The organism is bacterium, from assembly GCA_021158245.1.
GTDB lineage: Bacteria > Zhuqueibacterota > QNDG01 > QNDG01 > QNDG01 > QNDG01.
Genome location: JAGGVB010000179.1, coordinates 1 through 57671 on the forward strand (window position 1 = coordinate 1; position 57671 = coordinate 57671).

Sequence of the window (57671 nt, forward strand, 5' to 3'; positions counted from 1 at the left end):
ATTAAATAAAAAGGATTGATTTTTATGAAAATAAGAGCTATATTACTAATTGTTTTATTACTTGGCACAGTTTCCCCGCATATACTGATATCTCAGCCTGCGGCAAATCCTGCAGGAACCGCTGGTGCAGGAAACTGGACAGTAGTAATGTCAGGTGCATATACGAACCAGCAGCTTGATAATCTGAAGGCAGTCTCAAAACGGCTGATTTTCAGGAGCTCATGGGGCGCTGCAAAATGGTTTGATTTTTATCTGACAGGCGGGTTTGTGCAGCTTGGAATGAATAGAGATACTGTCGGGATAAATGATTACAAGGATAAAAAGTACAGATTCGCTTTGGGAGGAGGCTTTCGTATTTCTCTCCTCTCAATAAAAAAGAGAGGGTTCGGAATATGGGCAGGCGGCCAGTTTCTGAGGTTTAAGTCCATGGGAAGTTTTATTGAACCTCTTGAAAATTTTGACCGGGAATATGCCCTTACTTATAATTGGAAAGAATTTGAAGGATATGCTGCAGGAGGCGTATCTGCCGGAGTATTTACATTCTATGCAGGCGTCAGTTTATGGGCTCTTGACAGGTCGGATATAAAAAAACAGTATCTGACAAGCGCAAACAGCAGTACGTTTATAGGCGAGGAAAAGGGAGAATATAAGAGCGGCATGCTTGCAGGCGGTACTCTCGGAGTGGAATTCCCTCTTCCTGGAAGATTTGTAATGAATATTGAAGGCCGTTATTTCAAAAACGATAATTTTCAAATAATGGTCGGGATCGGGCAGACAGGTACTCCTTCATGGAATATGATGCCGAATGATGAATAACAGGGCGGAATTGTGGCTTTAAAAAAGGGTGAAAAAAGACTTCTCGGGCTGCTTGGCGTGGTCCTTATAATCTTCCTGCTTGACAGATTTGTTCTCGGCGGTGATAAAAAAGCAAAAACTGCTGTTCCTCCGAAAGAGGCAGTGAAGGGCGCTGTCAATGTTCCAGGAGTAAATGCTGCTGTTCCGAAAAAAGCAGCAGAAGGGAACAGTGCAAGAGTGATTTTTAAGGGTTGGAAAAAGGATCCTTTTGCATATTCCTATGCCAATGAATTGAAAAAGAAAGATACAAGAGGAAGGCCCGGTGTTGTAAACAGAAGCACTCAGCCGAATCAGCAAGTGCAGAAAACTCAGCAGCCTGCTGTAAAGAAGGAAGAGAAAAAGGGGCCTGTTTTAAACGGAATTTTATGGAAAGACGGAAAAGGGTTTGCATTAATAGACGGTATTATTATGGAAGAAGGGGAAGAGAGAGAAGGTCTTGAGGTACTTAAAATAAGAGGAAGTAAAGTGATTTGCAGAAAAGGAAATCGTACATTCACCTTAGAGTGGAGAGAATCACAATGAAAAAACCGAAGAGATCTTTTCTCTGGGTAATAATAAGTACATTTTTATTATCAGCAGCTGGCCTTATGGCCCAGCCGGAGCTAAAGAACGTCCAGAAGGGCGGTAAAGATAAACGGGCATGGATTGTGCTGGAGTATACGGAAAATACAAGGATTAATGGCGTATCTCATCCTGACAGGAACAGCCTGTGCGTTTATCTGTACGGATCAGCCGGGAAATATAAAGGACAGTCTATAAAGATTCACGGAGGAAGATATCTCTCTGTAAAACAGGTGAGTGAGAAACCGCCTTATACAAAGATTACACTGAATTTTGAGGACTCCGGTTCTGTTGTTGTGGTAGAACGGCAAAATAATGTAATCCTTTCATTTGGTGACAACAGGCTGCTTCAGGAGGCTATGAATCTTCCTGTTAAATTACCCAAAGGGCATTCAGACGCATATTTAAAGGATGTTGCAAGGGATTCTGTGAATAATCAGGAAAAATTGGTGCTGGGTTTTAACGGGAAATATTTCTGGAATGGTTTTATTTTGAATAAAGACAGAAGCTTTTCTATTTTAATTTCAGGCGCATCAATTTTTACGGCAAGTGATTTCTTTACCTATCCCGAAGGAAATGTTTCAAATGTAAGCCTGATTCCCGGGCCGGACGGAAACAAATCTTTCAGAGCAGACGTGAAATTGAAAAATGATATGCCGTTTGCAGCTACTGCAAGTAACGGGAATATTATAATTACGACCAGACTGGGAAAAAATACAGCATACAGCAGCAATAGCAAGTCAGAACAGGCTGATGCAAGCTCTTCATTACAATTCGGAGAAGAGAGTGAATCTTCACCTGTTCCTTCTGATTTGATCAAGGCCGAAGCAGTTCCCGTATCAGTACCAACAGCAAACAATATTAATGAAACGACTGGATTCCCGAATCAAAAGAACGCTGCAGATTCCATATATGACAGGAAAAAGAATTTAACTTCAGCAAAGAGAAGTAAAGTACAGGATTCAATAATTCCCTGGAATTCGATTGTAAGTTTCAAATTCAATGAAACCCCGATTAAAGATGCTTTGAGAACCGTTGCAAGAGCAAACGGGATAAACATGGTAATAGGCGAGGGCATTAAAGGCAATGTAACAATGGACCTGACAAATGTTACATTAAGGCAGGCTCTTAATAAAATAGTCCATACTCATGATTGTGATTATCTCGTAGACAGGGGTATTATAACAATTAAGTCAACAAATGTTGCATATTCCGGCGGAAGAATTACAAAAATTTACAATTTAAGATATGCAGACGCAAATAATATACTGCCCATTGTAAAGCAGATGGTATCTGCCGATTCATTGGTACATGTTTTTCACAGAGAATTTTTATTTTTTGACGAAGCAGGCAAGAACCGTATGAAAAAGAATCCTTTTGCAGTTCAGGGCATAAGGCGTTCAAGTATGTTTGTTGTTACAGACAGGCCGGAAGTGATACAGCAGATTGACAATGTAATTGCTCAGCTTGATAAAGAACCAACTCAATTTGTTATCAGAGCAAAGCTTATTGAGGCAGCGCCTAATACTAACGAAAAACTTGGTATAAACTGGGATAAAACCCTTACTACTGCTTTGCAGTGGCAGGAACTGCTTCCGGGCGGAGATACGCAAAATTATTCTGCTCTTAAAACAGATGTCAACAGTAACGAACCATGGAAGATGGGGCATTTGTCTGCCAGCCAGTATAAAGCTGTTCTGGATTTTTTGAGAGAAAAAACAGATTCAAAAATTATATCAAATCCTTCAGTTATTGCAATGGATAATGAAGAATCCGTAATGAGTGCAGGCCAGACAGTTCCTGTGCCCAAAATTCAGAGGGGAATGGGTGGCCAGGGCGATATGGTAACATTTGATTATAAAGAAGTGAATATCCAATTAAATGTCACTCCGCATCTTTCGGAAAACCAATTGATCTCCATGTATGTCAATCCTGTAATTGAGGAGATAACAGGCTGGGTTGAAATGGGTCAAAACAGAGCTCCTATAACAAGTAAAAGAACTGTTAATTCCATTGTATCTGTCAGAAACGGTGAGACTGTAGTCATAGGAGGGCTGATTAAGAATCAGAAAGAGAGAACAGTTTCAAAAGTATGGCTTCTCGGAAGCATACCACTTATCGGGAATTTATTCCGGCATGAAATTTATACAGATAAAAGAACTGAACTGCTTATATTTATTACACCCGAGATTGTAAGGACCAGGAAACTATGATTGGATTGGAACAGATTCATCAGCTTCTTCAGCATGCAGTTAAGAGTAACTCTTCAGACATTCATTTAAGCAACGGATATCCTCCGATCGTACGTATAAATGGAAAGCTGCAGCCTATAAAGGGACGTGTACTGACAAAACAGGATATGGAAGACATAATAGTCCAGCTTTTAAACGATGTTCAGATGGATCGTTTCAAAAAAGACCTTGAACTGGATTTCGGGTACTCGGTAAGTAATGTTGCTCATTTCAGAGCAAATGTTTTTACAAAATTAGGCGGATACGGGCTTGCTTTCAGAATTATTCCTGACAAGATACGTACAATTGAAGAGCTTGGCCTGCCAAAGGGAATATCAAATCTTGCAAGAGAGAGAGAGGGGCTTATACTTGTTACCGGGCCGACAGGCCATGGTAAGTCAACTACTCTTGCTTCTATGATAGATATGATGAACAAGGAGCAAAACTGGCATATAATTACCATTGAAGATCCTATTGAATATACTCATACACCGAGAAATTGCCTGATTCAGCAGAGAGAACTGGGCCAGCATACAAAAACATTTTCCATGGCATTAAGAAGCGCGCTTCGTGAAGACCCTGACGTTATTCTTGTGGGAGAAATGCGTGATCTTGAAACAATATCACTTGCCCTTACTGCTGCGGAGACAGGCCATCTTGTGCTTTCCACTCTTCATACAAGAACTGCACCGGATACTATTAACAGAATAATTGATGTTTTCCCTGCCGAACAGCAAAAGCAGATTCTAGCCCAGATATCAAGCTCTCTTCTCGGTATTATTTCTCAAAGGCTTCTAATTAATGCTTCCGGTACAGGCCGGATCGCTGCTGCTGAGGTTCTTATCGCAAATAATGCTATACGGAATCTTATAAGAGAGAGGAAAGTGCATCAAATAAGATCCATTATGCAGTCCAGTACTACTCCGAACATGCAGACTCTTGATGATAATTTAATAATGCTTATGCAGGCAGGCAGAATATCAAGAGAAACAGCGGCAAAATATGCAATTGAGGCCGAACGATTTGAGCAGGACGCAATGGCGACGCTGAAAAAATAGCGGGTGATGTGTCTTTTTGACGCATTTCTTTGTGAATTGTTCCATTCTATTATTAAATCAAAATAAATTTGATAAATATTGGTACTTATTTAAGGTGGTGGATACTAACCCATTAAAAGACAATAAGTTAACTCTGGTTAGTGCAATTATAAGTTTACAATTTTTGCCTTGGAAAATTTATGGTATGGCTTTTGCTGTGTAAAAGCAGTGATAATAGTTGATTTTTAAGATAATTATTTATATAATACAGTAATTTAGATACAATAAACTTGCAAGGAGGTTATTACGATGAGAAAGGGTTTTAATACCCGGCTTCCGGTTTTCGTCTTTATTTTGTTAATTCTTCCTGTTACATCTATATTTGCAAAATTTTGGGTCAACATCAAAAACATTAACACAGGTGAGCCTATTACAAAATCACCATACATTGTTTCTCTAAAGACATATCAAATAGAAGGCCTTGAATTTACTGCCCATTTTGAGAATGAATCTTCTGATAAAACTATAACCTGCTGGCTAAGAAGAAAACCCGGATCTGAGCCGATACCGGATTATGTTGACGGCTGGAATGATTTTGAAGTTAATTTAAAACCGGGGCAGGATACAGTCTTTACAAATGTAATTTTCATAAGGCCTTCGGAAGCAGGTGCAGATAATTTTGTTCTTGAGATTGCACGCAGGCTTGGATTGAACCCCAGAGATCCAATATCTGCCAACAGAGAGGAAATAATTGTACGAACTATTAATTCCTCTCTTGAGCATCCAGTAATTCTTTCAGAACCGTCTTATACGAGAGGTACAAGGAATAGTGTGAAGTGGATACCTGTTGAAGGCAGCAGGATGCAGGAAGTTTACTATTTTGATGATGCTGACAGAAAGAATTTGAGAAAAGCGGTTAAGGGGCTTTACAAAGCATTGCTTTCCGATACATTAACTGAAACGTTCAATAATCTTAAAAACGGACATAAATACGGGTTTTTTGCAAAAGCAGTTTATGAAACTGAGAATGGAGAGGAAGCTTATTATTCAGATATAGTATACTCTGTTCAGGATAATACACCTCCAGAAACAATTATAGAACCCCAGGCGATAATGCGGTATGGAAAGGTTGTTGTTTCATGGAACCTGATCCATGATGAACTAAGCGGAGTCGGATCATACCGAATATACAGAACTGCAGATTCTGGCATAGAAAAACGTTTGGCTGAAATTAACGCAGAGTGGCTAAGCAGCGGCCAGTGGATTGATACTTCTGCTGTTGGCGGGCACTATTATGCATATAGAATTCGTGCGGTTGATAAAGTCGGAAATGAGGGCAGCGGAGACATTTCTAACGATATATTCGTGGAGGGTTCGGAAGATATTGTAATTGATTATGATACTACTGATGTAACAAAAGATAACAGAAATGGTGATTTTATTTATGGCACGGTTGATACTATCTGGGTAAGGCTTGATAACAGAGAAAAATTCATCCGATTTGAATCAGTACGCGACAGCTCCGGCTATTTTTCAAATCCGCCTTCAAGTAGTATGAGATATTATGATTCGGGATGGATAGAACCTGATAGCCTCAGGCAGCGGGGATGGTTAAGTACAACAAATTATGATTCGGTATTTTTTGTATTTGATTATTCAAGAAGCAAAAATGTGCAGGCAAATGATCAGGGGGGATTAGAAACGCCTTTACCTGAAACGGTTGAAATAATAGATAAAAATTTAGTAAACGGCCATAAGTATATTCGAAGGTTTTTGCGCAAGTATTATTCAACAGTGCATACTGAAGATGCGGGAAGTATTATACCTGATTGTTTCCCGCCGGAAGACATACATAATCTTAAGGCCAATTCTGTTATGCAGGATGCAGCGGCGAGTGACCCTGCGCAGGGCTTTTCATCGTATTTAATGTATCTTTCATGGGAAAAAGCTTCAGACGATGCTTCAGGGTTAAAAAGATATCATATCTATAGAAAAATCGGCTCTGATGGTAAGTTTGATGAACTGCCTCTGCCGGATGATTTCATAAATGTGAGTTATGTTGATACTCTCAGCCGTTTGGTTCTTAATGATATATCAAATCCAATGGTTTCATACAGAGTAGTTGCAGAAGATGCTGTCGGTAATGAAAGAAATATTGATTCTACCGAATGGGAAGCAGTTGAAAGAATACCCGGTAAACCTGTTCTGGTGTTTACAACAACAGAGTATTCGGATATATATCCCTCTGATCCGTTGCAGGCAGACACAGTATTTACTCATGAAAAGTGTGTAGAATTAAGCATCAGAAATTTTGATACATCAGGCATTGTCTCCTGGACAGCTCTTGTTAACGGACAGCAGACAGACCCGTATGATGTTATTAATAATAATATTATTATTGTAAAGCTGCCTGACGATGAAGTATCAAACATTAAGGTGCGGGGCGTATACACAGGCAAAATATCCAGTGTATGGTCTACTGAAAAAGTAGTTATAAGAGCTCTTACTATTGCTCCGAAAGATGTCACTGTTCGTACTGATACAAATTCGTGGGACGGAGATATTTATATGCAGTGGAAGAAGCCGTGCATAGCAGCTCAGAAATATCTTATACTTCGAAAAACAGCGCAGTCCGGCTGGTCTTTGACGGGCTCGGTTTTAACAGCAACTGATACAATAAAGTGGGTTGATAGATACGCAAGTAATGAATTAACAGAAGAAAACGGCGATATTCTTGTTGCATACAGAGATTATGAATACAAAGTAAAGATGGTTAACATAATGGGTGATACAAGTATTGCTGTTTTAGGAAACATTGAGTACTGCAACAAACCTCCTGAAATCAGCAGCAACGAAACACCAAAGATAGAAAACGGCAATTATGTACTGTCAATTCATTGGGATAGAGTTTCCCCAAGTGATGCATCCGAAGGATATACCACTGTTGTAAGAATCTATGCAGACAGCCTTGAAGGCCCCTATGAAGAAGAGATTGTTGTTGACACAACAGCTTTTTACTGCAGAACTGCTGTAATGAACACAAACTATATATTCAGAATTAAGGAGATACCGAACAAACCGGTAGGCAAGGAAAGTGCATGGTCTAAGCCTTACATTGTGCCGGGGCTGGTTCACCTTCCATTGGAGGTTATTCCACAACCGGAAGGTTGCATTTATGTTAACTGGAACGCACCTGATCTTATAAAGAAGTATAAAATTGAAAGATATATTGTTTTAAGAAACAATGATGCAATTACATACATAAACAAAACAGCAACATCATTTATGGATTCGGCAAAGTTTTTAATACACAGCCTGCCATATACTTACAAGGTTGAAGCTCTTAACAGGTTGGGGCAGGTCGTTGCTGTAGGCGTGAAGTCAGATACCAGTGATACAGGATCTGTTTATATCCCTGAGATTTCAGAAAATATGCAGAAATATTTTAAAAGTGATTCTGTTAATGTTTCCTGGAATTGGAAAGACAGGTATGGTAAGCCTGTTTCAGGTACAACACGCGGTGCCGAAACCTGTATGATACAGGTTAGTGTAAGCAGATATTTCTCAGGCAACCGGAATGAAACTTCCACTATAGGCCCGTTTTCTGTAAATCCTGGCCTTACATCCAGAAAAGTAAAGATTCCTGTTCTTGCAAACAGAATAAATAATAAAATTTATTTCAGAATTACTGCTTTTGATAAATTCGGGAATACTGGGAATCCACCGGCTTTATGGTCAACAGATTTTTATAATTTAAAAACAGCAGTATATGATACAGTCCCGCCCTATCCTGTAACAAAGATATCCGTTGATTCTGTCCATGCATATTACGGAGCGTCTGATTCAATTATGGTCAGCCTTTCATGGGATGGAGCAGGAATTCAGACAGCTCCGGCAGATAACTCAATTGCGTGGGATCAGCTTAGAGGTAATGTCGCAGAGTACAGGATAAAACGGATAACTGAAAGCGGTGTTACAGATGCTGGCAGTATTCCGGTTAACAAAAATAGTGTTTTTTACGTTCATAGGGATATCTTATCTAACAGAAATATTAAATGGAGTATTTCTGTGGTTGACAGTGCTGGAAATATAACAGATGGAACAGAGGCTGCCTCACAGGTATTTCTGCCTACTCCGTTTCCACCTGAACCTGTTGATAAGAAAAAATGTACTATTCCTGTAAATACAAACCAGCCTGATACTGCGTACTATTTTGTTGAAATGGCAATGAATCCCGGACATTTTTCAATAGCATACGAATTAAAAGATGAAGATATGATGAACAGGCTGCTTTGCAGAAGCGGATGGATTGATGCCTCTTCGTATGAATGTACCAGCGGATGGGGAGCAATTGAAAATGATACTACCTGGTTCAGGCTTAAAACAGGAGTTAAACAGGGTGACAAATGGTGGGAAAGCGGGTGGTCTGCTGTTTCATTTATCGTTTCAGGACAGAACAGTACCAATAAATCCACTGGTATCGGCGATGTAGCAGAAGTCCCCAAATTTTTCAGAGTCGGGCAGAATTATCCTAATCCGTTTAATAGCGAGACTGTAATACCATTTCAACTTCCGTATGCTGCAAAAGTCAATGTTTCCATTTACAATATTTCAGGATCAATTGTGAAAACTGTTGAAAACAGCATTAAAAATGCCGGATTCCATTCAGCCAGATGGAACGGAATGAGCGATGCGGGAACATCTGTCTCATCAGGAATATACATATGTGTCGTTACAGCGAGCGGGAAAGACGGCAAAACATATCAATCCAGAAAGAAGTTGATGTTTGTAAAATAGATCCTTTTAAAACAGGGAATTATTAACAATGGGAAAAAACAAATTTACTTTACAGTTAACAATAATTTTTGTTATTGCAGTTTTTGCGGCAGGCAGTGCTCAAATTAAGAGAGTTCATGTATTCCAAAATGCTGCAGATTTTGCACCTCAAATTAATTTTGCAAAAGCAGCGGTTGATACAACTCTGCCTGAGCCGAAACTGCATTCTGAACCGGAATATACATGGGGGCTTGAAAATACTGTTTATTGGAACAGTGACAGTATAAAAGCGGTTGTTGCCAAAGTGCAGGCAAAAGTGATCCTGTATGAAGTAGAGGCTCTATACAATGATGTGGAAAAATGGGGTTATGTAGATTCATGGAAGAATTCTGCTACTTTTAATGAACTTCCGGGCGGAGTTGAAATATCCTACCGGATCAGGTATCTTGCTGATAAGGGCAGTGATAATTATGCTTTTAGCAAGTGGTCTCCAGTAGAAACTTCAATTCAGGATGTTTCTCCGCCTTTTATTACTCAATGGACTATTAAGCACCTGCAGAAGAGCGGGGGAATTAACTGGATTATCGGGCAAACCATTGATAACCGGATAATTGCAGCTGATACTGCTCTCGGCAAGGTAATGGAGATTAGTATTCGGGAAATAAGTGAAAGTATTGAGCAGAAAACATCTATAAATATTAAAAAACCGCGGCCAGGGATTGATACGACATTTCAGTATACAATTCTTTCTCCTGCTCATGAACAGCTTTCACTTGTTTTACAGGTGAAGGATCTGGCTGGACAGTTGTCAAAACCTGATACTATTGTCATTTTCTGGTGGCCGTTTGAGGGAGAAGATAAGGATGTGCTTTGCTTTCCCAATCCGTTTAACCCGGAGGTAAATGAAAGGTCCATAATTAAGTGCAGTGTACCTGAAGCTACGGAAGCAAGGATTTATGACCTTTTCGGCAATCTTGTAAGGGTACTAACTAAAACTGCGGATGATTATTTTTTTGAATGGGACGGCAGAAACGGAGAAGGCGATGTTGTATCAAACGGGGGATATGTTTGTGTAATAAGAAATGCATTAAGCAAATATTGCAAGATAGCAGTTATCCGATAAAAAAAACTGGGATTAATTGTCGAGAAAATGATGAATAAAAAAAATATAATTATTGTTTTGACAGTTCTTGCTCTTTTTTCGGCAAGATCATTAAGTGCACAGGGTTACGGAGGCTATCCGGGAGAATTTTTGAGATACGGGATAGGAGGCCGGGCTCTTGGTATGGGTAGAGCGTTTGTGGCTGTAGCGAATGATGCAAGCGGAATTTTATGGAATCCTGCAGGCATTGTCGGAGCTCAGTATTCCGAATTTAATTCTATGTATTCAAATTTATATTATGACAGCCAATTTGCCAATGCAGGCATTATTCTACCCCGTATTTTTAATCTTAAGGATCCTGTAGGCAAATATCTTCTCGGAAAAAACTCTTCTATAGGTTTTGCATGGGTGGGCCTTGCCAGCGCATCATATGAGCAGCGTACGGTAACGGGTGTAAAATTAGGCGATTTTAATATTGGTGAAAATGCTTTCCTGCTGTCATGGGCTCATGAAAATACCGGGTTATGGGGTATTTTCAGATATGGTACAACTATAAAATTTGTAAGCCAGAATTTTTCAGGAATTCAGGAAGAAGTGTATCGGGAGATTCAGTCCCATACAAGAAGCTGGTCAGGAGGGATAGATATCGGCATGACATTCCAGCCTATTCATGCGCCTGTTTTTAAAGTGTTTGCACTGCGTTACCTTCTTCCGCTGCGTTTTGGAATTAATCTTCAGAATATTATTCAGCCTGGTTGGAGAATACATTCCAATGATAGTGACAGGTTTCCGCGGGTACTGCGTATGGGATTAAGCTATCGGTTTATTATGAAAGACTGGATTCCTCGTTCATGGACAGGTGTTAGAAAATTTTTCGAGGGAACTGAAATACTATTTGCATATGATAGAGAATACTATGAGGCTATCCCTGCAGGAAATTACATGGGATTTGAAGGTATGATTCCTATCAAAGATAATAGTTTTGTGTTTTATCCGAGATTCGGGTTTAACAACAGATCTGAAGGGCCCTCATTCGGATTTGGATTGCAGGTTCCTTTTACAAACAAAGCGTCAGTACGAATTGATTATGTCTACGGATCCCATCCGTATCTTCCGGAGGATAATAGATTTTTTATATCCCTTAAATTCGGGAAACAAAAGGGAAGTAAATACTTTAATAACAGAGCAAAACTAGAAAAGGGAAATGACCCGGTTGAGCGCAATAACCTTTTCCGTGTTCTTGCACTTTATCCGAATTCTGATATAGATGCGGCTGTAAGAGACCTCGCTGACAGAGTTGATACCCTGCGTGCAAGAAGATATTATGACTTGACAGGCGGGCTTGGCAGAGCGGAACTTCTGTTCAGGGAGGCAAAAAAACTTCTTGTAAAAGGAGATGGGCACGGAGCAAGGAAGAAGGCAAATGAAGCCGCTGAAGAGTATTTACCAATTTTCAATGAGGAAAATAATACGCTGACAGACAATCAATTAATGGATTTCAGTGAATGCTATATAATCACGGAAAAGATGAATGACGCATTGGGAATTCTTCAGGAAGTGGATAAAGTCAGTTTGAGGCATTATTATCTTGATGGAGTCTGCAGAAAATATAACGGCCAGTGGGACAAGGCCATTGAAGTGTTCCGCAAAGCTGCAAAACAGTTTGAAAGCGAACAGGATCGTAACAGTATGGTAAGGCTTTCCATTCTTGCTTTGGGGGAATCGCTGTTAAAGAAAAAACAGTATGAATCATCATTAAAGGCGCTTGAACTTCTTCAGAAAAAGACTTACATAAATAAACTTTCGCCTGAATATCCCCGTTATCCAATTTATAATGATCTGTACATTGTTGATGAAGCACAGTTTCTTACGGGAGTTTGTTATCTTTCTCTTGGAGATTATGAGCGCGGTGTAACTGAAATTATGAAGACACAGCGATATTATCCAAACCTTGATTATGGAGTTTACGTTGGAATGCACAGCACAGAACTTATTCAGGCTTTAATGGCAAATGACAAAGAGAGGCTGAATTCCATAACCAGCGAATTTACAAATGACTATTTTAAGTATTTGCGGTAGAGCTTGAGATATTTAATTTTATCGGCAGGATAATGAAAGTTTTTGATAAATTATTAACATTATGCATAGTATTTATTCTGATGCAGAACAGCATCGGAGCTGTGGGTGTGCGGGATGGTAAATATGATTTAATTTATCAGGTTTCACCGCCGAAAGGTTTTTCAATAACAAGAGGGAGTGTACAATTTCAATGGAGAACATCTTCATCTTTTAATGCTGACGAGATTGATCGGTTTGTGGTCTCAATTTGGTCAGTCAGGAAGAAATCTGTTCAATTTTTTACTGTTAATCCTGGAGACAGAAAACATTTATTTTCATTAACTGTAGATGAAATTAGACAGATTTGCCCCAGGCATGGCCGGTATTTTTGGAAAGTTACACTTTTTACCAAAAAAGGTAAAAAATTTGATACGAAAGATGGTGATTTTAAAGTAAAAGCATGGACTTTACGGGAAGGAAAGGATGAAGTATACAATAAGCATCTCTATGGAATAGAATTTGCATACTTTGATAGACTTGGTACAGATGAACAGAAAAGGTTCACAAGAACAGTTTTGACAGATTTGCTTTTTAAGAGTTATTCGGAATTAAGATTCGTTTTTCAGCAAAATAATATTTTTGGATTGCCTGTAACTTTATCTGAGAAAGTTAAGATTTTAATGCTGCCCGGGGTAGGATTGGATATTTGCGGAAAGATTAATTTGATAAAAAACAATATTTTCAGCCTGTCCCCTCGTTTTGGTATAAGCGGATCTTGCGCTGCGACATCAGTAGCGGAAACTCAAAGTATATTGTATTTTTATTATGCCGGTTCGGAATTGTCTTTTATGCCAGGAGGGTATCTGACATTAATAGGAGATTATATCCTCAGGTATAATATGCCGTACCAGACAGAAACATTTAAAGTGCTGACTTTTAACGGTTCCGGATATCGTTATGGAATAAGATACTTTTTTTCTCGAAGTGTCATTCCGACCTGGACGATCGGAAAACTGAAAATTGACATGAGAAAGGTTCCGATTGAATTTTTTATCGAAATAATTAGAGATGATTATACAGGAACAGAAATTAAAACAAGAAGAGTTAGTCTCGGATATTATTTTTAGCAAGAGGGTAAGGAGGACAATACAATGAAACATCGCTGGCCATTATCAATGCCATTTGGTATTGCAGCAGCATTATTTTTGCTTTTTCCGGTTATGGCTTTTTCTCAAACGGCTGTAAAAGTTCATATTAACGGGTTAAAACAGGAACTGGAGAAGAACTGGCTTAAAGTCCCAAAGAGCAGTAATTGTACCGTATTTTGGGAGGCATCAGGTGCTCAGTCGGATATTTTAAATAAAGATACATTTGGCAGAATTGACGGATATCGTGTAAAGTGCCTTGTAGAAAATATTGAGCAGCAAAGTGTTACTGCTCAAAAAGATAAAAATTTTGTTACTTTTAACGGATTGGAATTAGGTAAACGCTATTCGTTTGTTGTTGATGCTGTAAACAGCGGCGAAGTTGTAGCTGCATCTGATACAGCGAGGCTCCTTACCGGCCGGGTATATTCTGCTGATGGAAACGGAGGTTCCGGAAAACCATGGTATTATTTGTATTTTCCATTGAGCGGAAGAATACCCATGGCACTTATAGGAAGAGGCTATGTATTTGATACTTCAACAAAAGCAGGGAAAATAGCATTCCACCTGATTTGGAATGCATTCTTGGCAGGAATGATAATATGGGTATTCTTCTGCTGGCGGTTTCTTAGAATGAACAGAGTGTTCCCTCTTCGTAAAAAGCTCTTTTTATTCGGTAAGAGTTATCAAGGCACGTATAAATATGTTTCTCAGGATTTTAAAGAAATAATTACAAAGTGGCACAGGTTAGTTAATCTTGCAAATACTCATGTAAGAGAGGGGATAAAAAACGGAACCCACTCCAGGATAGAAGATATTGAGATGGATAATATTAAATTCTGGAGAGAAAGCGGTTCAAACAGTATAAGGCAGTTGTTAAGAAGAATTGCCGATCCTTCATTGCATTTAACAGACTATCCTGCAGTAAGAATTATAAAAGCGGGCCTGGAAACTCATGAACTTGGCGGATTCCGGTGGGGTGAAGTATCCCGTGAAGTTGACAGAGTTATTGAAAACAGGGCATCCTCGGAAATTGAGCAGTTGAAGAGAAGCAGCCTTATTGACTGGCTCTGGAATCTTGGCACATTAGCTCCTTTGATAGGCCTTTTTGGTACTGCCACAGGAATTTCTCATGCTTTTGCAATGCTGACAATGGTACATGCGGACATATCTCAGAGCGAACTCGTGAGACGCCTTGCAGGAGGTATATTTGAAGCATTATGGACAACCATTTTAGGCCTTTTTGTAGGAATTATGCTTATGCTTCTTTTCTACTATTATCAGAATAAACTAAACTGGCTTTATGCTAAATGGGAAAACATTTACGTAAATATCTCAGAAAGCATGTAATGGTAGTTCTGGAAAGGATTATGTAATGGCTTTTATTAAAAATGATGAGAGAAAAAGCCTGAGTCTTCCCGGAATGATAGATATCATTTTTCTGCTGTTGATTTTTTCTCTCGTGACGCTTTCAACCTCCGAGTCAGGTGTGGAAGCAAAAAAGAGAGGGGAACATACAGATAAGTTTGACCTTCCTCATGTTAATCAGGCAGAAACATATGAAGTAAGTACTGTCTTAAAGACACTGCTTTTTCAGATTGAAAAGGATACATCAGGCGCTAAATATGTTCTTGCATTATGGCCGAATGTCAGAGATTCCCTTACTCTTGATCAAGCGAGGCAAATAGCTGTTAACAATTGGATCGCATCTTCACAGAAAGGCGTAAAACCAAAATTTATGGTAAAAGTGCCTGAAAATTATTTAAAGTTGAGTGAGGCGGATTTTAAAAAAACGGATGTATGTAAGTTAATAAGCAGTTCAATTAGAAAATATCAGGAAGAAAATTTTTTTGAGCCTTCTTTATCAAACAGAATAGAGATCAGAGCAGTTAAGGATACTGAGTTCAGGCTTATCAATTATATAATGTCCGAGAGCGGTAAGTATGGGAAATTAATTCCACGATGTGTATTCAGAACATTAACTGAGGAGAAGTGATCTTTGGCATTTAAAGCAATACAAAATAAGAAAGAAAAAATAGAGCTTATTTCTTTAATTGATGTGCTTTTTATTCTGCTTGTTTTTTTTCTGGTTACAAGTTTTGTAATACGGTTGCCTCTGCAGGAAAGAAATATATCTATTCCGACACCGGAGCAGAAGAGCGGCAGGGCACAGATTGTGATACAGCTTACAGACGGGAATAGTGTTTTCTGGCTTGATGAAAATGCATCTTTTGTAGTAAAAGATATTGAAAACAGAATGGGATATATGTCAAGAGACAAGCTTAACAAGTATATTGTCAATAAGCTAATAAAAGATTTCACTATGCCATGGCCTGAATTTGAGAAAAAACTTAACGGCCTGATTCAAAGGGCGGATCGAAGCCCTGGACATGAATATTTTGTTATGATAAGGTGCCCTGATTATCTGCCGTATATTGATGTTGTAAATATAATTGCAAGATTAAAAACTCAATATAGTAATATAAATTATGGGTGCGTCAGCGGAACAATAGATGACATTAAATCGTGCCGGTCAATCAGGACTGTGACAGAAATTGATAAACGCGGAAGAAGAAGAAAAAATATTCAGATAGATTTTTAATTATTGAAATTTTGCATTTGTTTATAGGTAGTCTATTTATTATAAGACTGGGTTAATATGGGAAAAGGATCTTATATAAGGGATTTTATAATTTTTGTTGTAATTGCAGCTGTGGCTTTTCTTGCAGTCTGGAGAAAATTGCAAATAGATAAAATTCCTTTTGAAAAAGTACTGCTTAATGCTTCAGAGGAATATGAATCAATAAAAATACCTCCCCGTCCGGGCCTTCAGGGAATCACTATTACCGGTGAGGTAATTCAGCCACTTGTTTTTTCGATAATAGGCAAAGCTACGGTAACTGCTCTCGACTGGAACAGGCTTAATTCTCATGCAGTTGTTAAAATTACTGCATGGATTGATGAAAGAGGAAGGTTGTTTATTAATGAGATGCGGTCCGGCGGCCATACGGAAGCAGGCCTTTTAATTCAGGATGCTCTCCAAACATGGATATATACACCCTATAAAACAGGTATTATTAAATTCTTTTTTAATCTACCGTCAAAAGGGAAAAAATTAATCATTGACACAAGCGGATTAAGAAGAAAAGATGATATTCCTCCTGATAAGCCTATTTACGACGGCCATGTATATTTTATAAATGGAGTTAAACCGTCAGAAGTTGGCATAGGAACTTTTCAATGAGAGTTATTATTAGGAAAAAGTTTTGTTAGTACCGATAAAATATGTTGTATGTTTTTAATATTAAAAAAGAGGGCGATCCCATGCGTATAATGCGCAAAGTTTTTATCATTGTATTGATTGGAGCCGGAGTTTTGCTTGGCAGTCAGAATTCAGAGGATAAGGGATTTTACCATTCCGAAGGTCTGGCTCTTTTTAATAAGGGCAATTACATCAGCGCCATCAAGTTATTAAAAAAGAGGGCAGAGCAGTTTGAATCTCAGAGAGGCCTTTCGTATTACTATCTCGGTGAATCATATTACAATCTTGGCCTGATGACTGCAACGCATAGTGAAGCGGTCGGTAATTTCCAGCAGGCATTAAATTATTTTTCAAAAACAAATAAACAGGCTGATATTAAAGCACGTTATCCTGAATTGGGGGACCAGGCTGCCTATAAGAAGGCGTGGTCTGTTTTCAGAATTGCTGAGTTCCAATCAGATCCGAGAAAAAAACTTAATGAAGCAAAAAATGCATTTCTCGATGCTGCTGATAAATCCAGTGATTCATTGAAATATCAGTCTCAATACATGGAGGCCGAGTGCAGCCTGAGGCATTCAAAGTATAGTAAAATAGTTATGCTTCTTAGCGATAATGAAGGTTTTAATAAAAGTGTAGCAAAAATTATTATATCAAATTTGAATACAAGTATTCGTATTTTCAAGATGTTGAGTGATTATCCTGACATTTCTGATGATATGAGAATCAGTGCTAAAATAAAAATGCAGGATGCTTTTTTTGAAAAAGGAATTTTGTTTGAGAATTTAACATCAGCGGTTTTTAATGCAGTCAGACAGAGTGCTACTGCTGCAGATCCGGTGTCAGCGGCAAAGAATAGTTTTGAAAAAGCAGATTATGAATCAATTGAACAAGGGCTTTCTCCGTCTGCTTTAAAAAAATATGGGAGTTTGTTAACCTATTCAAAAGCTGAAAAATATCTATCTCTCTATCTATTAACCGGAGATGATAAGTACAGACTTCGGTTAAATCAGATGATTGATGTAATGAAACTTGCAGCGCTGATAAATGAGAAAAATTTTATGAAAGGGGTAAGAGATTTTAATACTCCGTCAGATGATGAATCTTTTTATAAACTTTCACAAAAGCCTTCAAGTTTTTTTGCAAGGACAGCTAACGCACTGCCGGAAGCGTGGTATTGGTTCGGCTGGGTTCAATTTGTTGCAAATACAGGGAACAGTGAACAGCAGTTTGTATCATATTTAAGAAATTCAGCAAAAATAAATTTTGATGTAAGGACAAAATTTTTAAGAGAAGACGCAAGATACAGGTCATTTTTAATCAGATTTGATAAAAATATTAATAAGCGCAGAGCATTAAGAAAATTAATAAGGGAGCTTCAGGCATTCCAGCCAAAGAATCAATTAATTAAGGATGAGAGCGGATTATTAATGAAACTGATTCAGGTGAGCCTGGGTGAGCAGATCTGGGGTAATATTGTTCCGCAATCATCGCATTCTGTTATGTTCAGAAAGATTTTTAATCTGGTAAGGCAAATGCTTGTCAGGGCGACAAGAGTTACCGGCAAGGAGAGGGTACCTTATCTTGATTGTCTTGATAAACTTTTCCAGGTGACAAAGGACCGCCGTCAGGTAGAAACATCTTTTTATAAAGGAATGTACCTGTTCCTGAAAGCTGAAATACAGGAGACTTCTGCCGACAAGCTTTCTTTTTATCTCGAAGCATCCAAAATATTGAATAATATAAGCGGCAATTTCAAGAATGAAGGAAGCTACATAAAGGCAAGAAGTATTTTTGCAGCTGCCAAACATGAGAAAAATAAGAGAAGTATGGCAAAAATGTATGAGGATGCAAAACCGATTTTTGTAAACCTGATTAACAAGTCTCGCAGTCTGAGATCGCTATACTATCTCGGAGAAATATTCAGGATAAGCGGTAATGATGCTGCAGCAAAAGAGTGTTATAAAGTGATTGTAGAGAAAACCAAGAGCATCCCAAATGCTGTGTTCTGGTATAATAATGCAAAGGCCGGAATACAAAGCTGTTCTGCAAAGGGAGATTTGGCACAAGTAAAAGGTATTGATATAAATAATGTAAAATATCCGGAACGATTGCTTGTTGTTGACGGAGAAGAGATATCTCTGGAACGTTTTGCCGACCCTGGATATGTAAGAAGTCTGTACCGCAGTGATGCATTGACTCTTATGAAAAAATTTGGAATGCCTAAATTATCGTTATATCCGTCTGATAATTTACTTCAGGGTTCCGTATTTAAGGATAGAGCGTTCCCTGGCCTGTCATCAGGCATAAATGAAAGAACAGGATCAATAAGTTCAGGTATGAAGCTTTACGTGATACTGCCGGCAGGAATAACAAGAACTACAGAAGTTTCAATTGACGGTAAAGCTGTCAACCCTAATAGTAATGGTGTATATGTTAAATCCTCCATACTTTTAGGCAGTAGAGCTGTAATTAAAATCAGAAACAGTGAGTGCTATCCGTATATTGATAAACATAAGTTTACGAAACCGGGTTCTGAAGAAATTGTTGTGTCTCTGCTTCCGTATCTTTCGTTTAAAAGCAGCGGGCAGGAAACAGAGCCCGGAGTGAATGTAATTCGTCTTACAGACAGGCTTGATGATCCTCTGTTTATAAAAACAGGCGGGATAGTTCCTGATGAATCCTCTCTAATGTTAAAGGATTTTAAGGAAGATATAAATTTGCGTGATTTTGATTTTTCTTCTGTTTTAAACAAGTTTCTTGTTGTTAAAGGTGATGAATCAAATCTCATAGAGTATAGAAATGATTCAAAGATTTCTAAAGAAGGTGTATTAAATCTAATTTATCCTGTAACTGCAAAAAAAATTATAAGCCCGGAAAATATTGCAATTGATAATAAGGGCAATATTTATGTTGTTGACTGGGGCAGCCACAGAATTGTTGTATTTAACAGCAAGGGTGAGTATTTAAGGGCAATAGGCGGGCTTGGGGAGAATCCTCCCGGGCATACAGGGAAAAGTGTACATTTTGTATTCCCAACAAGTATTGCTATTGCTCAGGATGAAGACGGCATAATGCTGAACGGAAAAACCCGTCACCGGAATCCTCTTCTTTTTGTCGGAGATAAATACGGTATCCATTTGATCACAGCAACAGGTGTATACTGGGATACAATTGATATTCCAGGAACAGAGGATGGCTCAGGATATACAATTGCAGTTAAGGGGTATGGTATAAATATGAGAATATATCTTGCCAATAAGAAAACAGATAAGATGGAAAGGTTTAATGCAGTTCTAAGAAAGTAGTTTTGTTAATTTATAGAAAATTAGTTGAAATATCCGGGCAGTTTTTAAGGAATGCCCGGATATTTTTTCGTTACTCATTCAAATTGTATGTTTCATAATTGCTTTTTTGACTAATTAACCCGAATCCCTATAATTTATAACCCTTAGTAAGGAGGCCTCAAGATGAGAAGAACAAGAATTGCTTTATTAATTGTGATCCTTTTATTTGCCGTTTTTTTTGCTGTAAAAAAATCATCAGCAAAGACTAATCCCAAAAAATGGACAATTGACGATGTATTGAAACAGGAATCCGCAAGGAGTTTTTATCCAAGTTCTGACGGAGAAAAAGTAGTATGGGTTAAACAAGTTCCTGAAAAGGAGCTCAATCAATTCGCCGGAGATATTTATCTGACTTTTATTAAATCCGGCAAAGAAGTACGTCTTACACGCGGAAAGACAAATGACTATAGCCCGCAGCTGTCTCCGAACGGGTCTGTTGTGGCGTTTATGTCTGTACGGGGAGAAGGAAAAACCAGGAGGCCTCAAATCTGGTTAATTGATTTACGCGGAGGTGAACCGTGGCAGCTTACAAAAAGAGAAGAAGGTGTGCAGTCATTCCATTGGCTTGATAATAATACAATTATTTTTACTGCAAGAGAAAATAAATACTATTTTGAACAGGAATTAAAGAAGAAAAAAGATGATTCCATAATTGCCGGAGATCAGGAGCATTTCCTTCCTGTAAGGCTTTATAAGATTTCAATAAAAAAAAGTAAGGCCTCCCGAATTACAATGAACAAAGGGAAGGTCGGGGAGTTTGCAATATCTCCTGACGGCAGGTGGCTTGTTACAAATGAATCCCAGAATATACACTATCCTTATGATTTTCGGATTCCGCCAAAGCAGTTTTTGATTAATCTGGAAACCGGAAAAAGGGTAGAGATATTTACTCAAAAAGGGCTCAATCCTTCCCGTTTTGCCTGGAGCCTTGACAGCAGAGGATTTTTTGCACGGTACAGAATTTCTTCTGATCCTGAAGATACATATGTGTCTGTTTCAGGGCTCGGTTATTTTGATGTTGAGAAAAAAATTTTTAAAAAGATATACCTTAACTGGAAAAGGATGCTTGGGTTTTACGGTTATCATGTTACTGTTGATGGTATTCTTGTATCTCTCGCAAACGGGCCGTGGAACAAACTTGCATTTTTTTACAAAGAAAACGGCATGTGGAAGCGTCAGTGGCTTAAGCATTCTAAAAGCAAAAATTTGTTTGTTGACGCAGTAAGCGCAGACGGGAAGACTGTCATTTATGATTATACAACCGCAAGCATTCCGAGAAAGACAAAAGCTGCTGAAATCAAAGATTTCAGCTTTAAAAATGAAAAAACAATCATTACGCTGAACAAATGGATAAAAAACAAAGCTATTGCAAAATCAGAAATTATCAGATGGAAGGGTGCAAAGGGTGATATGGTTGACGGAGTCCTCTATTATCCTTTCAATTATGAACAGGGGAAGAAATACCCGCTTGTAGTTGCAATACACGGCGGCCCTACCGGAGTTGATGCAGATGCATTCAGAGAATCATGGGCATATTATCCCAATATTCTGTCAGGCAGGGGAGCTTTTGTCCTAAGAGTTAATTATCACGGAAGTGGTAATTACGGGCTTAAATGGATGGAGTCTATTAAAAAGCATTATTATGAACTTGAAGTTCCTGACATTCTTAATGGTGTTGATGATCTTATAAAGAAGGGAATGGCTGATAAGGATAAGTTGGGGATTATGGGATGGTCTAACGGTGCAATATTAACAATTCAGTGTATAATTGAAACAAATAGATTTAAAGCGGCTGCATCCGGTGCAGGAGATGTGAACTGGACATCAGATTACGGGAATTGTGCATTTGGCGCTGCTTTTGATAATGCATATTTCGGAGGGCCTCCATGGAAAAGGCCGAGGTACTATATAAAGAAATCACCGCTTTTCAAGATGGAAAAAGTTACAACTCCAACGCTGATTTTTTTCGGAACAAAAGATACAAATGTACCTACAGAACAGGGCTGGGAACATTATCATGCTCTTCAACAGATTGGCAAAGCGCCGGTCAGATTTATTCTGTTCCCCGGAGAACCTCACGGGCCGCGTAAAATTACCCATCAGAGAAGAAAGATGGAAGAGGAGCTTGTCTGGTTTGATAAATATCTTTTCAAAACTTACAAAGAAAAAAACGAAGCCTTAAGGGATGGTTCCCCTCTTGCGGATATTTTAAAAAAGATTAAGGCAAAAAAAAGCAGCGGTTATTATGGAATTGGTGAGAAAGGTAAACTTATTCCAGAAGTTGTCTGCCTTGATTCAATGTCAGTCGGACGGTTTGAAATAACACGCGCCCAGTATGCTTCCTTTGACAAAAATTATATTTTTCAGCACGGTACAGGTAATCTCCCTGTTACAAACATTACATTTGATAAAGCAAAACAGTATGCAGAGTGGTTAAAAAATTTGACAAATAAAAACTACAGGCTTCCCACAGAAAAAGAGATGAAAAATCTTTTATCGTGTTCGGGGAAACAGGGTAATACGCTTGATTTTTGGGCAGGTTATTCTGTTAATCCTGATGATGCAATTCTTCTGAAGGAAGAGATTCGTAAAGTAAAGGATAAAGATTTTCTTCTAAAGCCCGTAGGATCGTTTAAGGGGTTCGGAGAGGATCCGATTTATGACCTTAACGGTAATGCTGCGGAGTGGTGCATAAAAGCTGATGGAAAGGGAGTCGTAATGGGTTTTTCTGCAGTCAGTATCTGTGATAAGAGTATTAAATACGAAGCTCCTGCAAAAGAGTTTGTTGGTTTCAGGGTGGTTAAGAAGTAGTATGTATCTTTAAGTACAATTCAAAAGAAGCGGTGCATTAATAAATGCACCCCTTCTGTGTTATTGTTTAATATTGTACAATTCTTTGTTTTTTAAGGTTAATTTATTGATTTTGTTAAGATTGCGGGCAAGGAGCTGTATCAAAAGCCGATTTGAAGTCATTACGAGGAGCGAAGCTACATAGCAATCTCAGAAATTAAGCACGAATTGAAGAGATTGCTTCTTCCGGCAAGCCGGAATCGCAATGACAGGGCTATGACTTTTGATACAGCCCCACAAAAAATCCCGATTCTGATTTGCATCAGGTATATGTTTGTAAAATTACTGCTTGCAAATGTGGTCTAATTTTTTACATTTTTATAGGACAATTGTGCTGTTCAATTTGCAAGATGTTAAAGATCTGAATATTTTATTACCTGACAAGGAGCAGATATGACAGATAAGATTTCAAAAACTTATAATAATTATATCTTATTGATATTCTCAGGATTTATATCAATGTTTCTTTATTCTTACAATATCAGCAAAATAACTTTTTTACCGGATTCAATTATTATACTTCTAAGGGCATCTGCCCTGTTTATAACTGTGTATGTTATTCTTGAACGTATTTTAAAAATTAAGATATATTCAAGAATTTTTATAGGACTTATTACAGGGGTAATTGCAGGTATTGTTTTTAAAACATCAATTGCAGAAATAAAACCAGTGGGTGATTTATTCATACGGCTTATAAGAATGATTATTATCCCTCTTGTTTTTGCGTCTCTTCTTGTCGGTTCGGCAAGTATGAATCCTAAAAAAATGGGGAGAATAGGGGCAAAGACTCTTATTTACTATCTAGTGTACACAGCTGTTGCTGTTTTTATAGGACTGGTTCTTGCAAATATTTTTCAACCGGGAAGCGGCCTGCCTGAAAGTGTCAAAACAGATCTGCTGAAAAACTTCAGCAACCAGGGAGCAAAAGTATCTCACCTCGCAAGCCAGTCCAATCCGATTAATATACTTCTTCAGATTGTTCCGACTAATGTATTTGAAAGTTTGTCTTCAGGTAAATTGCTCCCTATTATCTTTTTTGCAATATTTACAGGAATAGCTTTGACTATGATTCCAAAAGAAAAAGCTGTACCTGTTTTAAGTTTTTTTGAGGGTATTAACGATGCCATGATAGTAATTGTGAATATTGTAATTAAAATTGCACCTTATGGAGTTTTTGCACTTATAGCATCTGTTGTCGCAAATTTCGGGACAGATATCCTGATGTCGCTGTTAAAATATTTGGTTATTACAATTTTCGGGCTTGTAATATTGAATTTTACATATCCTCCTGTTGTAAAAATGTTTTCCGGAATGAAAATGGGGGATTTTTTAAAAGGAATACGCCCTGCTCAATTGATAGCTTTCAGTACAAGTTCAAGCTCTGCAACTCTTCCTGTTACAATTAAAACTTGTGAAGAAGTTCTTGGAGTACCGCCTGATATAGCGAGTTTTGTCCTTCCGCTTGGTGCTACTGTAAATATGAACGGCACTGCTCTTTATCAGGGAGTCTCAGCTATATTTATAGCACAGGTTTTTGGAATAGATCTGTCAATCTCCGGCCAATTATTAATAGTGCTCACTGCTACTCTTGCATCTATCGGAACAGCAGGTGCACCTATGGCAGGAGTACTTATGCTTGTTATTGTTCTCGAGCAGGTAGGAATTCCACCCGAAGGATTGGCATTGATTCTCGGTGTTGAAAGAATTCTTGATATGTTCAGAACAACAATTAATATCACTGGTGATGCATCTGCAGCAGTAATAATTGCTGCTTCGGAAGGGGAATTGAAGATGAATAAAAAAATGTCCGATTAAACCATAAAAGAGGAAAAATATAACAGAAAAATATTTTGAACCTTTTTCGTGTGGCACACTATTCAGCAATTTGGATGCTATAAAGATTCGGCAGTGTGCGGAGCGCAACTGCGGAGATGTAATGCTATTTATCCCCTTCGGATAGCTCAGGGCAGGCAGTCCTTCAATAACAGGTCGTATGTCTCTGCTACCATCAAGCAAACCAATAATTGATGTGCCGGTTTTTTCAATGTTAACACGGCCTAAAGTTTTACTCTTAACTTGATTGAGGGACTGGAATGACAGGGGGGAGGGGTGTCATTCCTGAAATTTTTAATCAGGAATCCAGGGTTGGGCTAAGTGTCATCCTAAATAAATTCGGTTAAATGTGGTTGTAATTCATGAATAATGCAGGCTAGTTCACATATTATCAAGGTCACCAGTCGTCCGCATGTGCAAGGCAGGATGCCTGCATGTCCAAGGATCAAATTTAATGAAAGACTAAAGATGTCTATGTAGATTAGTATGTGGAGAAGATAGGTAATTACTTACCTTCAAATCCTTTTTTAAAAGCAGAAACAAGCGCTGCGATTTCTTTGGGTTTCTGATGAGTTAATACCGCTGTTGTCAAAATTGGTCCCGATTCTGGATCACCAAATAATTCGAAAAATGGATTTATATCTGCGTACAGCTCGGAAGGAATTAGATCTCTTAGATCTTGACCTGTCAGAAAAGCACCTCCCGAATCATAATCCAATCCCTTCTGGCCAACCACATCAAATCGTCTTTCACTCGTTTCAACACTTTCATAATGAGTAAGCATATAAAATATATCTTCAAGATCTTTTGAATCTTTGCGATCATAATAGGATTGGATTTTTAAAAACACCGCAATAGGAATGGGTGTAAAAGGAACTAATGTATTCTTGTCAATTGCCACAGATTCTATCTTATCAAAAACAGATTTAAAACCCCGCATATTCATCCGATGTTTGGATTTTGGCCAAATCAATTGATCGTTTTGAAATAGATTTTTAATACAGGGTAAGATATCAACAGGTATGTTCCCGAAAAATAAACGATGCTCTGGTGATTCGTTTTTTTCTTCAAATCCGTTTGCAATCATTTCTTTTTTAATCTGTTCATATTCATCCCAGCTATCTAATTGAATTGTACAATCCACATCCCTGGTCATACGACTCCCAAAACTTGAAGTGTTTTCCTGGCGTAAATCAATGAGGACTGCTGGCACCAATGCACCGATAATAACAAAACGTATGTCCTTCTCTTGAAAAAAACTTGTTAATTTCAAAATGACATTTTTAAGATCTTTGTCAATTTTCATCAAAATCCTGTTTCAAATATCTGTTATAGATCATTCCCGCAGTCTCCAAAGCTCTGCTTCCGCCCTGATACAACAATTCAGCATAAATAAGTAAAGGATGCGTAATCGGTGCTGGAGTATTTTTTTTGTAAATTATTTCTGGAGAAAATAAATTTAACAAGGTCACGTTTGTTTTTTTTGCTGGTATGAGTTTCAACATTATCTTTACTTTTTCAAATAGTTCCGGTTTTATAAATAACTCTGTTGCAGTACCGCGATAGTAATGAATCAGAAGATCGGCTCCCAAACTACCTCCTACAGCAAAGCCCTGTGGTTTTTTGATTAAATTGTTGGATAAATTTTCAGGTAAATTTTTCATTACAGAAGGAGCAATTTTAAAGGTGCCTAAAACAAGTTTTGGTCTGAGTCGATAACTATAATTAGCCAACCACTGTTCAAAAATTATTTTTTTATTTACAAATCGATTTTTCCGTTTTCCGACTTCTTGAATATATCCTTCCGCTTTAAGATCCCTTAATACCGTTGAAACCCGATCTTTAGAAATAGCAGATAAATCTGCTAACTCACGAACTGTTGAATCAAGTAACTCGGGATTCTTCAAAAGAATAAATATTAACTGTAATCCTTTTGGTTGAAAAATTGCAGGTTCACGTGTACTACTATCTGTTAAGACTATCTTTCTGCCATCTCTCTCAATATATAAAACATCAGTGGCATATAAATATACATTCCCTGCAGTGTCTATGTAGTTAATGTTATGCTTTTTCAAATCATGTGCTATTGAGTTATTTACATATTCACACATCAATAAATAGGGTTTCTTATTATAATCCTTATTGAATAAAAGATGAACAGGTAAAGGTCGTTTTAAAACCCGTTTTATTTCGATAAGAAATTCTTGTTTTCCGGTTTCCGTTTCAACCTTAATTTTTGCATCAAAACGTCTGTTATCAATTTTGATTTTTTGTTCGGAAAAACTGATTTTTAGAACTGGTTTTAAACTTCTGAGTTGATTAAGACATTGGTCAAAGATTTCTTTTTCTTTCATTTTATCACCTTATTGTCCGGTTGTTCGTTTTGTCCGATCGGATCGGACATTTAAATATACCGGACAAAGAAGAAATAGGCAAGTTAAATTTCAAATAAAAATTTTTTGCCACGCAGAAGTCATCTGCCTCTATGGATATGGTCTCGCAGAAGCAAGAGCCCCTGCTGGGCTAAAATTGATGTGCTTATTTTTTCAATGTTAACACGGCTTAAAGTTTTACCTTAACTTGATTGGGGGGCAGGTGCCATACGAATTTTGTTTTAGTTCCACACATTGTTCCAAGGTCATCCGTTATTGCCCTGATGATGTTTTTCGACAGTAGGTCAGGTCTGTTGTTCACAGCCTACGGAACCGAATCCTGACTTTTGATCAGCATCAGTTTCCTGGAACGGGGCCATTTCTTAATTTCATATTCACGCCTGAGGGCCAGTCCTTTATTTTCCAGGACTTCGGAATAAACCAGCCTCACCGGCCGCCGGCCCCGTGTATACCTGGCTCCTTTGCCGGCATTGTGCAAATCAATCCGGGCCTCCGGATCTTTGGCAATTCCTGTATAAAATGTATCGTCACTGCATTGGACGATATATAGGGTATACATTGTTAATATATTTCCATTTATTTCCGTTCTCAGCTTCTGACTAAAACTGCATTTTATGCGGCAACAGTACCATGTGAATTTTAATTACTGTTGAGCCTTTAATTCATCTTCATCCCAGATATCTTTCCAACTATCACAAAAAGGCTGTTGGAAGCAACCCGGACACCAGCCGTCACAACCGTCTATATGGTGCTGCAGACCCTCCGGACGGGATACTGCAATTTTAAGGGGCAACACCTCGTCCAGAACATATTGGTAAATGATTTGGTCAGGACATTTTTTCCTCAGATCAAGATAAATATCATTTTTCTTTAAAATGTCTTTTATTTTGTCAAGTTTCTTTTCCAGGGCTTCATCCGATAATTGATCTGTTTTCGGAAATTTAAAATTTAAAGGGAAAAGAGTGCGGATTTCTATGTGCGGAACGTTTTTCATTTTATTAAAAGCTAACATGTTTTTCAGAAACTGGTTTCCAATTTCAGGCGTTTGGTCTTCCATGTTATGGAGTCCTTGATTTTGAATTCATAGTTTTTTTCTTAGTGCTGCATTTTTATTGTGATTCTGATCTATATATAATATTTCTATCCAATCTCAGAATATATCCGTTCAAGCTCTTTTTCAGCATCAGTGACAAGTTCATTGATCAGGTCTTTTAAAGGCTGCACTTTTTTTGTAAGGCCCACACTCTGTCCGGCCATAAGAGATCCGCTGAAAATATCGCCGTCTTTGGCAGCTTTGCGCAGAGCTCCTACCCAGAATTCCTCAACTTTAAGCTGAGCCTGCTCCATGGTCAATTCTCTGTCCCTGATCTTGTTTACGAGATCCATCTGAAGGTGCAGAAAATTTTCCATACCTTTGTTTTTAAGAGCTCTTACTGGTACAACTTTCAAATCACTTAAGACATATGGTGTTGCAATTGCATCTCTTGCCTGAGCACGAATAAATGCTTTTTGAAAATCAGGATGTACATTGCATTCTTCTGTCATTACAAAACGAGTTCCAAGCTGTACACCTGATGCACCCATTAAAAGAAGATGAGGTATTATGCGTCCGGTACCTATTCCTCCTGCAACGAATATAGGTACGGAATCAATGGCAAACAGAATTTGCTGAATAAGAATCGTAAGCGAAACGTGTCCAATATGCCCGCCTGCTTCGCTTCCTTCAAGCATCAGGGCATCAGCGCCGTTTTTAACAAGCCTTTTTGCAAGAGATTCGGCAGAGGCAAAACATATAACTTTTGCTCCGCTTTTTTTTGCAAGGGATATTTCAATTTTCGAAGGAATTCCTCCTGCAAAGACAACTAAAGGGATCTTTTGAGCTGAAATCAGCTCAAGATGTTCTCTGTATTTTGGAGCAATGGTTATCAAATTAACTGCAAAGGGCTTGTCTGTCAGTTCTGTAGTTTTATTGATTTCCTGTTCCAGAAGTTCCGTATCCATATTCCCTGCTGCAAGTGCACCAAGGCCCCCGTTATTTGATACGGCTGAAACAAGTGTCGAATCTGAAATCCATGTCATTGCTCCGCAAATTATGGGATATTTTACGTTGAGGAACTCTCTTCCTCTTGACCAAAGTTCGTTTAAAGTTTTCATAGTTATATGATATTTAAAATTAATATTTATGTCAAGCTTTATTTATGCTTGCTGTCTGTCACGATTTGACATTATAGCTAACATCTTTACCCTGATGGCTTTGCATCATACGACTGTCCGGGTCTGTTAATGATATTTGCCCGTGTTCTGATTTATCAATTTGCTCTTTGTTGCATTCCTGCGATATTCGTGAGAACGTAAATTTATATTTCTTTTTTGTCTCAATTCAACCATTTTCTAAACAATAACAGTTTCATTAGGTATTATTCGGGATAGAATTTGTTCCGAATTACAATTTCAAACTTCAAAATGGTTCGATATTACCATCTATGGCTCATTTAAAGAAACCTTTCCGTATATTTCCGTACAATTAAGCAAGCTCGAAAAGATATCCAATATAATTTTGATCATAATTGGAGGAGGAGAACTTGAAACAAACGGAACGTATTTGTATATTTCTAATGTGGGCTGCGCTGTTTTTGTTCCATAGCATTGTAATGGCAGGCCTTATTAATACTACAGCCGAGATCAAGGCAAAACGGACAGCAGAGGCTATTACAGTTGACGGCATCCTTGCAGAATCTGTATGGTCAGGAACCGGTTACACAAAACTGATTCAGCGAGATCCGATTGAAGGGGCAGAGCCCACAGAAAAAACAGAAGTGTATATAGCTTACAATGATATGGGGCTTTACGTGGCCGGTAAATGCTATCACACCGGATCTGATTCAATTATCGGAGGAATAGCCCGACGGGACAAACATGTAGATTCAGACTGGTTCTGGTTCTGGATTGATGCGAATAATGATCACCAGACTGCTTATGGTTTCGGGATCAATCCTGATGGATCAATATGCGATCAGAAAATGTATCAGGATATTCTGACTGAAAATGACTGGGATGGCATCTGGGAAAGTGCAGCACAACGAAACGGCGATAACTGGACCTTTGAAATATTTATTCCCTATTCTCAACTGCGCTTTAATAAGCAGGATGAGTATGTCTGGGGTTGTAATTTTAAACGGTATGTGATCAAGAATGCAGAACATGACTGGTTTGTAATGACTCCGAAAAAGGATAATGGTTTTGTTTCCCGTTTTGGTAAACTTACCGGTATAAACGGTATTGAGCCTCCATCCCGTTTATTTATCTCACCATTCGTTTCCGGAAAAAGCAGCTATTCACCTGCAGTTCGCGGTGGTGTGTTTTATGATAAAGAACGGTGGGGGAAGAATTTCGGACTTGATGTGAAATACGGGATTGCCGGAAATTTGACATTAGATTTGGCAGTGAATCCGGATTTTGGCCAGGCAGAAGTAGATCCGGCAGTGATGAATCTTTCTGCATATGAAACCTATTATTCAGAAAAGAGAGAGTTCTTTATAGAAGGTGCCGATATTTTCAGTTTTGGCGATAACCCTGCCGGAGGTGTTTGGGGATGTTATTGGCATACACCGCGGCTTTTCTACAGCAGGCGTATCGGAAGGCGGACAACAGGGAATGTGACTCATCAGGGCGAAGTGTATCGTGCAGAAACGGCAACGATTCTCGGTGCTGCGAAAGTAAGCGGGAAAATCGGAGACTGGTCCGTTGGAAGTATCAATGCTGTTACACAACTTGAGCATGCAGAAATTGACTCTGCAGGCACCAGGTTTAAAGAACCTATCGAACCCATGGCAAGTTACAATATTCTCCGGGGAATGCGAGAATTTAATCAAGGTGATCAGGGGCTGGGTTTTATCTTTACCGGTGTAACCCGCAAGTTGGATGAAAATAATTTAATCAGCTCCAATAACAGCAAATCATTTGTGGGTGGGATTGATGGCTGGACATTTTTCGGGAAAGAGAGAGCCTGGGCCTTTATGGGTAATATGGCCTATTCAAATGTTCAGGGAAGTGAGCAGCGTCTGACAGCAATTCAACGATCTGCGGCCCATTATTACCAACGACCTGATTTAGATGCAGCATCATTAGACAGCACTCGTACAGCCCTCAGTGGATTTATGGGCCGCTTCGGTATTAAAAAAATGCGAGGCAATTTTAACCTGCAGGCAGCCCTTGGCATTGTTTCTCCAGGATTCAATATTAATGATGCAGGATATCTTCGTTATGGAAATGTGATTAATATGCATGTTGTCGGTACCTATCGCTGGTTGGAACCAAAATCATGGTATCGAAGGATCTATGTTAATGTTATGACATCACGCAATTTTGATTTTGACAGGAACCTGACATTCAAACAGAATTGGGCATCCTTTGCAATTCTTCTTCCGAACTATTGGTCTTTTAATACGAACATCCAATTCACCCCTGACGGTTTGAGTAATACGTTGACTCGAGGAGGACCTATGATGGGGTATCCCGGCTATGAGAATTATGTTGCCAGTCTTACGACTGATTCCCGAAAGCAGGTGCAGGTTGGTGTCAATTATTCTGCACAGGAAGTAAACGATGGCGGGTATGGACGTAATATGGGAATAAATGTAACCTATAAACCGTCACCCTCAGTACGTTTGACATTTTCAGGAAATAGAAGCCAGTTCCTCGATCATCATCAATGGGTGAGCAATATTTCAGATGCTGCCGCTGCATATGGGATACATTATGTTTTTTCAAGCATTGATTACAATGTGACCTCATTAACATTCCGAGCAGATTGGGGGATCACACCTAAGTTATCTTTGCAAACATATATCCAGCCCTATTCTGCAGTCGGTCATTATTACGGTTTCAAGGAGTTGGCAAAAGCGCGAACCTATGATTATAATGAGTATGCCTATCAAGGAAATCCTGATTTTAACTTCAAATCGTTCAAAGCAAATGTTGTGTTGCGGTGGGAATACATGCCCGGATCACTCTTTTATCTGGTCTGGACACAGAATCGAAGTAACTTCGCAAACCCTGGAGATTATCAGTTTGGCCGTGATATGAAATCACTTTTCAATGAATGGTCGGATAATGTTGTATTTTTGAAGTTGACATATATGTTTAAGCGCTGAATGAATTGATCGAAAATTAATAAAACCGCCTTGATGCAGGTTATTTGTGAAAAAAAAACATTAAAATTTAAATGTAAGTATATTCAAAATTTACGATTTATTCCCGCAAGTTTGACAATAAGAGAGGAAAGTTGTATATTAAATTTTATGATAACATGACTTTTTAACCCAGTTTTAATTCTGAAAAGATCCTGTATGGCAATCGAAATTAAACGCAGAAAAATATTGATAAACGGTATTGTCCAGGGAGTAGGATTCAGGCCTACTGTGTACAGATATGCACGAGAGTACGGGATTAAAGGTTTTGTTGCAAATACTTCAAATGGCGTTATTATTGAAGCAGAAGCCGCCCCTGATTTAACAGATAAATTCTTAAACAGGCTCCTTTATGAGCCGCCTGCTCTTGCGGAGATACACTCCTGTGAACAGCACTTGATAGAACCTTCGGGAGCTGCGGAATTTGAAATTATTCAAAGCATGGACAGTGACGATGCTTTTACTTTAATATCTCCTGATATCGCAATATGCGATCAGTGCAGAAATGAACTGTTTGACAAATCGGACAGAAGATACAGATATCCATTTATAAACTGTACAAACTGCGGCCCGCGTTACACAATAATAAAACGCATTCCATATGACAGGCCATATACTACAATGTCACAATTCACCATGTGCAGAGAGTGCTATGATGAGTACAAAGACCCTGAAAACAGAAGATTTCATGCACAGCCAAACTGCTGTCCGGAATGCGGGCCTGAAGTATGGCTCACTGATCCTGAAGGCAGGAGCATAGAGGCCGAATATCCGATAGAGTCGGCCGCCGAATTGCTGCACCAGGGCCGTATAATTGCAGTAAAGGGATTGGGAGGATTTCATCTTGCGTGTAATGCTGCAGATGATGTGCCTGTTTCTCTTCTCAGGGAAAGGAAAGGAAGATACGAAAAGCCTCTTGCTGTCATGGTGGAAAATATTGACATGGCAAGAGAAATAGCTGTAATTTCAGAAGAAGAGGAAAAACTTTTATTAAGCGGCAGAAGGCCGATTGTAATTGTAAAAAAAAGAAGAGGGCACGGACTTGCAGAACATATAGCTCCGTCAAATAATTTTTTCGGAATTTTGCTTCCCTATACGCCTATTCACTATCTTTTGATTCAGGGATTTAAAGCCCTTGTAATGACAAGCGGAAATTATTCGGATGAACCTATTGCAAAGGATAATAAGGAGGCTTTAGGCAGGCTTGGAAAAGTTGCAGACTATTTCCTGCTGCACAACAGGGATATTCATGTTGCATGCGATGATTCGGTAACAAGAGTCATGTCAGGAAAACCAAAACCAATACGGCGTTCAAGAGGATATGTCCCGACTCCTGTAATTTTACAGATGGAACCTTTGGAGTCAATTCTTGCAACAGGTGCAGAACTTAAAAATACAATCTGTGTCACAAGAAAGAAATTTGCGTTCCTGTCTCAGCATATCGGAGATTTGAAGAATCTGGAGACGCTGGATTATTTTAAGTCAACAATTGAACACCTGAAAAATATTCTTGATGTTGATCCTGAAATTATTGCATGCGATTTACACCCTGAGTACCTTTCGACAAAATGGGCAAAATCCTTTAAAAATAAAAAGATAATACCTGTTCAGCATCATCATGCACATATTGCATCATGTCTTGCTGAGAATCAATACAATGAGAAAGTAATAGGCCTTGCAATGGATGGTACCGGGTACGGCACAGACGGAGCAGTGTGGGGTGGAGAAATATTAATTGCAGACACAGAATCATTTGTCAGAGCAGCCCATTTCTCCTACAGGCCAATCCCAGGAGGCGACAGCGCTGTTAAGAATGTCTGGCGTATGGCAGCAGGATATATTTCTCATTTTTTCGGAATTGATACGGATTCTTTTGATAAAGATAGCTTTTTAAAATTGTGGAAATCCATTCCGGCATTTCAAAGTATAGACCTGCAGGATGTACAGGTTGTTTCAGAGATGATACGTACAGGAATGAATACTCCGAAGACATCAAGCCTCGGCAGGCTCTTTGACGGAGTAGCTGCAATTTCAGGAATTCGTAATTCAGTGTCCTACGAGGGCCAGGCAGCAATAGAATTTGAAGCGGCTATTAATGAGAATGAAAAGTGCAATAATGAGGAATACGCCTTTGAAATCGAATTTTCGGATCCCATTATAATCGGCCCTGATTCTGTAATTAGAGGATGTGTGAATGATGCTGTGAAAGGGGTTCCCATATCCCAAATAAGCTGCAGATTTCATGCAGCAGTAGTTAATGCGCTGGTCCAAATCTGCATAAGTTTGCGGAAAAAATATGATATTTCGACAGCCGCTTTAAGCGGAGGCTGTTTTCAGAATAAATTTTTACTTGAAAAATTAACCGAAAGGCTTACAAATGAAGGATTTGAAGTTCTGAATCATTCGCTTGTACCTGTGAATGACGGCGGTATTTCATTGGGTCAGGCTGCTGTTGCAGCAAGTAAATTATCAAAATAAGTCACTGAGAAGATTAGATAAAGACTACTTCAAATTTAATATAAAGTAAAAAAATGCCAGAGAAGAAAAAAAATTCAAAAACTCCGTTAATGGTACAGTACAGAGCTGTAAAGGCTCAGTATCATGATTCGATTTTGTTTTTCCGCATGGGTGATTTTTATGAGATGTTTTATGACGATGCAAAAACCGCTTCAAGAGTACTTGGAATTACCTTAACTTCGAGAGGGCACGGCAAGGTAGGTGACATTCCACTTGCAGGTTTTCCATACCATGCCTTGGATACATATCTGTCGAAGATGATTAGAGCCGGGTATCGTGTTGCAATCTGCGAACAGACAGAAGACCCGAAGCTTGCAAAGGGAGTTGTAAAACGCGGCGTAGTACAGGTTGTTACTCCGGGTACAATCATGGAAGATAATCTTCTTGATACAAACAGGAATAACTATCTTGCAGCTGTAACCTTTGGGCAGGAGACGTGTGGATTTTCCTATGCAGATGTAACAACCGGGGAGTTCTATGTTACTGAAATAGGGCTGTCTGATCTTAAAGAACAGCTCAATGCTGTTATGCCGAGGGAGGTTCTGGTTTCTGATGGTAAAGTTGATTTTATTGATGATTTGTTAAACGGGCAGCAGTCAAAACCTCTTGTAACTGTCCGTGATTCATGGATATTTTCCCGTGAGTACGGATATGAAATCCTCTTAAAACATTTCAAAACAGCATCATTAAAAGGCTTTGGATGCGACGACCTTAATCCCGGCCTCGGTGCTGCCGGTGCTGTACTCCACTATCTCAAAGAGACAAAAAAAAATGAGCTGCCCCACATCAGACAATTGTTCCGCGTGAAAACAGCAGACTATATGGTGCTGGATAATTCCACAAGGAGAAACCTTGAGATTACTTCCTCAATGGCTGAGGGGGGCAAGGAGGGGTCTCTTTTATCCATAGTGGATAAAACTAACACTCCAATGGGGGGAAGGACAGTTGTTTCGTGGCTTAACAAACCATTGATTGACCGGAAAGGTATTGAACTCAGGCTTGAAAGTGTTGACGAGTTAGTCAGAGAAAAAGATTTACGCAGAGGTATTGTATCATTCCTTAAAAATATGAGTGATATTGAAAGGTTAATTACACGTATTGTAATGAATAGAGCTACTCCGAGAGATGTTGCTGCTCTTGGAACTACGCTTGAACTGGTATCAGAAATGAAGAAACTTCTTCAGAACGCTAAATCAATAAGATTATCGCAGATATTTTCAGATATTGATGAATGCTCCGATATATCTCAAAAAATAAAAAAGGCACTTGTTGACAGGCCGCCCACAATTTTTACTCCGGGAAATGTCATAAGACAGGGTTACAGTATAGAATTTGACGAGTTAAAAGAAGCTGCTTTTTCAGGTAAGGAATGGATTGTAAAACTTCAGAAAACAGAAAGAGAGCGAACAGGTATTCCTTCTCTAAAGGTCGGATATAACAAAGTATTCGGATACTACATTGAAGTAACAAAAACTCATTTGCAGAAAATACCTGAAGATTATATTAGAAAACAGACACTTGTTAATGCGGAACGTTTTATTACTCAGGAATTAAAGGAGATGGAAGAAACAATTCTCAAGGCTGAGGATAAGATGGCCGAGCTTGAGCACACGCTTTTTGAGGAGTTAAGAGATTGGGTTTCCGAATCTGCGGAACCTGTTCAGAGAAACGGCCATTTGATCGGTGAATTGGACACCTATATTTCATTTGCTGATACTGCAGAGGAAAACAGATACATAAAGCCGGTGATAACAAAATCTCATGAAATACGCATCAAAGAGGGCCGGCATCCTGTTGTTGAAAAGCAGCTCCCGCCGGGTGAGCAATTTATCCCGAATGATGTTATGTTAAATACAGATTCAGATCAGCTTCTCATTATTACAGGTCCTAATATGGCAGGGAAATCCACTTTTATCAGACAGGCCGGGCTTATTGTCCTGCTTGCGCAGATAGGCTCATTTGTACCTGCCGTTGAAGCAGAGATAGGTATTGTTGACAGAATATTTACACGTGTGGGCGCTCAGGATAATCTTTCTGCAGGAGAATCCACATTTCTTGTAGAGATGAATGAGACTGCAAATATTTTGAACAATGCTACTCCCGAAAGTCTGATTTTGCTTGATGAAATCGGCAGAGGCACATCTACATTTGACGGTTTGTCAATTGCATGGGCTGTAGCTGAGTATATTCACGATAACGAAAATCTGAAGGCAAAGACACTTTTTGCGACTCATTACCATGAACTTACTGAGCTTGCTCTTGTACTTGATGGAGTAAAGAATTATAATGTTGCTGTCAGAGAATGGGGAGATTCGGTAGTTTTTCTGCGTAAAATAGTGCCAGGCGGGTGCGACCACTCCTACGGAATTCATGTTGCAAGGCTGGCCGGGCTGCCGAAACAGGTAATTGAAAGAGCGAGAGAAGTACTTAAAAACCTCGAAGCAAATGAACTTACCCCGAATAGTGTTCCTAAAATGGCACTTGGAGAGCATTATCCCTTAAAAGTTGCTGAGGAGCAGCTTTCTATCTTTCCCTCAACAGAAGAAAAAATCAGGAACAAACTTGCAGAGATAAATATTAATGAAATTACGCCTCTTGAAGCATTGCAGGTATTAAATGATCTTATAAAATCGGCAATTAAAGATGAATCGGAAAGATCGGATAGTTGAATAAATTTTTTATTCGGGTGTTAATTAAGCAGACAAAATTTAATCCGGAATTACAGAGTGAATATGAATGAAATCAGTGCAATAACTCTATGCTTAAAATACCGTGATCCAATCGGGTTTGAATACCTTGTGAAAAAATACAGGCGTGAGGCAATGTACCACGCTCTTTCTATCCTTGGAGAAAAAGAGGATGCTCTTGATGCATGTCAGGAATCTTTTACAAAAGCTTACAATGCAATGCCCAGGCTAAAAACATTGGATGCATTTTATCCATGGTTTTACAGAATTCTGCGAAATACATGCCTTAACATGATTCGAAAGAAAAAAAACACGATTAAATTCCAGAGGGGGTATAAAGAGGAATATTCAGGGCAGGCAAAAGCAGCGGCTCCTGATTCTATTCTTGAGAATAAAGAAAAAAAGATTATGATACAGGATGTTTTTTCGTCAATTCAGCCCCAGTATAGAGAAATCCTCTCAATGAAATATGTAAGCGGGTATAGTTACGAAGAGATATCAGAGACGCTTGGTATACCAAGGGGCACTGTTATGAGCAGGTTGTATCATGCCCGAAAAGTTTTTCAAAAGAAGTATAAAGAGATATCGAAATCCGGAGACAGATCTTCAAAGGAGGTTTTAATATGAGTTCGTGTGATAAATATAAAGAGTTAATGATGGGTTTGATAGATAATGAGCTGAATCCGGAAGAGCTTCGTGAAATAAAAACCCATCTTGAACGCTGCGATGAGTGCAGAAGAGAGTACGAAGAATTAAAAGAGATGTCAGAAGAAATACCTGACCTTACATTTCAATCTGTTCATGACAAAGAACTGGATAGAATATGGAAACAACCGTACAGCAGATTAAGTAAGGTATCAGGCCTTGCACTTGTTATTGCAAGCTGGGTTGTATTAGTGGGTTATTCTGTATTTGCAATGTTTCGTGAAAGCAGTGAACCAAAAGCAGTCCAAATTGCAATAGCTGCATCAATAATAGGATTTGTTGTCTTGCTGCTGTCAGTTCTCCGCGACAGGATTAAATCCTACAAAACCGATCCATACAAAGAGGTAAAAAGATGATTATTACTACTGCTCATACTATTCCGGGGAAAAAAATCGAAAAGGTATTCGGCCTTGTTAAGGGGAACACAATCAGAGCAAGGCACATTGGGAATGATATTATGGCAAGCTTCAGGAATATTGTAGGAGGTGAAGTTACCGAGTATACCAAACTTATGGGTGAAGCAAGGGAAGAGGCCGTTGACAGAATGGTTACTGATGCCGAAGGTTTGGGTGCCAATGCAATTGTGGGTGTAATGTTTTCAACTTCAATGATTATGAGCGGTGCTGCAGAGCTTCTGGCATACGGCACTGCAGTTTTAATAAAAGACGAATAATTTGTCATTATTGTCTAAATGAACAATGATAGATTAGTATTATCTTTAGATATTATATAATTGTTATGTTAAATAAAGGAGATTTCAATGAGAACCTTAATTTTCAGAACAATGTTAATACTTGTTTTGTCGTTTTCCGAAATTTATGCACAAAAAATGCCGGATTTTGTTGAAAAGGATACATATAAATTGTTTAAAAACAATTCATTGCTTGGTGAGATTTCATACAAACTTGATAAAACAGGAAATTATTCCCGCATTTTTACACTGTCTTATGCTAATCAGAAAGTAAATTTTACAATGAACATGCAGGTTGATTCAGAAAGAATCTGGGAGACATGCCAGATAATAAGCGCAACGGATTCCATTTATGTTGAAAATCGGGATTCCCTTTCTGTATTTAAAGTAAAAGGAAAAGAGTACAAAGTAAAAACAGATTCTTCCTACATCGTTTATGATAATTATGGTATATTTTCAGAAGAACAGATGATACGTTCATATAATTTAAACAAGCGCGGAATTCAACACTTTTCTGTTTTTATTGTTCCTTCTGTGATTGCTGATGTTACACTGGAATTTAAAGGAGACCGAATAATAGGTTCACAATCACAGGCTGAATCATATAAAATATTTAAGATGAATCTTATGGGTATTGATATTGAAATATGGGTTGGCAGAAATTCAAGGATACTTCTGAAAAGAGTGCCGTCCCAATATGCTGTTTTTGTACGGGACGGGTATGAAGACTTGATTAATTTGTGTGTCACTGATACAACAGTATCTCAGCCAGAATTCAAAGTAAGTAAAAAGAGTGTAATGATTCCAATGCGTGACAATGTAAACCTTGCTGCGGATTTGTATTTTCCCGAAGGAGTTGAAAAGCCTTTGCCAATAGTGTTAATCCGTACTCCGTACAAAAAAGAGATATATGTGCTGGACGGTGAGTTTTATGCCAGGAGAGGGTACATTGCTGCAATTCAGGACTGCAGAGGCAGATTCGGTTCTGAGGGCGAGTGGGAGCCTATGATCAATGAAAGAAAAGACGGTTTTGATACTGTTGAGTGGCTTTCTGCACAAAAGTGGTCGACCGGTAAAATAGGAATGATAGGCGCGTCATACTGCGGTTTGGTTCAAGTTCAGGCTGCCGCGGAAAAACCTCCCCATTTAACAACAATTATACCTCAGGTTTCTCCTCCTGATCCGTTTTACAACATACCTTACGAGTACGGAACATTCTTTATTTTCGGGGCTATATGGTGGGCTGATGTTCTGGAGAAAGAGGCGACAAAAGATATCTCCGGTAAAATTATGGCTGAGATCAATAATAAAAAATACGAGAAAATTCTAAGGTCGTTACCTGTAATTGATCTTGATGAGAAAGTGCTGGGGAAGAAAAGCACTTTTTGGCGTACATGGATTAAAAATAATCATGATAATGCCTTTTGGCAGAAGGCTGATTTCCTGGAGAAATTGAAAGATGTTGATATTCCCGTATTCCTTCAGTCCGGATGGTTTGACGGAGACGGTATAGGAACAAAACTTATCTATCAGGCATTAAAAAAGGGCGGCAACAAAAATATAAAAATAATAATAGGCCCATGGGGCCACACAACACAGTCATCGTCAAGATACGGCAGGCATGAATTCGGACAAAAAGCAGCTATAGATCTTCAAACCCGTTTTCTGAAATGGTTTGATTATTGGCTTAAAGGTATGAAAAACGATATTTTAAAAGAGGATATGGCAAAACTATTTGTAATGTTTTCTAACAGATGGGCCGGAGGCGATTCTTATCCGCTTGAAAATACGGAATTCAAATCCCTCTACCTTTCGAGCACAAATAGTGCGCAAACCTCTCAAGGCGACGGAAAGCTTAAAGCATCTTCTCCTGCATCAGGTAAAGGGTTTGACGAATATGTTTATGATCCGGGCGATCCGACCCCTTATCCGGAATTCTATTTTAAAAGCGATGAGGACGAAAAAAAGAAAACATTCAGCCTTGAGGAAGTAAGAAAAAAAGTTCTGGACTTTCACAGAAAGATAACTCAGCAGAGGCATGATATTCTTGTGTATGAAACCGCGCCTCTTGATACTGCATTAACAATTGCAGGCCCTGTTGCTGTCGAATTATATGCATCAACAACGGGCAGAGATACAGACTGGTTTGCTGCACTGTCTGATGTTGATACAGCAGGAGCTGTATTCCAAATTGCACGGGGAGGAATAAGGGCAAGATTCAGAAAATCTGTAAAAACCCCTGAACTCCCGGAACCTGGCCGGATATACAAGTATTCAATTGACTTATGGCATACAGGAATAACCTTTAAAAAGGGGCATAAAATTAGGATTGAGATTGCCTCGGCACAGTTTCCCATGTTTTCAAGAAATTTGAATACAGGCGGAAATAACGAATTGGATACAAAATTTGTTAAAGCAACACAGAAAATTTATCACACAGAGAAGTATCCGTCACGTCTTATAATTCCTGTGATTCATTTTAATAAATAAGGTATATTGTTTACTACATAATATGGAATTTATACGAATTTATTTAAGAGGTATAAAATGGATAATAAAGATAAATCCAAATACTATCTGGGCTTTATTTTCTGGGACACGGAAGATAAAAGAGTTTTTGTGCCAAAAAGATTTGGCGTAGGGTGGACATTTAACTTTGCCAACCAGCGTTCAATTATTATTCTGTTCGCTACAATTGTAGTTTGTATCTATCTATGCAGATTTCTGCATTAATTGTATTTTATTGAAAATAAAGAACCAGACCTTGATTTTGAGCGGCACTTAATTCCGGAATAAAATTGATATGACTGGACATGATGCCATGGAAAAGAAATACAGATCAACCAAAAGGATTAAATATCTAATACTAATTTTCTTTGTTGTCTCTTTGTCAGATTTGTTATTGAGCAAACCGGTGGATTCATCGTTTTTTTTCAGGCTTTGTGTCTATATTTTATTGTCAATCTCCCTCTTTATTTCACAAACAAAAACAATAGCAGAAATCAAAGGCGATAAATTATTATTCTACACAGGTATAGGGTTTAATGATCCGTCAGAAATAAGGTTGGATGAAATTAGCAGGGTCGAACGGCGGGGGAAGAGATTGCTTCTTATTGTACCTGAATTTAGAAAAGAATTTTCGGTTAATGCTGATAAAACAGTAATAGATCAATTAGAGAATGACTTTAGAGATATATTGAATTAGTTTAATTTGAAAAAGAAAAACGCATGATGGCGAAATCAATACTTTATCGATTATTTAAACTCGGTATGATTCCAAAAGAGCTGCGTGCTGTTCTTGAATCCGAGGGAATTATTGTATATGATGAGGGCATAAGAGGAAGATTTATTACAAAAGATTTTAAGGCTCCGGGTAAAAGGTTCAAATATCGGAGGGTAGGATTTGCCGGATTTCTTGTAATTACACGGAAACGGATGATTGCTTATGCATTCAGCAGAAGAGTTATTAATATCCCATTTGAAAATTCCAAAATATCAGCAATTACAGCAGAGCTTGTTAATCCTAACAGAATTAATTTTTCATTTAACTCTTCTGAGTTCCGAAAAGACTGGAAGGGTACTATTGATTTACAGTTTGATACAGCAAGGGCGCAGGAATTTTACAGTACTATAATGGATTTAAGTGATATAAAAATGTAGTTGATGTATTAAGGAGTACAATTTTAATTAAATTAAATACGAATATTATAAATGGCAAATAATAAGATTTTTACAGTGCAGCTTGAAAATTGTGAATGCTGCCCGAGAAAATGCAGTGTAAACAGGCTTAAAGGAGAAACAGGATTCTGTCATGTTGCTTCCTGCAGTTTAATCTCCCATTCAGGCCCTCATTTTGGGGAAGAACCTCCCATTTCGGGAATAAAGGGTTCAGGTGCTATTTTTTTTGCCGGATGCAACCTGAAATGCGTATTCTGCCAGAATTATCAGATCAGCCAGGAGTTTCAGTCCTATCCTCAAAAAAGGCTCTCAACAGATGAACTTGCATTGGAAATGCTGCTGCTTCAGGAAAAAGGCGTTCATAATATCAATTTTGTTTCACCGAGCCATATGATTTTTCAGATGGCTGATGCTATATATGCAGCTAAAAAGAAAGGGTTTGTTATTCCTGTAGTTTATAATTCCAACGGATATGATTCAGTTGATGCCCTGAAACAGATCAGCGGATTGGTGGATATTTACCTTCCTGACATTAAATATATGGATAATGAGCTCGGAGAGAAATTGTCCGCAGTGAATGATTATGCTGATATCGTTCCTGAAGTATTAAAAGAGATGCTTCATCAGGTTGGCCATCTGAAAACGAATAATAAAGGTATTGCACAAAGAGGCCTGCTTGTAAGGCATCTTGTATTACCGGGTTTTCTGAGGAACAGCAGGAAATGCCTCTCCTTTTTATCGGATTTATCCAAAAATACATATGTAAGTATAATGTCCCAGTATTCTCCTCAATATCAGGCTTCTAATTTTTCAGGAATAAACCGGGCTTTGACGAAGGACGAATATAATGAGATAGTAGATTATGCTATTGATATCGGGCTGAAGAATGCTTTTATTCAGGAAATTGAAAGTCAGGATAATTATTTACCTGATTTCGGAAGGGAAGCTCCATTTGTTTAGGGTTTGATTTTCTGCAGTTTAAAATCCGCGGCATTCTCTTTAAAAACAGTAAGGTTGCTTCGGTATTCCTTTTGAGCGGAATCCCCGCAAAGATATGTAAATTTTTTTAGTGTAGCTCAAAGGAATTAAACTTTCAACCATAACGGGGTTTTAACTCCAGAGATACAGGAGAAAATTTTTCCATTAAAGCAGCAAAAAGATACACCTGCTGTTTCGTTTTGGATACTTCCTTAAAACAAGATTGTTAACAGAAAAAATAATTTTGTCCTCTTACTTGCTATTAATCAAATAGTTACAATTTGACCAGAAATATTGATCTAACTATGGCATGGAAATTGCATAAATCAAATAACAAAACAAGTCATATTAGAGAGGCCGGAATGCCGTCTTTACATAATAAAAAATTCAGGACCATATTTATTGCAGCAATATCTGTTGCAGGGATTTTTCTCCTTTTTATTGAATCCGCACAGATGAGTATAATGCTTTCGGGATCTGATAACAGCAGCAGGAAAATTACTGGTATTGAAATGATTCTTAATCAGATGAATAATGAGTTGTCGAGAACCAGGCAAATTATAAGTGCAGAGCCTAAGCAGATTATATTTATTGATGATAACAACCACATTAACCGTTATTCATATGAATACAATACATTATGGAGAAACGGGGATCCTATAGCAACAGATATATCATCTTTTAATTTTGAGTACAGAAACCGGGTTGGCGCTCTCATTATTACTGCTGACAGATTTCTCAGGGATGTAAAAACTGTGGCATGGGTCGTTCGTTTTTCAGACGGGTCTGATGATCAGCTGAAAGACTCTCGTGTTATTCTTGCAAGCCTTCAATAATACTTTTTTTTAAAACTGAAATTCTGATATAAATTTATCATTTTTAAAAAAAATGTTTGTCTTTTAATAAACCTTTTTTATCTTAAAATAATCATTAAAAAATTTATTGTATTTTAAAATATAATTTTCATTTTAAGGTGAAAGGAGCTTCCCATGGGATTAAAACTGGATTCTCTTAAGAAAGTCGCAGAGGGTAAAACAAAAGTTATTTATGAGAACCCAAGTGACCCGAAATCTGTATATATGGTTTTTAAAGATGATATTACTGCCGGTGATGGTGCAAAACATGATGTAATTGAAGGGAAAGCTCTCGTAGACTGGAAAACAAATAGTGACATATTTGAGTATTTGAACCGATGCGGAATAAAAACTCATTATATTGAAAGGCCTCAGGAGAAGGTAAATCTTGTTAAAAAACTGGATTTTAAAATTAACCTGGAAGTTGTTACGCGCCGTGTTGCAGCCGGATCAATTTTAAAATGGAGCGATGTTGAAGAAGGTACATGGTTTAATCCGCTTATCACACAGTTTCACTATAAAGATGATCCTCTGCATGATCCCATGCTTGATGATTCCTATGTCGATTATATTATAAAAGCCAAAGACGGCGGCCATATTTATGCTGATATGAGAAAAATAAATGCAGAGGTTTTTAAACATCTTGAGAAGGCATTTTCAAAATTTAATTTGCAGCTTGTTGATATGAAACTTGAATATGGGTTAATTGAAAATCAGGTTACGTTAATTGATGAGATCAGCGGCGGTTCTTTCAGGTTGTGGCCATATAAGACAGATAGTCCGAATTTTAATCAGTCCAATGTCCTTGGCGAGCTGGATCCGTCTGCAAGGCTTGATAAAGATAATTACCGCCAGGGTGAATCTTTGGATAAAGTTCAGTCAAAATTTGAACAGATTGCTCAGATCACTTCATCATTTAAAGATGTTGCTGTGTGATTTTAAAATATTTATTTTTTGATTGATATCCTGCGTAATGTTATTTATGGGAAAAGGACACGGCTTATGAAATCCGATATTGTTATCAGAAAAGCAGAATTCGATGATGCTGAAATGATTGCAGAATTTAACAGATTAATGGCTATTGAGACTGAAGAAAAAGAAATTGCCAAAAAAGTGATCAGAAACGGCGTTCTTAATCTTATGAAAAATCCGCAATACGGTTTTTATATTGTCGCTGAATCAGGCGGAGAGACAGCGGGATGCCTGATGTTAACTTTTGAGTGGAGTGACTGGAGAAACGGACTTTTTTTGTGGGTGCAGAGTGTATATGTTAAACCTGAATTCAGAAGGCATGGTATTTATAGAAAAATGTATCAGTTTGTTAAATCTTACGCATCCTCAAGAGAAGATGTATGCGGCATAAGGCTTTATGTTGATAAAAACAACACCTCTGCACAGAAGACATATAAAGCTCTTGGCATGAAAGAGACTTCCTACTCTTTTTTTGAAGAACTAACCTGAATGGGTTAATTATTAAGTCTAACTCTTTTAATAATAGAGACTAAACAATGTCTGTTCTTAACAGGAGAACAAAATATAAATCCGAACATTCTGTTCTGCTTAAGAGATCATTAATTGTTACTCTAATTATTTTTATTCTAATTTTTAATATGTCAAAACGTTTTTCTCCCCTGCATAATAAACAGTTGCATTTTGATTATGCAGATATTTTTTTGGATGTTCCGGTTACTGATTCGAGGGGGGCGATGCCGAGGCCTCCTGATTTACCTAAAGTACCAATTCCTGTTGAGGATGATTATGTACCTCCCGATGAGACTATTCCGGATACTGATTTTGATATAAACAAAGGCATCCCTCTTTTTGATGGCAATACTGAGTCCGGAATCGGATCGGGTGCTTCTGCTCCGAGGCCTGTATTGGAAGTTATTCCGTCTTACCCTGAAAAATTGAGGAAACATGGAATAGGAGGTATAATTACACTTGATATTCTGGTTAACACAATGGGGTTTGTGGACTCAGTGAAAGTTATCAGCAATTCTTCACGTAGCAGTATTCTGGCGAAATCTGCAGTAAATGCCGCTTATAAAAGTAAATATTTACCTGCAAAAGTCAGAGGTGAACTAGTCTCCTACTGGCTGAGGAGAAGCTATAAATTTTCTAATAACAGATAATTATGGAGATGAGATGATAAGGGAAAGATTATGGAATGGGCATATAAAAGGCCTTATTCTGTTTATTCTACTATTCTGTACTGCTGTACAAGCTCAAAATTATATATCAGGTGATACCAGTTTTAAAGAGCAGGTTAAAGAGTACAAAATAATTCTTAAACAACACCCTGACAGTACAGCAGTACTGGAAAAGCTTATACAAGTTTTAATTGATAAGAAGGATTGGGGCTCAACCGAAATTTTTGCACAAAAACTGCTGTATAAACAGCCTGAGAATATATTTGCGCATTATGCTTTTGCAGTTTGTGAGAGAGAGCTCGGTAAAAACAATGCACCGATTTTGCGTTTGTTGAATTTTAAAAAGTCTGATAAATATTTCCAGAAAGTTGTGGAAATGGATTCTCTTTATAAAGATGTTTTTTATCAATGGGCCTTATTGAAAAGAATGAATGGTAAATACATTGATGCTGTTGAATTAATCAGAAAACAGATGAGGATTGATCCTCAAAATAACATTTACAGATATGAAGTATTCCATTTAATTGATTATATGGTTGAGGATGTATCTTCGGATTCAATAGAGACGTATTTAATTAACCGAAAGGATCCTTACAGCAGATATGCACTCGGAGAATTGTACAGAAGAAAAGGAGTTCTTGAAGCTGCCGATTCGGTTTTTTCTTCTCTTTTGAAAGATCACGGCCAAATGGAGCTGCAGCCAGTTTATCTGTCTCTCGTCAGACTGCGAATTACTCAGAAAAAATTTAAAGATGCTCAGAGGTTTTACTGGCTTGGTGTTGACAGCGTGTCAACAAATGCAGGGGCAATGCTGGTTACTGAAGGCCTTATGTTTATTGTTCATGCTGAGGAATACAGAGCACTTAAAAGATATAAGAGTTTTGCAGAGCTTAAAAGGATTGTTAATTATTTATGGATTAAAAGAAACCTTATGCCTGCAATGGAGTACAATTCCCGTTTGATAGAACATTATAGAAGATTGTTGAAAGCAGAGAAATATTACAGGTATGACGGTTTACGTCATGTTTTGCAGAAATCTGATGTTGCAAATACAATAGTATTCCCTCCGTGGTATTATGAGAATTATAAATTCAATGATATGGGTTTGATTTATATCAGGTACGGAGAGCCTGATGACAGAATAACCACCTTCGGCTCTGGTGTACCGTCTAATATTTCATGGCTGTACAGGCAAAGGGGGAACAGAACAAAGCTTATTTTTCATTTTTATATTGCGCCGGATGCTCCTCCCGGATACTGGACTCTGAAACCAATGGTTTCCTCGGGGCAAGAGCTTGAAAAACTCTATGACTGGGATACTAAATATTATCGGATAGCAGAATCTATTGGCGCTGACAGGGTTAAAAGTTCCGATAGCCAGACAGTTGATGACATTCAGGCAATTAGTGCAACTACATTAATGTCGGAACTTACTGATGAACGTATAAATGATGCTGAGTTTGCAATGAAACATGATGAGCAGAGATTCTCTAAGACTACTACGGTACTGCCCATGTCTTTTATTGCGAACAGATTTTTATATTCAGGTTCGAATACAGAAGTACAGTTTGCATATGCAATCCCAGCTGGTGAGATATTTAAAAAAGCAAAAAAAGATTCCATAACGCTTGAGGCTGGTATAACAGTGTTTGATAAATACATGAAAGAAGTATATAAAGATCTGCAGAGGTATAAACTTATAAAATCCGGGAAAAACAAACATATATATAAAAAACAGTTTATTGGAAAATTTGTATTTAAAGTTTATCCGGAGAAATATAATATTGCCATACATTGCCGGATTCCAAAAACAGATCAGCTGAACGGCAGCAGGTTCAAATATGTTGTTCCCAGGCCTGGCAGAAATAGTTTGAGTCTTAGTACGCTGCTGCTGGCTTATGATATAAAATTTAAAGCCGATTCTGAGAAGAGAATTAGAGGAAATCTCAATATTATTCCGAATCCGAGTCTTAGATTTTCAAAAAAAGATCCTCTTTTTATCTATTACGAAGTGTACAATCTTAAAAAGGGGGCTGATGATTTAACAAATTATACTGTTACGTTTAATATCAAACAAAAAGGGTCCCCCGGGAGAAAAGTTAAAAATCTTTTTGGAATTTTTGGAAAATCCGAGTCATATACAATAACAGTTCAAAATAAATATTCAGGAAAATCAGTTAAGGATTCAAATTTTTTAAGTTTTGATATGTCGAGTGCGGGAAAAGGGGAGTATAAACTGGAAATTGTTGTTCATGATAATGTAAGCAATTCCGAAAAACGTCAAAATGTCGAATTTACCTTGATGTAGATAGATTTTTCTGAGGATATTAATGCCTGAAAACGGAGTCTAATATGAGAAAAATATTATCTTTAATTTTAATTTCGTCTTTGTTGCTGCTGATAAAATGTGAGAAAGTACCTATTCCGGATATAGAAGTTCTTTATTATAAGTACATAATTTCTACACCTAAAGATTATAATGAGAGTAATAAGTATCCTCTTATTGTATTTCTGCACGGTTATCATGCCAATGTGAATTCCTATGATGATTATAAGGTTTTTGGCCTTGGTGATTATGCTGAAGAACATGAAGATTTCCCATTTATTGTTGTTGCTCCTCAAACTACAGAAGAGTATGAAGTAGATATTATATGGAAGCTTGTCCTAGATATAAAGGAAATGTATTCAGTGGATGAGGACAGGATTTATGTGACAGGTTTCAGTATGGGGGGGTCGGTTACTTATGATGTCGCGTCCGCACATACTGATAGCGTTGCAGCAATAGCTGTAATTGCAGGTGAAGGGGAAACACAATCAGCAGAATATCTGAAAGATGGTGCAGTATGGATTTTCCATGATAAGAACGATCCTGTAATATCTTATTCATCTGCATTGGATATGTATAATGCTCTGCTTGAAGCAGGTTGTGATGTCAAACTGACAAGTTACGATAACGGGACACATTCAGGATGGTATGAAACATATACTAATCCTGATTTGTATTCATGGTTTTTAGCACATTCTTTAAAAGAAAGATAGGGGGAAAATTGAAAAGAAGCAAAAAAATCAGTATAATTGCAGTTTCACTGTTTGTTGTAATGGTGGGAACAAATTCTGTATATAGCCAGAATCAGCGTAGATTTTTTATTAAAAAGAAAAAGCCTTATGCATTCAGTATGTTTGTCGGATCTGTAAGAGGTTTGGGATTTTCCGGCCGCATTCGTATTTTTAATGGAATACAAACAGAAGCAATGATTGGTGTTACGTCATTCATAGAATCTCGCTATTTTACTCCTTACCCGGGAAATATAGTAAGCTTTTCTTTGAGACTGCGGTCAAAATTATATAAAAGCTTATATGTTGCAGGCGGTATTTATATGGGATTGTTTAATGTTACTGAAAGTAGCAATGTTATCTCCAGTCAGCTTTTTAAATGGATGAATGGAGCGACATTATCATTTGGATTAAAAAATTTTTTTAAAAAAAGAGTTGGCCTGGAGGCCGGAGCTGTCTTTGGGCTGCCTGAATCCAGTTCTGATATTGTTAGTACAGGAGATGGCATATATTTAGTAAAATTACACAGGGAGCCTAAAGAGCTTTCTTTTTCGCCATTAATTACAGTAAATATAAATCTTTAATATTTGTGAGATTCCAGTATTTTCACGAGATTAATACAAACAAAGTGATAAAGAATAAATTAGTGTCGAAAATTGATTTATGTAGAGAATTTTGTGAACAGTAAGAGGTACATTAGATTGTATGTTTAATATGTAAGTGTAATAAAAACAAGCTGACAAATATTCCTGAAGATTGGCAGGGAATTTGCTGTAGATATTAATGTAATCATTCCCACAGAGTGATACATTTCAATCTCCTTTCCTCTTCTATTAAAAGCCGTTGTTATATTTAGCAGCGGCTTCTCTCCATTATAAAGAGAATGTTGTTTAATTCCCTTGATTTTTAATAAGAAATTATGTAAAATTTGTCTACCTGAATTAATAAAACATTATAATGGAGGCATTTAATGCAGATAGTTCATTACACTGAAATTGATCCTGAACCTGTCATAGCAGATAATGTAAAGGGTACTACAATCAGGTGGCTGATTTCAAAAGCAAAGGGTGCTCCTAATTTCGCAATGCGGTTTTTTGAAGTGGAACCAGGGGGCTTTACACCCCTTCATACTCATGATTGGGAGCATGAAGTGTTTATTATAAGCGGTAATGCAAGAGTCTGGAAGGATGGGCAGGAAGTTGAAGTTACGCCAGGCACTGCGATTTTTGTCCCTCCTATGGAGAAACACCAGTTTAAGAATACTGGTAATAAAACACTGCAAATACTTTGTCTTATCCCTGTTTATGCTGAAAAATAGTTACAGGTAATGTAAATGAATAAATCATTCTGGTTTTTTTCTGCAGTTATTATTTTTTCTTTAAGTAAGATATGTACAGGCCAGGTTATTGATCTTACACACAGAAAAGAGGTGTCAATTAATTTTGTATTTGTGAAAGGCGGCACTTTTGAGATGGGAGATTTGTGGGGGATGGGATTTAGTACCGATGAAAAACCTGTTCATGTTGTTAATGTCAGTTCTTTCTGGGTTAGTAATTGTGAAATAACAAATGAGATGTTTGCTGATTTTTTAAATGAAGCAGGCAATCCCGTTGAAAATGGCTCTCCATGGCTGGATATAAGAGATCCTGATTGTAAAATATTACTTAGAAAAGGTGTTTTCTATCCAAAAATCGGATATGAAAAACATCCTGTTGTAGAAGTAAGCTGGTTTGGAGCAAGGGCTTTTGCAAAATGGCTGGGCTGCAGGCTCCCAAAAGAAGCTGAGTGGGAATATGCTGCAAGAGATGAGGGCAAAAATATTCTCTTTCCTACAGGCAGGACATTAATTTTCAATCAGGCAAACATAAGCGGCGTAGCAGGGGATGATATTTATAAAAATACAGCGCCTGTGTGTTCCTTTCCTCCAAACAAACTTAAGATATTTGATTTTGCGGGTAATGTTTGGGAACTGTGTTCTGACTGGTACAGTGCATCATACTATGCTCACAGCGGGTATGATAATCCTGCGGGCCCTGATTCTGGAGCGGTCAAAGTCATACGCGGCGGATCATGGAAATATTCAAGGTGGAATTGCCGTACTGCAACAAGGGGAATGTTCCGGCCGGATGAGACACGCAATGATGTGGGTTTTAGAATAGTAAAAGATGTGAAACCTGAAGAACCGGGATATTAGAAATGCATTGCAGTAAAAGGGGCTATTATATCAGAGTTGAAAAATCTCTCAGTGTATCACTTCTGATTTTTATTATTATTTTTACTGTTTCAAAACATTATGGATCCGGTGAAATTTCCGGATTTCTGCAGATTAAAAAGATAGAGATAGACGTTGAGGAACTCCCCCCTATAACGCAAAAGAAAAAAACAGCGGAGATGCCCATGCTTCCCAGTGTTCCTATACCATCGGAAGATGAGCTGATTCCGGAAGATGAAACAATTGAAGATACGGATTTTAAAGAAGTTGATGATATACCTTCTCATGACAGCAAAGATTTTCCTGTAATTTCCAATAATATTGTCTTCAGGAAAACAACTGTCAAAGGGAAACAAATGAAATCAGGCTACGTAAAATTATTGGTCTTTGTAAATAAGTTCGGGCAGGTTGATAGTGTACGTGTAATTGAGAATACTACAAATTCCAGAAAGAAAGAAATGGTTGCTATTCGCAGGGCATATAGTACAAGCTATATTGACCAAATTCGCAAAAAACGGAAATCCAGGTGGATAGAGCGAGTTTTCAATTTTGATAGTCGGGAGCATTAAAAGAATGCGCAGGTATACTTATCTGTTTTTAATTTTTACTTTCCTGTTAAATGTTAAATTATCAGCACAGGATTTAAAAGTAAATAATGTAAAATTTACAGATCTTGGCGAAAAGATAATTATTACTTATGATTTACAGGGTGAAATTTGGAAAAAGTTTAAAGTTAATATTAAACTTTCTGATAATGGAGGCAGAAATTTTAAAATTATCCCCAGGGCTGTAACAGGTGATTTGGGAAATAGAGTAAAACCGGGTAAAAACAAGAAAATAGTCTGGGATTTATTTGAAGACTATCCGTATGGATTATTGGGTAATAATTTTATTTTCAAAGTTGAAGCGAAATACAAAAAAAAGAAGCCGCTTTACTGGATTTATCCTGTTGCTGCTTGTGTTGTTGTAACCCCCTTTTTATTATTCAGACATGTTGATAAGAGTGAGATTGTCATTGAAGTTCCTGCTTATTATTAGTTCGGAGATGTTGATTTGAAAAGAGTTTTTTACAGGTTTTTTATTGTTTTGATATTAACATTTATTAGCTGCTCTTCTATTATTGATCCTGAAAATTCAGGATCTGTACAACTTGTATTAATATCCGGCAGAATAGGGAAGATTTTATCGTCAATTAATACTGGTAATTCGTTGCGGAGAGTATCCTGCAGGATAGAACGTCGTGGATCTGTTTATTTTAATAAGGATCTGGAACTGCAGGGAGATTATTTCAAAGGAAGAATCAATAATCTGGATGTCGGGATAGGTTATGAAATATTTCTGTTGGGTTATGGAAGTAGCTCCAGATGTGATGTGTGTAGTTACAGAGATGGCATTAATATTAAAAAAGGATATGTTACATCAGTAACAATGGAATGGATAAAGTTTGTTTCAGAATTAGTCAGTCCTGTAAATGGTGAAATTGCAGATTCTTCCGTAATATGTTTTTCATGGAGAAAAGTGTCATGTGCATCTGATTATTATCTGCAGGTTGATGATGATTCTCTTTTTGTCTCTCCTTCTGTAAGTGTCCAATTAAGTGATACTTCCTATGCCTGGAAAATTAATTCATATAAAAAGACATATTACTGGAGAGTTGTTTGCCAATCAGGCAAATCTAATGGAGAATGGTCTGAAACAGGGAATTTCCGGTATGTCCCGAGCTCCGGAGTATAATTTATAAGAGAATATTTATGCATATAAAAAGATCAAAAGAGTTTACTATTTTGATGATTGCGTTAGTTGTAATTTTTGCAGGATGTTCTTCTGTAAAGCGCGTGATCTCAAGAGTCCCGGGCTTTCCGGATTATAAAAATGATAAAGATATGGCTGCACAGGCAGTAAGTAATCCTGGGTTTATCGGAAAGCTTGCAGGCAGAAGATTAAATATAAAAGGACAGACCAATATAGCATGCACTGTTGATGTTATTGACCCTGTACCTGACAATAAGCTTGGCCATGGAGAAACAATTACGTTTATTGTTACAGTACGTAATTTTTCCATGGATAGAATAATCCATCCTAAACTGGAAGTAAGTTTATATCTTAATGATAATCCCGATATCCTGAAGATAATTTTTTTAAATTCCCTTGATCCGGGAGAAAAGGCCGAGTTTAAAGAATATATCGAATGGCACAGAGATATTGCAGGTAAACTTATTAGATACAGGTTCAGAGTTTTTGACAATTTAACAAACAGTTCATCCCTTGTAATGGAAGAAGATATTCCATCTGCAAAATAGCTGATAATACTTAAAAAAAGTCCAAATTTTTATTTAAAACACGGAACTAACTTAAAAGTGCAACGTTAAATAATACGTTATACGTTTTAAATAATATATAAGCCATTCGCTGTTTAATCAAACAGGAGAGAGAGTTTAAAATGGAGGAAATTCAACGAGAGGTAAGATTATGATTGAGCTTCAGAATGTAACTAAAGACTATGGTTTAACCCGTGCTCTCGACGATGTATCTTTCTCTGTGAACAGGGGAGAGATAATAGGCTTTGTAGGCCCTAACGGAGCAGGGAAGACAACTGCAATGAAAATAATTACAACTTACAGCATGCCGACATCCGGAAAGATAACGGTAGGCGGATATGATGTTGTGGAAAATCCTTTTGAGGTGAGAAAGCTGATTGGCTATCTTCCTGAAACCGTGCCTCTTTACGATGACATGCTGGTTGATGAGTATCTCTCTTTTGTAGGAGAGGCACGCCATCTAAACGGTACTTTCAAGAAGCGAAGAGAGTGGGTAATTGATGCGTGCGGGCTGGAACCGGTTATTTATCGAAAAATAGGAGTTCTGTCAAAAGGGTACAAGCAGAGAACCTGCCTTGCACAGGCCCTTATTCACGACCCTGATGTATTGATACTTGATGAACCTACTTCAGGGCTTGACCCGCTTCAGATTATCGGAATCAGAAACCTGATAAAGGAGCTTGCTAAAAAGAAAACAATTATATTAAGCACTCACATTCTTCCTGAGGTGACTACAATCGCAGACCGTATACTTGTGATAAACAAAGGAAAGATTGTAGGGAACGGAAGTTTTGAAGAATTACGAGAGAGTGTTACAAAATACAGCATTATCTTCCTTAAAGTTAAAGGTAAAAAAAATCTGGTAGACAGCAGCCTGAAACAAATAAAACAAATACAAAAAATTGAATATAGTGACGATTCGTCAAAAGATACGGTGAGTTGTAAATTATATTATGAAACAGGTGCAGATATTATTCACGATTTGAACAAAATGATAAGAGATGAAAAGCTGGAAATAGAATCTCTTTATCAGGACAAACTTTCTCTTGAAGAGTCCTTTATAAAGCTCACTGCCCTTGGAAAAAGCACTGAGGATTTAACAGAGCAAGGAGGTATTAAGTGAATGATATAGGGATAATTTTCAGAAGAGAACTAAAAGCATATTTTTATTCTCCTATTGCGTATGTATTCAGTATAATATTTATCTTTCTTAATTCAAGTATCTACATGTTTCATCTTTTTTTCCTTGGCAATGCAGACATGCGTTCATTTTTTTCGACTCTTCCAATTATACTGGGGCTTGTATTCATACCTGCAGTGTCTATGAGATTATGGTCAGAAGAGAAAAAACTCGGTACTGTTCAACTCCTTCTTACATTGCCTATGAAGACAGAAAGTATTGTATTGGGTAAATTTTTTGCAAGTTTTATTTTTTACTGTGTTGCTTTGGCAGGAACTATAACAATTCCAATAGTACTGCTTTTCCTTGGTAATCCTGATTTGGGCCCGATAATCGGCGGTTATATCGGAGCAGTATTTCTTGGAGGATTTTTCCTTTCAGTAGGCATATTTATATCCAGCTTTTTTTCAGATCAGATTATCTCATTAATAATTACAAGCCTTGCACTTGGATTTCTTGCTTTAATAGGATGGCAGTATGTTCCCATGGTGATTGACGGCTGGATTCCGGGATTGGGCACTTTTCTATATAAATATATAGGGGTTACCAGGCATTTTAATGATATTGAACGCGGCGTGATAGACATTAAAAATATCATTTATTTTCTGTCCTATACTGCACTGTTCCTCTACTTAAACGCTAAAGTATTGGAAAGGAGAAAGTACTAACGATGAAAGTATTGAATAATAAGTTTACCACGACTTTTGTGGCAGGCACTCTGCTGCTTGCAGGTTGTGCAGTGCTGATTAATATGGTCTTTAATAATTTTCACGGAGGCAGATTTGATCTGACAGGAGATAGAATTTACACTATGAGTCCTTCAGTTACGAAAATTCTTTCAAAGTTAGAAGCGCCAATTGAAGTTACATACTACGTATCTTCGTCTGAAAAGATGCCGACACAGTGGAAAAACCTTGAAAGAGATGTGATAGATAAATTGAGAGAGCTAAAACTGGCATCAAGGGGGAAATTTAATTACAAGGTCTTTGACCCTTCCAAAGAAGAGGAGAAAGAGGCATATCAGGAAGATGTGCAAAAAGAGAAAGAAGCTAAAGGCCTTTTTGCAAAAAAACCAAAGAAGGTCCAAAGACAAAAGATTGCTGAAAGACTGTACGAAAAAGGTGTTATACCTATTGGTGTAAGAAGTACAAGCCGCGATGAAATTGCAGTAAAGAGGGTATACTCTTCTATAGTTCTGTCATATCTTGACAGGAAAGAGGATGTGATTTCTGAAGTTCGGCCGGAGAATTTCGGAAACCTTGAATACGAAATTATTTCCCGTGTTTACAAATTAATCTCCAGGAAAAAACCCGGAATAGCGTTTTACCCGGGTAAACCTGAAGCCCCTCAGCAGATGTACAGGTATTACGGACAGACTCCTCCCGACATGTATTCTAATGCAGTTAAACTTCTTAAAAAGGCCGGTTACAATGTAACAAGGACAAATATTACTGAAAAAGACCAGATTCCTGATGATATCAGTACTATGGTTCTGATGCTGGATCAACCCTTAAATGTCCGTCAGATGTTTGAGATTGACAAGCTTGTGCATAAGGGTGTTCATATTATAATGGCAGGGCAGCAGTACAATTACAGAATATATCCCTCAAGAACGCGTCCCGGCAAATTTGAAATTACAGGCATGTCTACCGGCCTGAATATCAGCGACTTAACAAAGAGCTACGGGATTGAACTGGGCAGTAATATGTTTATGGATGAAAATAGTGCATATATTCAGATACCTGTTTATCAGACCAGAAATATGGGAGGGCTGCAGTTTCGTGAGCAGAGAATGGAGCCTGTAAGAAAACCTGTAATAATTAAGATTAACCCTGAAAATATTAACAGAGACCTTTCAATCTCTAATAATATTGACGGCCTGTTTTTTATGTACGGATCAAGAATTTTATTAGATGAAAAAAAGATTAAAGAAGATTCTCTTTTTGAAAAAGTTCTTTTTACATCAAGCAAATATTCATGGACCGGAACAGGCAGAGGATGGGGGCCTGTA

General features: G+C 37.9%; 47 protein-coding genes (1 of these 47 running past the window's edge). 42 read left to right on the forward strand and 5 right to left on the reverse strand.

Annotated elements, in window-relative coordinates; genetic code table 11:
• The first annotated feature begins 24 nt into the window (after window positions 1–24).
• The 15 genes from J7K93_09875 (at window position 25) to J7K93_09945 (ending at window position 25036) form a co-directional block, all read left to right on the forward strand.
• Window positions 25–816 carry a hypothetical protein gene (locus J7K93_09875; GenBank protein ID MCD6117312.1) on the forward strand — a complete coding sequence of 264 codons (792 nt, stop codon included), beginning with the start codon at window positions 25–27 and terminating at the stop codon, window positions 814–816.
• A gap of 12 nt (window positions 817–828) precedes the next feature.
• Window positions 829–1377, forward strand: a complete 549-nt coding sequence (locus J7K93_09880) for a hypothetical protein (GenBank protein ID MCD6117313.1) — start codon at window positions 829–831, stop codon at window positions 1375–1377.
• Window positions 1374–3629, forward strand: a complete 2256-nt coding sequence (locus J7K93_09885; protein ID MCD6117314.1) for a hypothetical protein — start codon at window positions 1374–1376, stop codon at window positions 3627–3629. The genes J7K93_09880 and J7K93_09885 overlap by 4 nt, the downstream gene beginning before the upstream one ends.
• Complete coding sequence (locus J7K93_09890) at window positions 3626–4705, forward strand: type IV pilus twitching motility protein PilT (protein MCD6117315.1); 1080 nt, start codon at window positions 3626–3628, stop codon at window positions 4703–4705. The genes J7K93_09885 and J7K93_09890 overlap by 4 nt, the downstream gene beginning before the upstream one ends.
• Before the next feature lie 288 nt (window positions 4706–4993).
• Entirely contained in the window at window positions 4994–9481 is a 4488-nt protein-coding gene (locus J7K93_09895) for a T9SS type A sorting domain-containing protein (protein MCD6117316.1), read from the forward strand.
• Window positions 9482–9509: 28 nt separating this feature from the next.
• Entirely contained in the window at window positions 9510–10583 is a 1074-nt protein-coding gene (locus tag J7K93_09900) for a hypothetical protein (GenBank protein MCD6117317.1), read from the forward strand.
• A gap of 27 nt (window positions 10584–10610) precedes the next feature.
• A complete protein-coding gene (locus J7K93_09905) occupies window positions 10611–12641 on the forward strand; it encodes a hypothetical protein (GenBank protein ID MCD6117318.1) in 2031 nt (676 codons plus the stop codon).
• 32 nt (window positions 12642–12673) lie between these two features.
• Window positions 12674–13747 (forward strand): hypothetical protein, encoded by a 1074-nt coding sequence (locus J7K93_09910; protein MCD6117319.1) that lies wholly within the window; start codon window positions 12674–12676, stop codon window positions 13745–13747.
• 24 nt (window positions 13748–13771) lie between these two features.
• Window positions 13772–15115, forward strand: a complete 1344-nt coding sequence (locus tag J7K93_09915) for a MotA/TolQ/ExbB proton channel family protein (protein ID MCD6117320.1) — start codon at window positions 13772–13774, stop codon at window positions 15113–15115.
• Window positions 15116–15140: 25 nt separating this feature from the next.
• Window positions 15141–15761, forward strand: coding sequence for a hypothetical protein (locus J7K93_09920; protein ID MCD6117321.1), 621 nt, complete (start codon window positions 15141–15143; stop codon window positions 15759–15761).
• Window positions 15762–15764: 3 nt separating this feature from the next.
• Window positions 15765–16367: a biopolymer transporter ExbD gene (locus J7K93_09925; protein ID MCD6117322.1), complete on the forward strand. Its 603-nt coding sequence runs from the start codon at window positions 15765–15767 to the stop codon at window positions 16365–16367.
• A gap of 57 nt (window positions 16368–16424) precedes the next feature.
• Entirely contained in the window at window positions 16425–17009 is a 585-nt protein-coding gene (locus tag J7K93_09930; protein ID MCD6117323.1) for a hypothetical protein, read from the forward strand.
• 80 nt (window positions 17010–17089) lie between these two features.
• A complete protein-coding gene (locus tag J7K93_09935; GenBank protein MCD6117324.1) occupies window positions 17090–20332 on the forward strand; it encodes a hypothetical protein in 3243 nt (1080 codons plus the stop codon).
• A 162-nt stretch (window positions 20333–20494) separates the two neighbouring features.
• Window positions 20495–23182 (forward strand): prolyl oligopeptidase family serine peptidase, encoded by a 2688-nt coding sequence (locus tag J7K93_09940; protein ID MCD6117325.1) that lies wholly within the window; start codon window positions 20495–20497, stop codon window positions 23180–23182.
• Window positions 23183–23680: 498 nt separating this feature from the next.
• Window positions 23681–25036, forward strand: a complete 1356-nt coding sequence (locus J7K93_09945; protein ID MCD6117326.1) for a dicarboxylate/amino acid:cation symporter — start codon at window positions 23681–23683, stop codon at window positions 25034–25036.
• 523 nt (window positions 25037–25559) lie between these two features.
• Here J7K93_09945 and J7K93_09950 read toward each other — a convergent pair.
• The 5 genes from J7K93_09950 to J7K93_09970 all read right to left on the reverse strand — a co-directional run bounded on the left by J7K93_09950 (window position 25560) and on the right by J7K93_09970 (window position 29601).
• Complete coding sequence (locus J7K93_09950; GenBank protein ID MCD6117327.1) at window positions 25560–26360, reverse strand: hypothetical protein; 801 nt, start codon at window positions 26358–26360, stop codon at window positions 25560–25562.
• Window positions 26350–27408, reverse strand: coding sequence for a hypothetical protein (locus tag J7K93_09955; protein ID MCD6117328.1), 1059 nt, complete (start codon window positions 27406–27408; stop codon window positions 26350–26352). Before J7K93_09955 ends, J7K93_09950 begins: the two co-directional genes overlap by 11 nt.
• Before the next feature lie 343 nt (window positions 27409–27751).
• Window positions 27752–28006, reverse strand: a complete 255-nt coding sequence (locus tag J7K93_09960; GenBank protein MCD6117329.1) for a GIY-YIG nuclease family protein — start codon at window positions 28004–28006, stop codon at window positions 27752–27754.
• 84 nt (window positions 28007–28090) lie between these two features.
• Window positions 28091–28504, reverse strand: coding sequence for a hypothetical protein (locus J7K93_09965; GenBank protein MCD6117330.1), 414 nt, complete (start codon window positions 28502–28504; stop codon window positions 28091–28093).
• Between the two features lie 83 nt (window positions 28505–28587).
• The gene (locus J7K93_09970; protein MCD6117331.1) at window positions 28588–29601 is read right to left on the reverse strand and encodes a nitronate monooxygenase; all 1014 of its coding nucleotides are present in this window, start codon (window positions 29599–29601) and stop codon (window positions 28588–28590) included.
• Between the two features lie 428 nt (window positions 29602–30029).
• Between J7K93_09970 and J7K93_09975 the strand changes: the two genes are divergently transcribed.
• The 27 genes from J7K93_09975 to J7K93_10105 all read left to right on the forward strand — a co-directional run.
• The gene (locus J7K93_09975; GenBank protein ID MCD6117332.1) at window positions 30030–32600 is read left to right on the forward strand and encodes a carbohydrate binding family 9 domain-containing protein; all 2571 of its coding nucleotides are present in this window, start codon (window positions 30030–30032) and stop codon (window positions 32598–32600) included.
• 195 nt (window positions 32601–32795) lie between these two features.
• Window positions 32796–35114, forward strand: coding sequence for a carbamoyltransferase HypF (gene hypF / locus J7K93_09980; GenBank protein ID MCD6117333.1), 2319 nt, complete (start codon window positions 32796–32798; stop codon window positions 35112–35114).
• A gap of 89 nt (window positions 35115–35203) precedes the next feature.
• Window positions 35204–37822 carry a DNA mismatch repair protein MutS gene (gene mutS / locus J7K93_09985; protein ID MCD6117334.1) on the forward strand — a complete coding sequence of 873 codons (2619 nt, stop codon included), beginning with the start codon at window positions 35204–35206 and terminating at the stop codon, window positions 37820–37822.
• Window positions 37823–37885: 63 nt separating this feature from the next.
• On the forward strand, window positions 37886–38467 hold the full coding sequence (locus tag J7K93_09990; GenBank protein ID MCD6117335.1) for an RNA polymerase sigma factor: 582 nt from the start codon (window positions 37886–37888) through the stop codon (window positions 38465–38467).
• The gene (locus tag J7K93_09995) at window positions 38464–38901 is read left to right on the forward strand and encodes a zf-HC2 domain-containing protein (GenBank protein MCD6117336.1); all 438 of its coding nucleotides are present in this window, start codon (window positions 38464–38466) and stop codon (window positions 38899–38901) included. Before J7K93_09990 ends, J7K93_09995 begins: the two co-directional genes overlap by 4 nt.
• A complete protein-coding gene (locus tag J7K93_10000) occupies window positions 38898–39218 on the forward strand; it encodes a YbjQ family protein (GenBank protein MCD6117337.1) in 321 nt (106 codons plus the stop codon). Before J7K93_09995 ends, J7K93_10000 begins: the two co-directional genes overlap by 4 nt.
• Before the next feature lie 87 nt (window positions 39219–39305).
• A complete protein-coding gene (locus J7K93_10005) occupies window positions 39306–41726 on the forward strand; it encodes a CocE/NonD family hydrolase (protein MCD6117338.1) in 2421 nt (806 codons plus the stop codon).
• A gap of 57 nt (window positions 41727–41783) precedes the next feature.
• Window positions 41784–41969 carry a hypothetical protein gene (locus J7K93_10010; protein MCD6117339.1) on the forward strand — a complete coding sequence of 62 codons (186 nt, stop codon included), beginning with the start codon at window positions 41784–41786 and terminating at the stop codon, window positions 41967–41969.
• A gap of 70 nt (window positions 41970–42039) precedes the next feature.
• Window positions 42040–42441: a hypothetical protein gene (locus J7K93_10015; GenBank protein ID MCD6117340.1), complete on the forward strand. Its 402-nt coding sequence runs from the start codon at window positions 42040–42042 to the stop codon at window positions 42439–42441.
• Window positions 42442–42464: 23 nt separating this feature from the next.
• Window positions 42465–42896, forward strand: coding sequence for a hypothetical protein (locus tag J7K93_10020; GenBank protein ID MCD6117341.1), 432 nt, complete (start codon window positions 42465–42467; stop codon window positions 42894–42896).
• A 51-nt stretch (window positions 42897–42947) separates the two neighbouring features.
• The gene (locus tag J7K93_10025) at window positions 42948–43874 is read left to right on the forward strand and encodes a radical SAM protein (protein MCD6117342.1); all 927 of its coding nucleotides are present in this window, start codon (window positions 42948–42950) and stop codon (window positions 43872–43874) included.
• Window positions 43875–44254: 380 nt separating this feature from the next.
• Window positions 44255–44728, forward strand: a complete 474-nt coding sequence (locus J7K93_10030; GenBank protein ID MCD6117343.1) for a hypothetical protein — start codon at window positions 44255–44257, stop codon at window positions 44726–44728.
• Between the two features lie 153 nt (window positions 44729–44881).
• Entirely contained in the window at window positions 44882–45682 is an 801-nt protein-coding gene (locus J7K93_10035; GenBank protein ID MCD6117344.1) for a hypothetical protein, read from the forward strand.
• 66 nt (window positions 45683–45748) lie between these two features.
• Window positions 45749–46207: a GNAT family N-acetyltransferase gene (locus tag J7K93_10040; protein MCD6117345.1), complete on the forward strand. Its 459-nt coding sequence runs from the start codon at window positions 45749–45751 to the stop codon at window positions 46205–46207.
• Between the two features lie 47 nt (window positions 46208–46254).
• Complete coding sequence (locus J7K93_10045; protein ID MCD6117346.1) at window positions 46255–46878, forward strand: energy transducer TonB; 624 nt, start codon at window positions 46255–46257, stop codon at window positions 46876–46878.
• A gap of 13 nt (window positions 46879–46891) precedes the next feature.
• On the forward strand, window positions 46892–49204 hold the full coding sequence (locus tag J7K93_10050; GenBank protein MCD6117347.1) for a hypothetical protein: 2313 nt from the start codon (window positions 46892–46894) through the stop codon (window positions 49202–49204).
• Between the two features lie 44 nt (window positions 49205–49248).
• On the forward strand, window positions 49249–49935 hold the full coding sequence (locus J7K93_10055) for a dienelactone hydrolase family protein (protein MCD6117348.1): 687 nt from the start codon (window positions 49249–49251) through the stop codon (window positions 49933–49935).
• Between the two features lie 8 nt (window positions 49936–49943).
• Complete coding sequence (locus J7K93_10060; GenBank protein MCD6117349.1) at window positions 49944–50534, forward strand: hypothetical protein; 591 nt, start codon at window positions 49944–49946, stop codon at window positions 50532–50534.
• Between the two features lie 386 nt (window positions 50535–50920).
• Window positions 50921–51268, forward strand: a complete 348-nt coding sequence (locus J7K93_10065) for a cupin domain-containing protein (GenBank protein ID MCD6117350.1) — start codon at window positions 50921–50923, stop codon at window positions 51266–51268.
• 15 nt (window positions 51269–51283) lie between these two features.
• The gene (locus J7K93_10070) at window positions 51284–52144 is read left to right on the forward strand and encodes a formylglycine-generating enzyme family protein (protein ID MCD6117351.1); all 861 of its coding nucleotides are present in this window, start codon (window positions 51284–51286) and stop codon (window positions 52142–52144) included.
• Between the two features lie 2 nt (window positions 52145–52146).
• On the forward strand, window positions 52147–52731 hold the full coding sequence (locus J7K93_10075; GenBank protein MCD6117352.1) for a hypothetical protein: 585 nt from the start codon (window positions 52147–52149) through the stop codon (window positions 52729–52731).
• A 4-nt stretch (window positions 52732–52735) separates the two neighbouring features.
• Window positions 52736–53200 carry a hypothetical protein gene (locus J7K93_10080; protein ID MCD6117353.1) on the forward strand — a complete coding sequence of 155 codons (465 nt, stop codon included), beginning with the start codon at window positions 52736–52738 and terminating at the stop codon, window positions 53198–53200.
• Window positions 53201–53215: 15 nt separating this feature from the next.
• Window positions 53216–53896, forward strand: a complete 681-nt coding sequence (locus tag J7K93_10085; protein ID MCD6117354.1) for a hypothetical protein — start codon at window positions 53216–53218, stop codon at window positions 53894–53896.
• Window positions 53897–53913: 17 nt separating this feature from the next.
• Window positions 53914–54462 (forward strand): hypothetical protein, encoded by a 549-nt coding sequence (locus tag J7K93_10090; GenBank protein ID MCD6117355.1) that lies wholly within the window; start codon window positions 53914–53916, stop codon window positions 54460–54462.
• Between the two features lie 169 nt (window positions 54463–54631).
• Complete coding sequence (locus tag J7K93_10095) at window positions 54632–55603, forward strand: ATP-binding cassette domain-containing protein (GenBank protein MCD6117356.1); 972 nt, start codon at window positions 54632–54634, stop codon at window positions 55601–55603.
• Window positions 55600–56328 (forward strand): ABC transporter permease subunit, encoded by a 729-nt coding sequence (locus J7K93_10100; protein MCD6117357.1) that lies wholly within the window; start codon window positions 55600–55602, stop codon window positions 56326–56328. The genes J7K93_10095 and J7K93_10100 overlap by 4 nt, the downstream gene beginning before the upstream one ends.
• A gap of 2 nt (window positions 56329–56330) precedes the next feature.
• Window positions 56331–57671: the 5' portion of a GldG family protein gene (locus J7K93_10105; GenBank protein MCD6117358.1), read on the forward strand. The gene runs 465 nt beyond the window's last position; only the first 1341 of its 1806 coding nucleotides appear in the window; the start codon lies at window positions 56331–56333; the stop codon falls past the right edge of the window.

Bases quoted from the DNA above. Each gene is read 5' to 3' on its own strand.
- J7K93_09875 (MCD6117312.1), top strand. From the start codon at position 25: ATGAAAATAAGAGCTATATTACTAATTGTTTTATTACTTGGCACAGTT.
- J7K93_09885 (MCD6117314.1), top strand. From the start codon at position 1,374: ATGAAAAAACCGAAGAGATCTTTTCTCTGGGTAATAATAAGTACATTT.
- J7K93_09890 (MCD6117315.1), top strand. From the start codon at position 3,626: ATGATTGGATTGGAACAGATTCATCAGCTTCTTCAGCATGCAGTTAAG.
- J7K93_09895 (MCD6117316.1), top strand. From the start codon at position 4,994: ATGAGAAAGGGTTTTAATACCCGGCTTCCGGTTTTCGTCTTTATTTTG.
- J7K93_09900 (MCD6117317.1), top strand. From the start codon at position 9,510: ATGGGAAAAAACAAATTTACTTTACAGTTAACAATAATTTTTGTTATT.
- J7K93_09905 (MCD6117318.1), top strand. From the start codon at position 10,611: ATGATGAATAAAAAAAATATAATTATTGTTTTGACAGTTCTTGCTCTT.
- J7K93_09910 (MCD6117319.1), top strand. From the start codon at position 12,674: ATGAAAGTTTTTGATAAATTATTAACATTATGCATAGTATTTATTCTG.
- J7K93_09915 (MCD6117320.1), top strand. From the start codon at position 13,772: ATGAAACATCGCTGGCCATTATCAATGCCATTTGGTATTGCAGCAGCA.
- J7K93_09920 (MCD6117321.1), top strand. From the start codon at position 15,141: ATGGCTTTTATTAAAAATGATGAGAGAAAAAGCCTGAGTCTTCCCGGA.
- J7K93_09930 (MCD6117323.1), top strand. From the start codon at position 16,425: ATGGGAAAAGGATCTTATATAAGGGATTTTATAATTTTTGTTGTAATT.
- J7K93_09935 (MCD6117324.1), top strand. From the start codon at position 17,090: ATGCGTATAATGCGCAAAGTTTTTATCATTGTATTGATTGGAGCCGGA.
- J7K93_09940 (MCD6117325.1), top strand. From the start codon at position 20,495: ATGAGAAGAACAAGAATTGCTTTATTAATTGTGATCCTTTTATTTGCC.
- J7K93_09945 (MCD6117326.1), top strand. From the start codon at position 23,681: ATGTTTCTTTATTCTTACAATATCAGCAAAATAACTTTTTTACCGGAT.
- J7K93_09950 (MCD6117327.1), bottom strand. From the start codon at position 26,360: ATGAAAATTGACAAAGATCTTAAAAATGTCATTTTGAAATTAACAAGT.
- J7K93_09955 (MCD6117328.1), bottom strand. From the start codon at position 27,408: ATGAAAGAAAAAGAAATCTTTGACCAATGTCTTAATCAACTCAGAAGT.
- J7K93_09960 (MCD6117329.1), bottom strand. From the start codon at position 28,006: ATGTATACCCTATATATCGTCCAATGCAGTGACGATACATTTTATACA.
- J7K93_09965 (MCD6117330.1), bottom strand. From the start codon at position 28,504: ATGGAAGACCAAACGCCTGAAATTGGAAACCAGTTTCTGAAAAACATG.
- J7K93_09970 (MCD6117331.1), bottom strand. From the start codon at position 29,601: ATGAAAACTTTAAACGAACTTTGGTCAAGAGGAAGAGAGTTCCTCAAC.
- hypF (MCD6117333.1), top strand. From the start codon at position 32,796: ATGGCAATCGAAATTAAACGCAGAAAAATATTGATAAACGGTATTGTC.
- mutS (MCD6117334.1), top strand. From the start codon at position 35,204: ATGGTACAGTACAGAGCTGTAAAGGCTCAGTATCATGATTCGATTTTG.
- J7K93_09990 (MCD6117335.1), top strand. From the start codon at position 37,886: ATGAATGAAATCAGTGCAATAACTCTATGCTTAAAATACCGTGATCCA.
- J7K93_09995 (MCD6117336.1), top strand. From the start codon at position 38,464: ATGAGTTCGTGTGATAAATATAAAGAGTTAATGATGGGTTTGATAGAT.
- J7K93_10000 (MCD6117337.1), top strand. From the start codon at position 38,898: ATGATTATTACTACTGCTCATACTATTCCGGGGAAAAAAATCGAAAAG.
- J7K93_10005 (MCD6117338.1), top strand. From the start codon at position 39,306: ATGAGAACCTTAATTTTCAGAACAATGTTAATACTTGTTTTGTCGTTT.
- J7K93_10010 (MCD6117339.1), top strand. From the start codon at position 41,784: ATGGATAATAAAGATAAATCCAAATACTATCTGGGCTTTATTTTCTGG.
- J7K93_10015 (MCD6117340.1), top strand. From the start codon at position 42,040: ATGACTGGACATGATGCCATGGAAAAGAAATACAGATCAACCAAAAGG.
- J7K93_10020 (MCD6117341.1), top strand. From the start codon at position 42,465: ATGATGGCGAAATCAATACTTTATCGATTATTTAAACTCGGTATGATT.
- J7K93_10025 (MCD6117342.1), top strand. From the start codon at position 42,948: ATGGCAAATAATAAGATTTTTACAGTGCAGCTTGAAAATTGTGAATGC.
- J7K93_10030 (MCD6117343.1), top strand. From the start codon at position 44,255: ATGCCGTCTTTACATAATAAAAAATTCAGGACCATATTTATTGCAGCA.
- J7K93_10035 (MCD6117344.1), top strand. From the start codon at position 44,882: ATGGGATTAAAACTGGATTCTCTTAAGAAAGTCGCAGAGGGTAAAACA.
- J7K93_10040 (MCD6117345.1), top strand. From the start codon at position 45,749: ATGAAATCCGATATTGTTATCAGAAAAGCAGAATTCGATGATGCTGAA.
- J7K93_10045 (MCD6117346.1), top strand. From the start codon at position 46,255: ATGTCTGTTCTTAACAGGAGAACAAAATATAAATCCGAACATTCTGTT.
- J7K93_10050 (MCD6117347.1), top strand. From the start codon at position 46,892: ATGATAAGGGAAAGATTATGGAATGGGCATATAAAAGGCCTTATTCTG.
- J7K93_10055 (MCD6117348.1), top strand. From the start codon at position 49,249: ATGAGAAAAATATTATCTTTAATTTTAATTTCGTCTTTGTTGCTGCTG.
- J7K93_10065 (MCD6117350.1), top strand. From the start codon at position 50,921: ATGCAGATAGTTCATTACACTGAAATTGATCCTGAACCTGTCATAGCA.
- J7K93_10070 (MCD6117351.1), top strand. From the start codon at position 51,284: ATGAATAAATCATTCTGGTTTTTTTCTGCAGTTATTATTTTTTCTTTA.
- J7K93_10075 (MCD6117352.1), top strand. From the start codon at position 52,147: ATGCATTGCAGTAAAAGGGGCTATTATATCAGAGTTGAAAAATCTCTC.
- J7K93_10080 (MCD6117353.1), top strand. From the start codon at position 52,736: ATGCGCAGGTATACTTATCTGTTTTTAATTTTTACTTTCCTGTTAAAT.
- J7K93_10090 (MCD6117355.1), top strand. From the start codon at position 53,914: ATGCATATAAAAAGATCAAAAGAGTTTACTATTTTGATGATTGCGTTA.
- J7K93_10095 (MCD6117356.1), top strand. From the start codon at position 54,632: ATGATTGAGCTTCAGAATGTAACTAAAGACTATGGTTTAACCCGTGCT.